Raw genomic sequence first — 55726 nt, forward strand, 5'->3', positions numbered from 1 at the left:
CGGGCGCGGCTGGGTCGCGCCCTTCAAAGGTTTTTGTGAATCCGCTTTCACAAAGTCGCCAGACGTCCTAAGCATCACAATCTTCTCTATGTCAGGACAGGCCATGGCGCAAAAATCCACTATTTATAAAGTCGAACTTTCCGTATCGGATATGAATCGTCACTATTATGAGACCCATAAGTTGACGATCGCCAAACATCCCTCTGAGACGGATGAACGGTTGATGGTGCGCCTTTTGGCCTTTGCGTTGAATGCGCATGAAAACTTGGAAATGACCAAGGGACTGTCAACGGATGACGAGCCTGATATTTGGCAAAAAAGCCTGAGCAACGAGCTTGAGTTGTGGGTGGCCTTGGGTCTGCCGAGTGAAAAAATCGTGCGGCAATCCTGCGGCAAATCCGACAATGTGGTGATCTATTGTTATGGTGGTCGGACGGCTGAGGTGTGGTGGGATAAAATCAAAAACGGCACCACGCGTTTTGATAACCTTCAGGTGTTCAACCTGACGGAACAAAACACAAATGAGCTGGCTGCACTGGCAAGTCGGTCGATGAAGTTGCAAGTGAACATTCAAGATGGCGATGTGATGGTCAGTGTTGATGACAGTATTGTTTATGTCACGCCGGTTAAATGGAAAGACAGCAATCAATAGGCCAACATGCAGGGGAGGTGCTGTTGGTTTTGGCGCATGTGATCGTCCTGTTTGCCCATCGTCTGGTTTGTGTGGACGGGCTTGAGGATGGTCTGTGCAATGATCGCTCTATGACATTAAGGCCATGCACGCGCGATGGAATGCATGGCCTTGGACATTTGAGCGCCTTGTCATCGATTGCGCGATGGAAAGATGGATTTCGCTTTAGGTGTCAATCTGTTCGAGTTTAGCCATAGGGCTGAGAGCATTGGGATCTATGCGCATGTCAATGATCGCGGGTTTACCTGATGCGCGGGCTGCGGCCAAAGCTGCCTCGAATTCTGCATCCGTTTCAACCACAGCGCCAAAGGCGTCATAGCACTCTGCAAACGCTGCGAAGTACGGGTTTTGAAGGTTCGTGCCACTGGGACGTTTGGGGAATTTCTTTTGCTGGTGCAATCGAATGGTTCCGTACATGCCATTGTTCGAAATCAACACGATAATGTTGGCATTGTTCTCACAAGCGACACCAAATTCCTGCATGCTCATTTGAAAACAGCCATCCCCAGCCAAGCATATGACTTCTTGATCGGGGCGTTCAATTTTGGCTGCGACTGCGGCGGGCAATCCGTATCCCATTGATCCGCTGGTCGGGGCCAGTTGTGTGCCGTGATCGCGGTAGCGGTAATAGCGGTGCAGCCAAGCCGAATAATTGCCTGCGCCATTGGTGATGATGGCATTATCAGGCAGCACGTTATTAAGGTGTGCGATAACGTTTTCCATTTTCAACGCGCCAGGTGTTTCCACGGGCTGTTGCCATGTTTCAAAGTTGCTGCGCGCTGTGTCAGTCCAATCGCGTCGAGGGGCAGGCTTAGACGCCTTTAACTGTGCTGAGACCTGTTGGATAAGCGCGCCCGCATCCGCAGTGACGGCAAGTGTCGGGTGATACACGCGGCCAAATTCGTTGGGGTCAAGATGCACATGCACCAGTTTTTGTTTGGAAACAGGGCTTTCCAACAAAGTATAGCCACTGGTTGTCATCTCACCAAGGCGCGCGCCTAGACTGAAAATCACATCTGCATCGCGCACGCATTGCGCCAGTTTTGGATTGATGCCGATACCAACATCGCCAATATAATTGGCGTGACGATTGTCTAGATAGTCTTGGCAGCGAAACGAGGCCGCGACGGGCAGGTCGAGCGTTTCCGCGACATGTGCCATAGCTTTTGCTGCCGCAGGGGACCAATTGCGCCCGCCAAGCAACACCAAAGGGCGCTCCGCTTTTCGCATAGCAGAAACAATAGCTTCAACATCGGCTTGATTGGCTTGTGCGGACGGCAATGTCGCGCGTGGCGTCGCAACGGCGTCGCAGGCGGATGACAGCATGTCTTCGGGCAGGGCCAAAACCACAGGGCCAGGGCGGCCTGATTGGGCGGTTTGGAATGCACGGTTCACATACTCAGGAATACGGTCAACGCGATCAATTTCTGCAACCCATTTTGCCAAAGGGCCGAACATGGCGCGGTAATCAACTTCTTGAAAGGCTTCGCGGTCGCGTTGGTCACTGGCGACTTGGCCGACGAACAAGATCATCGGCGTCGAATCTTGGAACGCAATGTGCACGCCCGCCGAAGCATTCGTCGCACCAGGGCCACGGGTCACAAAAGCGACTCCGGGTGTGCCGTTCAACTTGCCGCAAGCCTCGGCCATCATTGCAGCGCCACCTTCATGGCGAGTCACGATATTGGAGATACCTGCATCATACAGACCGTCCAGCGCGGCAAGAAAGCTTTCTCCCGGAACACTATAGACTCGCTTTACGCCTTGTTGTTCCAGCGCTTCGACAAGCACTTTCCCACCATGTTTGAATTGTCCCATGAGACCCTCTCCTTGAATTGATATACGCAGTCGGGCTAGGCAAAATCTTTGCGCGCAGCCAAACTGTCAGAGGCGTTGGAGAACCGCTTGCGGGTCGCAACCCGTGCGGTTTCTGGCGCCTGATCTCTAATTGCGGCCACGACGGCCTTGTGTTCCAAAATAACGTTCGGTTCGAACTCGCAGGCTGCCGCATTTTTTAAAAACGCGGAGCGCAGATAATTCTGTATATTCATTTCGATCATGTTGACCACGTCACAAAAGTATTCGTTTTCAGAGGCTTCAGTGATCAGTTGGTACAGGCGCAACTCGGCCTCGACACGTTCTTCGAGTGCTGTTTCAGGCCCTTTATCGTTCGCATCCAGAAGTTCTTGCAACACGGCCTCGATCACTTCCATCTGCGCATCAGTGCGCAGTTCAGCAGCCAATGCGGCTGCACCTGATTGCACAGAGGTACGCAGTTGCAGCAGCTTGATGATTTCGCGGCGCTTCTCGAAACACGCTGGGCTGATGCGGAACGATGTGCGTTCTTCGCGGTTGGCCACAAAAGCGCCGACACCACGACGCGAATCAACGACGCCATCAAATTTCAACAGCGAAATCGCTTCACGTACGACCGTGCGCGCGACGTTGAAGTTCGCAGACATCTCGGCCTCGCTGGGCAATTTGTCCCCAGGCTTGAGCGCGCCACTTGTTATGGCTGACATAATAGATTGTGCCACTTCGTCGGGCAGACGGCGTGGGCGTGCGATGGCGTCGAATAAGGTCGATTTTTGCATAACTGTTCCTGATGGGCTTCAAGCTAACTTGATTATGTTTACGACTTGGAAGTGCCATATGCAAATCTGTAAATCATAAAACAGGTTGTCAGACAACTGCTAATCTGTATTCTGCAACTCAACGGAGGGATTCGCATGACTAAGAAAATTGCATTTGTCGGCTTGGGCGGAATGGGCGGCGGTGTCGTCAAGAATATCGCCCTTAAAGGGGGCGATGTAACTGCGCTCGATTTGGACGCTGAAAAGATCAAAGTGGCCGAAGGTTTCGGCGCTAAACGCGGCACAACGCCTGTAGAAATGGCAGCGGATTGCGACGTCTTCGCTGTCTGTATTTCCACGGCGGAAGCGGTGCAAAAAATGGCGCTCGGTACGGGCGGCGTTCTGGATCACATGAAAAAAGGTGCGATTTTTCTCGACCATACGACCGTTTCGGTGGCGCATGTCGATAAAATGCGTGCGGAATGTGATGCGCGGGGCCTGCGTTATTGCGAAGGTCCAATGACGCGCACACCGATTCACGCAGACTTAGGTCAGGTGAATATTTTGTTCGGTGGCGATGAAGATTTGCTGGAAGAACTGCGTCCAACCTTTGATTGCTACGCCGAGAATATATTCCATGTTGGCCCAGCGGGTCATGCGATCCGATTGAAATTGATCCACAACTTCATCGCCTTCGCCAATGTTGCAGCCTTCTGTGAAGGCTTCGCTTTGGCGGCGCGTGAAGGCTTGGATATGTCGAAAGTGATCAGCATCATTTCAGCTGCGGGAGGCAAGTCTGGGATGATGGATTTATATGGGGAAAAGACCCTACAACGGGACTTTACCCCCCATATGTCGCTCGCAAATGCCCAGAAGGACGTCCGGTATTACACCGAATGGCTTGGGGATGCGGGACTGCCCGGCTTTATGGCTGACTCTGTGCATCAAACCTACGCGCTGGCCTCGATTATGGGGCATGGCGAAGAGGGCTGCACGGCTGTCATCAAAGCCTATGAAGAACTGACGGGGGTCGTTGCTCGATTAGAGGACTGAGCCCCAAATAACAGCATCTATGGAGGATAACATGCTGACGAAAACAACATTTATGACAGGGTTGGCGCTTGCCGCTGGACTGAGTTCTGCGAGTGCACAAGATGTGACATTGCGCTTGGCGCATTTCGCGGCTGAGACGCATCCAGGCCACCTTGCGGCGGTCCAATTTGCTGAAAACGTCAGCGCGCGCACCGGAGGCGCGGTTGAGATTGAGCTGTTCCCAGCCAACCAACTGGGCTCACCGCCTGAGCAACTTGAACAAACCATTCTTGGCGCTGTTGATATGACGCTGCCAACGCATGGCGGGCTGGATAAATATGATCGCGCCTTCGGCACAGCGATGACGCCTTTTGCCTTTAGCAGCTACGAGCATGCGCATGAGGTTCTTGATGGTGATTTCACCGATTGGGTTGCGCCTAAGCTAGAAGCGCAGGGGCTCGTGATGTTGTCTCATTGGGAATACGGTTTCCGCAACATCACCAACTCGATCAAGCCGATCAATACGCCTGATGATGTTGTTGGCTTGAAATTGCGCACGCCGCCTGAGTTGCAGATCGTCGCCGCTATGGAAGGCCTTGGCGCGTCCACAACGCAGATCGCGTTTCCTGAGCTGCCTAATGCGCTGAACCAAGGTGTCGTTCAAGGCCAAGAAAACCCTGTCGGCGTGATTTACCATTACAACCTTAACGATTTCCAAGAACATATGGCCATGACGCGTCACGTTTACAACGCGATGGTCCATGTCGTGAACAAAGATAAATGGGATGCGCTGACACCAAACCAACAGCGCATTATCCGTGAAGAAAGTGCTGCTGCTGGGGCAATGATGCGCGAAGCTGTTCAAGCGCAAGAAGCCGAAGAAGTTGCAGGCCTGATTGAACGCGGCATGAAGGTGACGACCCCTGATCTTGCGCCTTTTGCGGCGAAGATGGGCGATGCACGGGCGCGTGTTGCTGAATACAGCGGTCAAGACAACATGGATACCTTCCTCGGCTTCCTTGAGTAAGTTCGACTTCTACCCATATCGAGACGTCCTTGCGCCACCAACATATAGCGTGAGGACGCATCTCGGGATCACGTACTCGGAACGCATCTGGGCGGATTTCGCCTCGTGCCTTCCAACTTTCACGGATAAAATATGACAACTTTTCTTATCCTAGGTGCTTTGATCGCGCTCATCATTTTTGGTGTTCCGATCGCACTTGCCCTCGGCATCACGGCCGTTGGTTTCTACGCCTTGCAGGGCGATTTCTTTATCCTGACGATGGTCCCGCAACGTATGTTTTCGGCCACGACAGGCTTCACCTTGCTGGCCATTCCGTTTTTCATTCTCGCAGGCAATTTGATGAACACTGGCGGTATCACCAAACGGATTTTCCGCTTTGCTGATGCCTGCGTCGGCCATATCCGTGGCGGTCTCGGGCAGGTCAATGTGCTGGCCTCTTTGTTCTTTTCGGGCATGTCCGGTGCTGCTGTGGCCGATGCCGCAGGACTTGGACAAGTCGAGCTGCAAGCCATGAATGATCGCGGTTATGACCGTGATTTTTCGGCTGCGATCACCGCAGCCTCATCAACCATCGGACCTGTGTTTCCGCCTTCAATTCCCTTTGTGTTGTATTCGTCCATCACGGGCGTTTCTGTCGCAAAGCTCTTTCTTGCAGGTGTCGTGCCTGGGGTGCTTATGGCTATCGCGTTGATGGTCGCCGTCTATATTGTTGCGCGCGTTCATAAAATGCCACGCCGCGATCATATTGATTGGAAAGAGATTCTCACCAGTGGTCTCGACAGCGCGCTGTCGTTGTTCACGCCTGTTATCATTATCGCGGGCATCTTCGGCGGTATTTTCACCCCGACCGAAGCGGGGGCGGTTGCTTCGGCCTATGCGCTGGTGTTGTCGATGCTTGTTTACCGCGAAGTCAAACCACGCGATCTGCCCAAGATCGTCTGGGAAAGTCTGATCCACACGATCCGTGTGATGTTTGTGATCGCGGCGGCTGGATTCTTTGGATGGTTGCTTATTCAACAGCGCATTCCGAACCAACTTGTTGAGGCAATGCTGGGGCTCTCTGACAGCCCTGCTGTGATCCTCGCGATCATCGTCTTCATCTTGCTGGTACTGGGGATGTTCCTTGAGGGCATCGCGGTCATCGTTCTGACTGTGCCGCTGTTTTTGCCCATCGTCACACAGATCGGTATTGATCCGGTACAGTTTGGCGTGATCATGATCATGTGCTCTATGGTCGGTCTTTTGACGCCCCCCGTAGGCATGGTCTTGTTCGCAGTCGGGTCTATCGCTGGCATTTCAGTGGGCCGATTGTCAAAGGCGTTGATGCCTTATCTCTTTGGTCTGTGCTTGGTTCTGCTGGGCGTTGTGACGATTCCTGCGCTATCTGTTTGGCTGCCCAATCTTGTTTTGGGAGGCAATTGATGAAACGTCTTGAAACACTCACCGAGGCCACGCTGCGTTTTATTGCATCGCTGTCTTTGGTCGTCTTGTTCGTGCTTATCTTAGCCAATGTTGTGGCACGCAGTTTCGATCTGGGTGGCTTTGCTTGGTTCGATGAAATTGTGCGCGGTAGCTTTGCCTATATGGTGTTCTTTGGCTCGGCTGCTTTGTGGATCAAGCGCGATCATTTTCAGGTTGATTGGCTGGAACTTATGCTGCCAGCCGGTAAAGCCCGCTGGGTTTTACGCAGTATCGTTGCGATTTTATGTGCTGGATTTCTGGCCGTAATGACGTGGTATGGCTGGGTTTTGTTCAACAAAGCCACGGCACTCACTCCGATCTTGCAAATCCCCGAACGGGGGTTTTACGCCGCCATCCCAATTTCGGGAGCAGTCATGTTGCTGCACACCATCGCCAGCTTGATTGGCGAAACAAAACACACATTCTTTTCAGGAGACCCATCGAAATGATTTACGATCACCGCACTTACACCTGTCGCCCCGGCACGATTAAAAAACATATGAAGCTGTACGAAGAGTTTGGCTGGGCCCCGCAAAGCAAGCATCTTGGGCAGCCGGTCGTTTACGGCGCGACTGAGACAGGCGATGTGAATTCATATGTTCATATCTGGATCTATAAAGATGCCGCTGACCGTGCCGCAAAGCGCGCTGCGATGGCTGCGGATCCTGATTGGCAAGTGTTTCTCAAAAAATCCGCTGAGGCCGGAAACCTTGTGTCTCAGGTGAACAAGATTTTGATTCCGGCCCCGTTCTTCGAGCCTCCAACGCAGCCGGAGTAAAAGACGATCAGTCGGCGAGTGCAATGTGTTCAACATTGGGGTTTTGCGTTAACGCAAATAGCGTTTTTGTCTCTTCCTCATTTTGGGCCCATTGTAGCGACGCCAGTGCGGAGTTCATCGCGTCTTCACGCGCCATTGCAGGGTATCTTGATGCTGATGTGTGCGCGGGCGAAGTCGAAGACTTAAGATTTCCGAACGCCGTTTGAAACTGCTTTAAATCCATTGGGTCGCCCGACCCGATGGATTTTTGCGTGGTTCTGAGGGGCATATGAATGGCATTTGGCGTGCCATAATCGTGACGCTTGAATCCAAAGAGCAAGGTGCTGCAGAACTGCAACGCCTTAAAGTGGTCAATACTTGTGACGTAATCGTGCCCAATTCTCGGCAATCTATAGGGACTGTTAACCAAACTGATCTAACTTCGATAAAGATAGCTGCCCCTCAAGGAAACCTCGTTATGCACAAAATTTTGCGCCATTTGGCTCTTATGCTTGCTATTATGGTCAGCCTAACCGTTGTGCAGCCTGGTATGTCCCAAGAGCGCCAGACGGTCGGGGCAGTGGTCGGGCATCTGATCGCCATTGATTTACATGGGGGCGGTCAAAGTCGCTGGCACTCAGCTTCATATGCTATTTCAGAGCTGCACCCATTTGCAAAACTACAAGCCGAGGTTGAAACGCCGCGTCTTGGCGCAGATGCACTTTTGGGCAGAGGAGGTACCGCTCTGTTGCCCTTGCGCGAGGTGACTAGAGAGCAGCTTTACAACTCAGTCGGCGCGCAGATAAATCCAAATGTTGAGTTCTTGCTTGGTACTGGTGTCGCCCCTGTTTTGTTGGCGCAATATATTTTAGTTTCCGATGAATATTTGACTGAGGCCGTTCGGGGTCACAGTGGGTCGGGTGTTCAGGTCTCGGCCTCGAAAGCCGATACGACTTATGGCGTGACGTGGCTTGGTTCAAACCTCAAAGACCAACCAAGCCGTCAAATGGGCGGGGCGTTGAACGTGAACCTGCGTTTCTAAGCTCCGCGCACGGAACCATCTGATGAAGATTCGCGCGATGCAAAAAAATGGTTAACAGACCGATTCGCTTGTGTTAGCCTAGTGTCAATAAAAAATATAAAACTAAAATTGGCAGGCATACAGGCTATGAGAACGGGCTTTTCCGGCACGTTTGTCATTGCGTGGACACAGGTAGAGGTCGAAGGCCTCACTCGTGCATCGCTCACCGCACTCACGACCGGCGCATTGTGGCGCTGGTCAGGAGAGGCTGTCTGCGTGGACGGGCCGCGTGATGTACTCGTGCTCGACGGTGCGATCGGCAAGGCAGAACTTCATCAACGTGCGGCGCAATCGGTGCGGCGGTTGATTGGTGCTGCCGTGGCGGGCGCTCCTATATATCATGACCCTGAGGCGCGGACGCGGCTTTTTGACGGTGGGTTTGATGTCACTGACGGGATCAAAAAATACGAGATCACTTTGATCGATACGCCTGATTTGGGCGCTCCTTTATTGATGTTCATCGGTGAAATGCCCCCCAAAGACACCGACCTTTGGGTCGTGTCGACCTATGTGGCAACCGCGCGTGATGCGCATGTTGATAATAAGGGGGCCGTGATTTGTTTTACACCGGGCACCCGAATTTTGACCCCGGGTGGGGCTCGTATGGTCGAGGACCTGCGCGAGGGCGATTGGGTGCAAACCAAAGACAATGGGCCGCAAGCTCTGCGTTGGATTGGTGGGCGACGTGTGTCTGGCGCACGGCTTTATGCGATGCCCGAATTGCGCCCCGTGCGGTTGCGTGCCGATGCGCTGGGCATGGGCAATCCGGATGAGGATTTGATCGTCTCGCCGCATCATAGAATGTTGGTGTCCGGTAAAGCGGCGCGTGAATTGTTCAATGCTGATGAAGTGTTGGTTGCCGCTAAGGACTTGGTCAATGACAGGTCCATCGTTATCGATCGTACTCACAAGCAAGTGCACTACATCCATCTTTTGTTCGACGCGCATCAAGTTATTGTGGCCAATGGGCTTGAAACCGAAAGCTTTCATCCCGAAATCGCGGATCTCGATGATGTGTCCGACGATCAAAAATGCCGTCTTTTGGAACGGTTTCCGCACATTGCAGCATTCGGTGATTCTTATGGCCCGTCGGCACGCCGCATGTTAACCGGTGCTGAAGCTGCGATTTTAATGCACGACGTCGCATAAACTTCATAAACACGCGTCTCAATCTGGGGCGCGTGGTTGACACCCCCTGTAAGCCCTATATAAGCCGCTCATCCCGTGTACAGAAATGTGTGCGGGTTAACTATTGGTGTTGGTGGCCCTCGCAAGGGGATGCCTGTCGGCCGAAAGCGATAACTGTGCTCAATGCACATAGTTCGTGGAAAGCAAAGGACAGCACCTTTCACACGCTGCCATGATTGGCGCTTGGCATTCGGCCTTGCTTTAATTGTGGCGCATCATACTGAAAGGATCCAGATCGTGACCAAACGCACATCTGCCAAGTACAAAATTGACCGCCGTATGGGCGAAAACATTTGGGGCCGCGCTAAATCCCCAGTGAACCGTCGTGAATACGGCCCCGGCCAGCACGGTCAGCGCCGCAAAGGCAAATTGTCTGACTTCGGTCTTCAGCTCCGTGCAAAGCAAAAACTGAAAGGTCACTACGGCGATCTGACAGAGAAACAGTTCCGTCGCATCTACGCTGACGCTGTGCGTATCAAAGGCGATACAGGTGAAAACCTCATCGGCTTGCTCGAATCCCGTCTGGACGCAGTTGTGTACCGTGCGAAATTCGTAGCGACAGTCTTTGCTGCTCGTCAGTTCGTAAACCACGGCCACGTCACAGTGAACGGCAAGCGCGTAAACATTCCTTCATACCGTGTTAAAGAAGGTGATGTTGTTGAGGTGCGTGATCGTTCCAAGCAAATCGCAGTTGTTCTTGAAGCAACTCAATTGGCTGAGCGTGATGTTCCTGATTACATCGATGCGGATCACTCCAAATTGAAAGCGACCTTTGTGCGCACGCCTGGTCTTTCAGACGTCCCATTCGCTGTTCAAATGGAACCAAACCTCGTGATCGAATTCTACGCTCAGAACTAATCTGAGCCATCACGACCAAGTTTTAAAAGGCCGCCCGCTTGGGTGGCCTTTTTGTTTGCAGTGTTGATGGCGCTTTCGGACTGTTTGTTCGTCAAAACAGACGCGCCTGCGCAACATATTTGCGCCCATGCTTGAAGCGACTTTCCTTGCGGTTCACACAAGGGTATGACGAGCACACCCTTATCGTGAGTTGAGCTATGACCCGTGTGATTGAACCCCAACCCAAAATTCTTGATATCACCTTGTATCAAGGTGGTCCTAGCAAGATTGCAGGACAGGATAATGCCGTTAAGCTGTCCTCGAACGAAAACCCGTTCGGGACACCTGATGGCGCGAAAGCGGCTTTTTCCAAAGCTGCGCATCAATTGCACAGATATCCTAACACGGACCACAGCGCGCTGCGTCAGGCAATCGGCGATGTGCACGGGCTTGATCCCCAGCAAATCATTGTGGGTGTTGGATCTGATGAAATCATCACTTTTTTATGCCAAGCCTATGCAGGTGTTGGCGACGAGGTGATCCACACCGAACACGGGTTTTCGATGTACCGCATCTCGACATTGGCCGCAGGGGCGACGCCCGTCTGCGTGCCTGAGCGCGAGCGCGTGGTTGATGTAGATGCCATTCTTGCGGCCTGCACCGAAAAAACCAAGATTGTCTTTATTGCCAATCCTGCCAACCCGACCGGAACTATGGTTGGCCAACGCGAGGTGTCACGTTTGGCAGATGGCTTGCCTCCCCAAACGATTTTGGTATTGGATGGGGCTTACGCTGAGTATGTCGAAGCCTTTGATGGCGGCGCGGCTTTGATTGAGACTCGTGACAACGTTGTGATGACACGAACGTTTTCCAAAATCTACGGATTGGGCGGCGCGCGGATTGGCTGGGGCTATGGCCCGCAAGAGATCATCGACACGCTTAATCGTGTACGCGGTCCGTTCAATATGTCCGAACCCCAATTGGCAGCAGCTGAGGCGGCAGTCAAAGATCGCGATTGGGTTGAAAAATGCCGCGAAGAAAACACCCGTTTGCGTGCTTGGCTGGCTGAGGCTTTGATGGAGCACGGCGTACCGTCTGACACATCCTGCGCGAATTTCGTTTTGGCGCGGTTTATTGATGCCGATGAAGCTGAAAACTGTGACGCTTTCCTCAAATCCAACGGATTGTTGGTACGCCGCGTGGCGGGCTACGGCCTGCCCAACTGCTTGCGTATCACCGTTGGCGATGAAGCGTCGTGCCGTCGTGTGGCTCATGCGATCGGACAGTTTTTGGAGCAAAGCAGATGAGCGTCATCTATGAGCGCGTGGCCCTGATCGGGCTGGGTCTCATTGCGGGGTCCATGTCTTTGGCGATGCGCCGTGCAGGTGTGGCTGGTGAAATCACAGGCTATGCGCGGTCCGCAGAGACCCGTGCAACAGCAGATGAGATGGGACTGGTCGATCGCGTGTGCGACACTGCGAGTGAGGCTGTGAAAAATGCGGATTTGGTTGTTCTCGCTGTGCCTGTTGGTGCGATGGGGACTGTCATGGCCGAGATCGCGCCAGCTTTGAAAGCGGGCGCTGTGGTGTCTGATGTAGGGTCGGTGAAAAAGGATATCTTTGCATCCGTATTGCCCCATTTGCCTGAAAATGTTGAATTTATCGGCACTCACCCAATGGCGGGGACCGAACATTCCGGTCCCAAATCCGGCTTTGCCGAATTGTTTGACAAACGCTGGTGTTTGATTGTGCCGACGGATGAGGCATCTGAGACTGAGATCCTGCGGATCGAAGAATTTTGGCGCGCTCTTGGGGCCAATACCAAGCGCATGGATGCGGAACATCATGATCTCGTTTGTGCTGTCGTGTCCCACACGCCGCATTTGATTGCCTACACTATGGTGGGCGTTGCCGACGATCTAAGCCGTGTCACTGATCAAGAAGTGATCGAATTTTCAGCCGCTGGGTTTCGTGATTTTACGCGTATCGCGGCTTCTGACCCCACCATGTGGCGCGACGTGTTCTTGTCGAACAAAGACGCCACACTTGAGATTCTAGGGCGATTCACCGAAGAGCTGTTCGCTTTGCAACGCGCCATTCGCATGGGGGATGGCGATCATTTGCACGACTATTTCACCCGTACCCGTGCCATTCGTCGTGGTATTATTGATGCAGGCCAAGATACAGATGCCCCCAATTTTGGTCGCAATACAGACCCATCATAATTTAGGCCCATCACCAAGCGGGCCTGTGGATTTTTTTAGGAGGACGAGCCTCGAAATCGCCGCTGCCTAAATGATGTGGGCAGTGTCTTGGGTCTGAATACGCATAAACATCACACAGATTGTCCCCGTTTCGCCTCGAAACGCTATCGATCAGACTTCCTAGTGTCGTTGATGTCTTAGCGGATTGTGATGCGCGGGGCAGGCCCCAGTGGCAAGAACCCGAGCGAAATTGAACCACGAGACAGGGTAAGCTCAGCATCAATCGTATTTGCGTTTCCTGTCATTCCAGCCAGCATTTCGCCGCCACGCAAGGCCATGCTTTCGAAATTTTTCGGAATGATGCCTGCGGCTGTCGCTAAGGCAATCATTTCGCGCCAATTGGTTGCCTTTAACGCAATTTTTCCGGTTGGAATCCCTTGGGCATCCACATCAAACTCACCCGCAACGCGCAGATCAAGCGCACCCCATGTCGCGGCTATATTGCGCAGCAGCACGTGGCTGGGCTGTGGACGCGGACCTTCCAGTGCTGTGATGTCCCAGTCTTTGTTAAAGGTCACACTGGCATCAACGTTGAGTGTGTCGAAGCGATCAGAGAGAATGCCGTTTGGGTTAAGCTGTTTCATCATCGCCGCAGATGGTGCGAGGTCCGTGAGTGTCACTTGGATATCATGCGTTAAGATGTCATCTTCTAGACGCTGAGCCTTTGCTGAGGCATTGCCGAGCGAAAAGCCCCACCCAAGCGTGGATTTGGCGATAAGGTCGTCGAAATCAAAGGTTGCGCGGTGCATCGTCAACGCAGGTCCAACCTCGACGAATAAGGTGCCATGCGCTGCCGCGTTGGATATGTCGATGTGCTGAAATGGCGTGGACAAGCGCAGATCTTGCGCAAGTTCCGCATGTAGGCGCGTGGGAGTAAAACTGCGACTTTTGATTGAAATGCTCGGTGTTCTATAGGCCAATCCCGTCGCAGGATCTGCCATTGCGACATCTGTGAGGGTGGTTTTGAACGTCAAAGGGTAGCCGCGCGTTTTAAGGCTCGTGTATTCTGATTGCCAGCCCTCGATGCTGCGAGCCTCTAACCATGTTTTAATCCCATGTTCACTGGCGCGCGCCGCGACAAACCAATAGCCAGAGTACAAGATCGCAACAGCCAAAAGCCCCCAAGTGATTTTGCGCATGACGATCCCTTTCAACAAGACTTCCAACAGCGGCCAAAGACGTGTTTAAACACAGCCAAGCAACTTGGCCAGTGGGCCTGTGAAACAAGGGCGCGGTCAGTCATGGATGAGTTTAAAGATGGGTTTTGGGTCTTTGGGTACGGATCTTTGCTCTGGAACCCAGAATTCGATTTTGTCGATCATGCACCCGCGACATTGATCGGCTATGCGCGGTCGTTTTGCATGTGGTCTATTCACCATCGTGGCAGTGTCGAGGTGCCCGGGCTGGTGTTGGCATTGGATGCGCAAACGGGCGCGACATGTCGCGGCGTGGCATTTCAAGTGGGGGCAGATACGGCTTTGCGCTGTCTTGCGGATTTGCGAGAACGTGAATTGGTGTCCTCTGCCTATTTCGAGCATCACGTGGATTTGCGGTTGGATGATGGGCGCGAGGTCACTGCCTTGGCCTATGTGATTGACCCTGAGCATGAACAGTACACCGGTCCGCTTACGTTAGATCGCCAAGCTGATATCATCGCATCAGCAACAGGAGGGCGGGGGCCAAACAGCGCCTATTTGTTCAACACAGCCGCCCATTTGACCGACATCGGCATGGAAGACGCCGAGCTTACGACGCTGGCAGACAAAGTTCGGATGCGTTTGCAGGCAAAGTCTTGAAATCGCGTGTTGGCAGAACGCCATTCGTCCCCTATCGTACATTCAACAGGAAACATTAGGTCAGGATAGGGTCAAATGGACCAACCCGATCAACAGGCGTTGCAGCATTTTTCACAACCCGTGAGACAGATCACCTTGATGGTGATTGTCCTTGGGATGGTTGGATTTGGGGGATACGTGGCTTTGCCGCGTGTTTTGCCTGTGTTTCTGGCCAATCCTTATCTCAATGGTTTCATCGGCTTTGTGTTTACCATCGGTGTTGTCGCCTGTTTTTGGCAGGTGGCGCAATTGGTGGGCTCCGTCAATTGGATCGAACGTTTTATTGGCATACGGCCCAAGCAAAAGGGTAAACGCGCGCCTCGGCTTTTGGCGCCGCTTGCGGGGTTGATGCGCGAACGCGGTGCGCAGTCGCAGATTTCCAGTTCGTCCTCTCGTTCGATTTTAGACTCCGTTGCTACGCGGATCGATGAAGCACGCGATATCACCAGATATATATCCAACCTACTGATTTTTTTAGGTCTTTTAGGAACGTTTTACGGTCTTGCGACGACCGTTCCTGCGCTGGTCGACACCATTCGGGCGCTGTCGCCACAAGAAGGCGAGGGCGCATCCGTTGTCTTTACGCGCCTGATGACGGGGCTAGAACAGCAACTCGGTGGCATGGGCACGGCCTTTGCCTCATCCCTTTTGGGGCTTGCGGGCTCGCTGGTTGTTGGTCTGCTTGAACTGTTTGCTTCCCACGGACAAAACCGATTTTTTCGCGAGCTTGAAGAGTGGATGTCCTCGATCACACGCATAGGGTTTTCCTCTGGTGATGGTGACGGCGAAATGTCTGGCGCTGCAGCCGTTCTTGATCATATGTCTCAGCAGATGGAGGGGTTACAAAACCTGTTCGTGCAGTCGGATGTCTCGCGTGCTTTGATTGATGAGCGTATCGATCAGCTGTCCAATTCGATTGACCGTATGGTTCGGCGCATGGAACATGATGGCGGCACGGGGGCTGCCTTGGATAAAATCGCCACCACGCAAGAGCGCCTTGTCACTGTGCTTGAAAAAAATGCTCTGTCTGAAGTCCATGGAAACTTGGGCGATGATGCTGAAAGCAGAATGAGATTGCGATCCATCGACGTCCAATTGTTGCGTATTCTCGAAGAACTCTCGGCAGGCCGCCAAGAAAGCACCACGGCATTGCGCGGTGAAATTTCTGCGCTGACGCGTGCTTTGCGCGATATCGCCGCGCAGGATCAATAGGTTATGGCCGTTTTGCGCCGGTCTTCGCAACGTATGTCTGGGTCGATTTGGCCCGGATTTGTCGATGCGATGACTGCGCTTTTGCTGGTTTTGATGTTTGTATTGACCATTTTCATGGTTGTGCAATCGATGCTGCGCGAAACGATTTCAGGACAAGAAACGGAACTCAACGCCCTGACATCTGAAGTCGAAGCCTTGGCGCGTGCTTTGGGCTTAGAGCAACAGCGTGCATTTGGATTGGAAGATCAACTTGGCACGATCCGCGCCACATTGAGTGAGGTGCGTGAGACGGCAACGGCTCAAACGGCATTGATAGCGGCGCTTCAGACGCAAAATGCCGAAAAAGAAGCACAAATTGCCTCGTTCGAGGCGCAAGTCGCCAGTTTGTTGTCCGAGCGTGATACGGCTTTGGCATTATCCGATGAACAATTCGCGACTATCGCAGAATTGGAAAGCGCAAATGCGCGCATTATTTCCGAGCAAGAAGCCTTGCAACTTGCTTTGGCTCGCGCTCGTGAGGAGATCGATGTTGCCACGGAAAATGCGCGTTTGGCAGCCGCCCGCCGTGAGGCTTTGGATGCTTTGGTGGCGCAGTTGCAAACGGATGCTGCGAATAAAGATGCTGCCTTGGCCGCCGCCTCTACACGCGCCGATGGGGCAGTCGAAGCCTTAAATGAGGCCGAGAAAAACCGCATTTTAGATCAAGCCGCTTTACATGCGTTACGTGATAAGCTGGCGACGTCGCAAGATGAGTTAACCGCATTGACCCTTGCGCTTGAAGAGGAGCGCAAGTCTGCAGAAGAAACGTTGACCTTACTCGCAGCAGCTGAAGCCGCCCGTCGTTCGCTTGATCTTGATGTACAGTCTCAAGTGTCTGAAGCAGAAAAGCAGGCGGCTTTGTTGGCAACGGCCAAAGCTGCGCTTGCGGATGAGAGTGAAAAATCGGCAGAAAGTGAACGCAAAGTGAGCTTGCTCAATCAACAGGTCTCGGCGTTGCGCAGTCAGTTGGCGTCTTTGCAAGCCATTTTGGATGATCGCACAGAGCGCGATGCCGAGGCCAATGTGCAAATTGATGCTCTGACATCGCGTCTTAATTCTGCTCTTGCTCAGGTCGCAGCCGAAGAGCGCCGCAGGGCGCAATTGGAAGAAGCCGAACGCAAGCGCTTGGAGGACGAAGCCAAGCAATTGCAAAATTATCGATCAGAATTCTTTGGCCGCTTGCGCGAAATTCTAGGGGATCGTGATGGCGTGCGCATCGTGGGCGATCGCTTTGTATTCTCTTCAGAAGTTCTGTTTGATCAGGGCTCAGCAACCTTGGCGACCAACGGCCAAACGCAAATCGCACGTGTCGCTCGTATTCTGTCCGAGGTGTCCCAAGACATTCCTGCGGAAATCGATTGGGTGATCCGCGTGGATGGCCATACCGATAAAGTGCCCCTGTCAGGGACAGGCGACTACAAAGATAACTGGGAATTAAGCCAAGCACGGGCCTTGTCCGTTGTGCGCTATATGACGGATGCGCTTGGGTTTCCGGGAAGTCGTTTGGCAGCGGCAGGCTTTGGCGAATTTCATCCGATTGCCTCAGGGGATAGTCCTGCTGATTTGGCTCAAAATCGTCGAATTGAGTTAAAACTCACAGAAAAATAGCTCTAGGGTACCACTGTAATTTGGTTCGTTTTGGCGTCGAACAGTTCTCCGTCACGTATGATCTGGACTGTGCCTACATAAGTACCAGCAGGCCACCCCGTTGATGATTTTCGCCCCGTTGCGTTGAAATATTGGGCTTGGGGCTTGTTCAAAGTAACATCGCGACTGGCAACCGTACCATTTGGACCGGTGAGTTCTAGACGCATGATATCGCTGTCTTGGCCCCCAAAAGCAAATCCAAATACGACCAAAGCAGAGCTGTCGGTGGGCAAGGTTTCAGCCTGTGCTGTGCCTGCTTTGACATCATTGTAATCTGGAATTTTGGACGTAATCCCGACAGATAATAGGCCTGATGACTGATAGGTGAGTGGGCTGTCCCACAGGGTGCGTGCATCGGTTTCACCGCATGTGGTTGTGGGGTCTGGCCGAAATGGGTCAACGACTTTGCCGTCTTTTCTGACTGCCAAATGAACGTGGGGAAACTCGGTCATGCCCGATAGACCAACATAGCCTAGGAGCGCGCCTTTGTCTAAGCGATCGCCTTTTTTGACGTGAATTGAGCCTTGCATCATATGGCAATATTGCGTGGTCCAGCCCGCGCCATGATCGATGACAAGCCCATTGCCACATTCAACGTCCGTCACGTCTGGTGCGCCCGCCGTGCGTTGGCGGTGGTCTTTCATGCCGTCGCGCGTTGCGGTCACTGTGCCTGCGGCAGAGGCAAGAACAGGCACATTGTCCTGTAAATCAAGGCCCGTCGGCAAAGCAAAGTCTGTGCCTTTATGGCCGTCATAGCTGAGATTGCCACAGGTGAAATCGGCCATAGCGTCACTAGGATCGGCATCGACGTAGTTTTGAATATAGCAGCTGTCGCCGATCACGCAGTCAATCGGGAGGCCCAAAGAGATATCCCCCGCCAGCACTGGGCTAGCGAGGGACATGGATATTGTCACAGACAATGTTCGAGCGCGCATCATCAATTTAATCAGCTGTCAGTAAAGGTGGCTTTTTGCGCGCGGCGATTTTGCGATCGCCTGGTTCTTCGATTCGTAGATCGATTTTCCCATCTTTGATGCCAACCTGAACAACACCGCCTTTGGCCAGTTTACCAAAGAGCAATTCTTCGGCGAGCGGTTTCTTGATGTACTCTTGGATCACACGGCCAAGAGGACGCGCCCCCATTTTGCTGTCATAGCCTTTGTCGCCAAGCCATTCGGCGGCAGCCTGTGTCAGTTCGATTTGTACATTACGGTCGATAAGTTGTGCTTCGAGTTGCAGTACAAATTTTTCGACCACTTGGAAGATCACGTCTTTTGGCAGTGGCGCGAAAGAGATCACAGCATCCAATCGGTTGCGGAACTCCGGCGTAAATGTGCGCTCAATAGCTGCGGTGTCTTCGCCCGTCCGACGATCACGACCAAAGCCGATGGCTTCTTTCGCTTGCTCTGCCGCGCCGGCGTTCGATGTCATGATCAAAATAACATTGCGGAAATCAACCGTGCGCCCGTTGTGATCGGTGAGCTTCCCGTTGTCCATCACTTGAAGCAGGATATTGTAGACATCAGGGTGGGCTTTTTCCATTTCGTCAAGCAACAGCACACAATGCGGATGTTGATCCACACCGTCAGTGAGCATGCCGCCTTGGTCAAAACCAACATAGCCAGGAGGAGCGCCAATCAAGCGTGAAACAGCGTGTTTTTCCATGTATTCGGACATGTCAAAGCGCAAAAGCTCAACCCCAAGCGTATCAGCAAGCTGTTTGGCCACTTCGGTTTTGCCCACACCCGTTGGTCCAGCGAACAAATAGTTGCCGATGGGTTTTTCAGGCTCACGCAGGCCCGCTCGCGCCAATTTGATGGCTGACGACAGGGCGACGATGGCGTCGTCTTGTCCAAAAACCACACGTTTGAGCGTGGCTTCGAGATCTTTAAGCACTTCCGCATCGCCCTTAGAGACGTTTTTAGCAGGAATGCGCGCGATTTTTGCCACCACTGCTTCGATATCTTTGGTGCCGATTGTCTTGCGACGACGGCTTTCCGCGACGAGATGTTGTGCCGCTCCAGCTTCGTCAATGACGTCGATGGCTTTGTCAGGCAGTTTGCGATCATGGATATAACGTGCAGCCAATTCGACAGCTGTTTTGATCGCATCATTGGTGTAGCGAATGTCGTGATGTTCCTCAAAATAGGGTTTGATCCCCATCAGAATCTTTACAGCATCATCGACAGAAGGCTCATTCACATCAATTTTTTGGAAACGACGGGCCAAAGCGCGATCTTTTTCAAAATGTTGACGGAACTCTTTGTAAGTTGTCGAGCCCATGCAACGCAGCTTACCACCCGCCAAAGCAGGTTTGAGCAAGTTAGATGCATCCATCGCACCGCCAGAAGTGGCACCCGCGCCAATGACTGTGTGAATTTCATCGATGAAGAGAACAGCATCGGGGTGATCTTCGAGTTCTTTCATCACGGCTTTGAGGCGTTCCTCAAAATCACCGCGGTATCGCGTGCCAGCCAGCAAAGCGCCAAGGTCAAGCGAATAGATTGTAGAGCCTGACAAAACGGCTGGAGTTTCCCCATCAACGATTTTGCGTGCGAGGCCTTCAGCGATGGCAGTTTTGCCAACACCAGGGTCACCGACCAAAAGCGGGTTGTTCTTACGGCGGCGACACAACACTTGGATGCAGCGTTCGACTTCATGCGAGCGCCCAATGAGGGGGTCCACATCCCCTTCAGCGGCCTTTTTGTTCAGATCGACGCAGTATTTTGCCAATGCGGATTCTTTTTCTTCGCCGCCAGATGTTGGTCCGCCCATAGCGGCCCCATCGCCGTCTTCGTCAGCGCCTGTGATCGGACGGGTTTCTTCAAAGTCAGGATCTTTGGCAACGCCATGCGCGATGAAGTTCACCGCATCGTAGCGTGTCATGTCTTGCTCTTGCAAGAAAAAGGCCGCGTTGGATTCGCGTTCGGCAAAAATTGCCACCAGCACATTGGCTCCGGTCACTTCAGTGCGACCTGATGATTGCACATGGATCGCCGCGCGCTGAATAACACGTTGAAACGAGGCTGTTGGGACAGCTTCAGAGCCTTCAACATCTGTGATCAACGTTGTCAGATCATCTTCGATATAGTCGACAAGCGTTTTGCGCAGGTCTTCCAATTCTACATTACAGGCCTGCATCACGCGGGCTGCGTCAGGTTCATCAATCAACGCGAGCAAAAGATGCTCAAGCGTTGCGAGCTCATGTTTGCGCGTATTCGCAAGCGCCAACGCTGCGTGAATAGCATGCTCTAGGGTGTTCGAAAATGATGGCACTGTGGGGGTGCTCCTTTCATTCGGGTCCAGACGGGACATATAGCGGCCCTATAGCCACCGTTGCCTCATACTCTTAAAGTTCGATTTATACTTGCGCACTTCAAGATATTTCTTGGTTAAGACACGTCATTTTGACCAGTCATTCCAATATTTGTTCGGCACAGCGTAGTTTTACCGCCCCTTTGTTATCATGATGTATGCTGTAGCCTTGTCTTTGCAAGGGCCAAATGCAAGATCAGAACCTGTCTTTTCGGGCGCGGATTTCAGTGAAAGCGTCTAAATCACTCGCATCGCTCATGCCGATGGCTGTTTTTAACGCTGAATCGTCAGCGCGCAAAAACGGGTTCGTGTCGATTTCTAGCTGCATTGTAGAGGGCACAGTGGGTAGGTTTTGTGCTCGTTTTGCAGTGATATCTGTGATCCGTGCTTTAAGGGCGGCGTTGTCAGGATCAACCGTGATGGCGAAGGCGGCGTTGCTTTGGGTGTATTCGTGGCCTGAGCAAACGGTGGTTTGAGGGGGCAAAGCGCGCAATTTTTGCAAGCTGTCCCACATTTGCGCAGGCGTGCCTTCAAACAAACGGCCACAGCCGAGCGCCATAAGACTGTCGGCGGTGAACAGGGTGGCGATGTCGGGCAGGTGGAACGCGATGTGGCCCACCGTATGGCCTGGTACATCAATGACGTGCACGGGGGTGCTTCCGAACATAAATGTATCACCGTCACAAGTTTGATAGGTGATCAGATCGGCGGGCAAACGGTGCATATCAGCGCGTGCAGCCACAACACGCGGGGACCATCCGCGAGAGGCACAGGCATCCAACAGGGGGGCCAGCCCGTCGATATGATCCCAATGGTGATGGGTGATCCATATATCCGTTAACGGCCAACCGCGTTTGTCCAACTCATCCAGAATAGGCGCGTGATCGGCAACATCGACAACAGCGGTCAATTCTGATGCCGCGTCATGCAGCAAAAATGCGTAGTTATCTTTGAGCACTGGCAATGTGACGAGTTCTGTCATGGTATTTGTCCGCTTTTTGAGTCATGGTCAATTTAACACTGTGTCATGGGCCTCGAATATTCAATGCATCTCGACGTTGTTGATCTTAGAAACTTTTACTACCGCACTGGTTTGGGGCGGGCGGCGCAGCGTGTGATCCGCAATCAAGTGGTGTCTTATTGGCCCGATGCGTCGCGCCAAACCGTAGCAGGTTTCGGCTTTGCCGTGCCGTTGTTGCGCCCTTATTTGGCCGATGCACGCCGTGTGGTGGCCTTAATGCCTGATCAACAGGGGGTCATGCATTGGCCTGCGGGTATGGAAAATACATCGACGCTGTGTCAAGAAATTCGCTGGCCGTTGCAAACGGGCGTTGTGGACCGACTTGTGGTGATGCACGGACTTGAGACTTCGGAAAACCAAACCGCACTGTTAGATGAATGTTGGCGCGTCCTAGGACCGGGGGGCAAGGCGTTGTTCATTGTCCCCAATCGTGGCGGGGTATGGTCGCGCTCTGACAGCACGCCGTTTGGATATGGGCGCCCTTATTCATTGGGGCAATTGGAAGCGCAGCTTAAGCTCGCAAATTTTGTGCCTGAACGCCACAAGGCCGTGTTGTTTCAACCGCCCTCGAATAAAAAATTCTGGCTGCGTTCTGGGCCAGTGTTGGAGAAAATTGGTCGCCAGGTGACGGATCACTTGGCAGGTGGGGTTTTGATGCTGGAAGTGTCGAAACAAGTTTACGCCCAAACAGGCACGGGGAGTCCCCAAGCCATCCGCCGTGCCAAAGGCGTATTGGGTGGGTTACGGCCTGTGCCAGAGGCGAAGCCGGCTTATACAGGAGCGGCGAAGCCGGCCTACACGGGCGCGACGAAGTCAGCGTAGTCGAGGGTGAAGAATCTGAGCGAGAGGTCACGTTGCTACTATGGCACTCATGCCAAGGCGCTGTGTCCTAAATGTTGGCAACCTGACGGGGGCCTTCACAGCCTCTAGCGTTATATCCATTGATGATGAAGCATGTTCTTAGTCTTGCCCTGTGAAGGAAACAGCGCGTTCATTTCTAAGATTCTGCTACAGATTCGTCCAATTCTGTGGAATTTTAGGCAGACCATTTAACTTTTTTTCATCCCTTTGGTAGCCCATTTCCCCTAAGTTACTGATTTTACGTAAATCACCCCGCGACATCTTGGCACGACTGGTCAGTAACAAGGTTGCGAGGTAGCAAATGCTCAGCTATACCCAGCGCGATTTTTGCTGCCTGTGCATCCGCACGGGCTTCTCAAGATGCCCGACCTTTGATGTACATAAATCCGTGTATTGAGGAGGGAAGGCCCAACGACATCGGAAGGGTGGACGTGTCCGAACCAGCTTCGATTTCCCGCGGTATTGCCGCACGCTATGCCACGGCCTTGTTTGATCTGGCCAAGGAAAGCAAAGAGCTAAAAGCGCTTGAGGGCGATGTTGCGTCTCTCGCATCGGCTTTGGCCGATAGTGCTGACTTGAATGCGGTTATCGCATCACCTGTTGTCTCGCGTGAGGAACATGGTGCTGTTGTTTCAGCAATCTCGAAAAAAGCGAAATTTTCGCCCATCATGGCCAATACTTTGGCCTTGTTGGCGCAAAACCGTCGTCTTTTTGTGCTTCCACAACTCGTGGAGACACTAAACGCCATGCTTGCAGAAGAGCGCGGCGAACTGACTGCGGACGTTACATCTGCTAAGGCTTTGACCAAAACGCAGAGTGACAAATTGGCCAAGACTTTGTCGGCTCAATTTGGCAAAGACGTCACCATCAATGCGACCGTGGATGATAGCATCATCGGCGGTCTTATCGTTAAAGTGGGCTCGAAGATGATTGATACGTCAATCGCCTCCAAACTCGCGTCCCTCCAGAATGTTATGAAAGAGGTCGGATAATGGGAATCCAAGCAGCTGAAATTTCTGCGATCCTCAAGGATCAGATCAAAGACTTTGGCAAAGATGCCGAAGTTGCTGAAGTTGGTCGTGTACTGAGCGTTGGTGATGGTATCGCCCGCGTTTACGGTCTCGACAATGTTCAGGCTGGTGAAATGGTTGAGTTCCCCGGCGGTATCCGCGGGATGGCACTTAACCTTGAAGCCGATAACGTCGGTATCGTTATCTTCGGGTCTGACAAAGACATTAAAGAAGGCGACACAGTTAAGCGTACGAACTCCATCGTGGACGTTCCTGCGGGTGACGAACTTCTAGGCCGCGTCGTAGACGGCCTTGGCAATCCGATCGATGGCAAGGGCGAAATTAAAACGTCCAAACGCCTCGTGGCTGACGTGAAAGCGCCGGGCATTATCCCACGCAAATCCGTTCACGAACCAATGGCGACAGGTCTTAAATCTGTTGACGCGATGATCCCAGTTGGCCGTGGCCAGCGCGAGCTCATCATTGGTGACCGTCAAACTGGTAAAACAGCTGTGGCGCTTGACACCATCCTCAACCAAAAATCCTACAACGATGCTGCAACGTCTGAAAACGACAAGTTGTACTGTATCTACGTGGCTATTGGTCAAAAACGTTCCACAGTGGCTCAGCTTGTTAAAAAGCTCGAAGAGTCCGGTGCGTCTGAGTACACAATCGTTGTGGCTGCGACTGCGTCCGATCCTGCACCTATGCAGTTCTTGGCGCCCTACGCTGCGACAGCTATGGCTGAGCACTTCCGCGACAACGGTCGCCACGCTTTGATCATCTATGATGACCTTTCAAAGCAAGCTGTGTCTTACCGTCAAATGTCCTTGCTTCTTCGCCGCCCACCAGGACGTGAAGCTTACCCAGGTGACGTTTTCTACCTTCACTCCAGACTTCTTGAGCGCTCTTCAAAATTGAACGAAGAGTATGGTTCAGGGTCTTTGACAGCTTTGCCTATCATTGAAACTCAAGGTGGCGACGTTTCTGCGTTTATTCCAACCAACGTGATTTCCATCACCGACGGTCAGATCTTCTTGGAAACTGAATTGTTCTACCAAGGTATCCGCCCTGCGGTGAACACTGGTTTGTCTGTGTCACGTGTTGGTTCATCTGCGCAAACAAAAGCGATGTCTTCCGTTGCTGGTCCAGTGAAATTGTCTCTCGCTCAATACCGCGAGATGGCTGCTTTTGCTCAGTTCGGTTCTGACCTTGATGCCTCCACTCAGCAATTGCTGGCCCGTGGTGCGCGTTTGACAGAATTGATGAAACAAGCTCAGTACTCTCCGCTGACCAACGCAGAAATCGTCTGCGTGATCTTCGCGGGTACAAACGGTTACCTCGACAAAATCGAAGTCTCTGATGTGGCGCGTTTCGAGAAAGGCCTTCTTGAGTTCTTGCGCGGCAAGCACAAAGATCTTTTGACTTGGATTTCTGATGAGGATCCAAAAATCAAAGGCGACGCCGCCGATAAGGTGAAGGCTGTTCTGGACGAATTCGCAGCAACCTTCGCTTAAGCCCGGGAAAAGGACAGTTAAATGCCTAATCTCAAGGACCTGAAAAATCGGATCGCGAGTGTGAAATCCACACGCAAGATCACGAAAGCCATGCAAATGGTCGCGGCCGCAAAATTGCGCCGCGCCCAAGATGCGGCTGAGGCGTCACGCCCCTACACAGAACGGTTTAACGCCGTTCTTGGGGCGCTGTCCGCATCAGTTGGTGGCTCTGATAGCGCGCCCCGGCTTCTTGCCGGGACGGGCAAAGACGATGTGCAATTGCTCGTCGTGATGACTGCAGAACGCGGCCTGTGTGGCGGCTTCAACTCTTCGATCGTGAAACTCGCAAAAACACGTGTCGCGGAATTGCAAGCGGCTGGCAAAACAGTGAAAGTTTTCACTGTTGGCAAAAAAGGTCGTGAACAGCTGAACCGTGAATTCGGTGACCTCTTGATCGGCCATGTCGATTTGAGTGGCGTGAAACGTTTGGGCTATGCCAACGCACAAGACATCGCCAAGGATATCCTTGGTCGTTTTGATGCGGAAGAGTTCGACGTTGCGACGATCTTTTATTCAAAGTTCGTCAACGTTGTGTCCCAAATTCCGACAGCTTTGCAGGTTATCCCAGCAGCATATGAAGCCAGTGAAGATGACGGTGGGGCGCTCTACGATTACGAGCCTTCCGAAGAAGCCATCCTCGCAGACCTTCTGCCGCGCGGCGTCGCCACGCAGATCTTTGCAGCTCTTTTGGAAAATGCTGCCTCCGAGCAGGGTGCGCGCATGTCCGCTATGGACAACGCCACACGCAACGCAGGCGACATGATCGACAAACTGACCATTCAATACAACCGTTCGCGTCAGGCTGTCATCACCAACGAGCTTATCGAAATCATCTCGGGCGCTGAAGCGCTCTAAGAACCGGAGTAACGAAACATGGCACAAGCAAAAGGCAAAATCACGCAGGTGATTGGCGCCGTTGTTGACGTTCAGTTCGTCGGCGACTTGCCGGCAATTTTGGACGCGCTCGAAACAGACAACAATGGCAACCGTTTGGTTCTCGAAGTTGCGCAACACCTTGGTGAAGGTACCGTTCGTACCATCGCTATGGATGCGACTGAAGGCCTCGTACGTGGCCAAGACGTGACAGCAACTGGCAACCAGATCTCTGTTCCAGTTGGTACAGCGACTTTGGGCCGCATCATGAACGTCACAGGCGATCCTGTTGACGAAAAAGGTCCAGTCAACACAACAGACCGCCGCGCCATTCACGGCGAAGCGCCTGCGTTTGAAGAACAGTCCACAGCAACTGAAATCCTCGTGACAGGCATCAAGGTTATCGACCTCCTCGCGCCTTACACGAAGGGTGGTAAAATTGGTCTCTTCGGTGGTGCGGGTGTTGGTAAAACAGTTCTCATCATGGAACTCATCAACAACATCGCGAAAGTGCACTCTGGTGTGTCTGTGTTCGCGGGTGTGGGTGAGCGTACGCGTGAAGGCAACGACCTTTACCACGAGATGATCGAATCCAACGTTATCGTTCCTGACAACCTTGAAGAGTCTAAAATTGCTCTTGTCTACGGTCAGATGAACGAGCCTCCCGGTGCGCGTATGCGTGTTGCTTTGACAGGTTTGACCCTCGCTGAGCAATTCCGCGACGAATCCGGTTCAGACGTTCTGTTCTTCGTCGACAACATCTTCCGCTTTACACAAGCCGGTTCCGAGGTGTCTGCGCTTTTGGGTCGTATCCCATCTGCGGTTGGCTACCAGCCAACACTGGCGACCGACATGGGCGCGATGCAAGAACGCATCTCATCCACAAAGAACGGTTCTATTACCTCCGTTCAAGCGGTTTACGTGCCTGCGGATGACCTTACTGACCCTGCGCCAGCGACATCTTTTGCTCACTTGGATGCGACGACCGTTCTCGATCGTTCCATCTCTGAGAAAGGTATCTACCCAGCGGTTGACCCACTCGGTTCCACATCTCGTTTGCTCGATCCTTTGATCATCGGCGACGAGCACTACAAAGTGGCGACTGACGTTCAGCAAATTTTGCAGCGTTACAAGTCTTTGCAAGACATCATCGCCATCCTTGGTATGGACGAGCTGTCAGAAGACGACAAAATGACTGTGACACGCGCCCGTAAAATCGAGCGTTTCTTGTCCCAGCCATTCGATGTTGCGAAAGTGTTCACCGGCGCTGACGGTAAACAGGTTCCTCTCGAAGACACTATCAAATCGTTTAAAGCTGTTGTGGCTGGTGAGTACGATCACCTTCCAGAGGGCGCTTTCTACATGGTTGGTGGCATCGACGAAGTGCTTGCTAAAGCTGAGAAAATGGCGGCTGACGCTGCTTAAGTCTGACACTCCAAACGGTTCGGGGTCTATGCCCATCAGGGCGTGATCTCGGATCGTTTGTCACCAATCATCGCGTAGATGCTTTCTACTGTGACGGATCGGTGGCAGGGGCAAAACGCTTTAAAGGAGGCCATTCATGGCTGATACTGTCCAATTCGACCTCGTCTCTCCTGAGCGCAAACTTGCGTCTATGGTTGCGACCGAGGTGCAGATCCCAGGCGCCGACGGTGACTTGACTGCGATGGCTGGCCACGAGCCAACCATCTTGTCATTGCGTCCCGGTTTCCTGACCGTAAAGGGTGCTGCAGGCGAAGAGCAGTTTGTTGTCACAGGCGGTTTTGCTGAACTGTCAGCAGACACCATTTCTGTTTTGGCTGAAATTGCTTTGCCACGTGCTGAAGTGACACCTGAGATTCTTGCTGATCTGGTGTCCACTGCAACTCAGGCGCATGAGGCGGCAGAGGTGGATGCGCACCACGAGACGCAAAAGCTTCTCGCGGATCTCGTCCACATTGCTGAACACTTGGGCTTCGACGCTCACCTGTAACGTCTGGCACTGTTTTGATTTTAAAAGCCCCTTGGTTCGCGCCAAGGGGCTTTTTGCATATAATATCCCGATTGTCGTCATTGTGGCTGCATCAAAATGCCGTAATGCGCACTTAGATCGTCTGAACGTGGACAAGACTAAAGGTGCAGCTTAGAGTGGCACAACTGACAATTGGCTGCTCCTTAGGCTTCGTCCGACCGATTGAGAACGCTAGAGATATACTGACTTATGCAAAGAATTGACACGCACCAACTGGGCATTGAGCAAGATTCCCTTTTGTTGTTTTCCGACTTCCAAGACGGTGGGGTGATGTGGACCGGCACTGGTCCGCGAGAATTGCGCCGCGTGATTGATTTCGATGAACCTTTTTCAACGCCGCCGATGATTACAGTTGGGCTGTCGATGCTTGATATTGATCAAGCCACCAACCACCGCGTTGATATCTGCGCTGAAATGGTAACGGAAGAAGGGTTTGTGATTGTGTTTCGGACCTGGGGGGACACCCGTGTGGCGCGTGTACGCGCCGACTGGATGGCCATTGGTCCAGTACGCCATGCCGATGACTGGGACGTTTAACACCCTGACAGACAGGCAATGGTCCAAAGCCTGAGCCTAAATTGAAAAGTGGCGCGCAAGGTTTCCCTTCCGCGCCACTTTTACATCGACTGTTCTGACCGTTTAGAAGTGGTAGTGGCCTTCGTACAAAGGCACCAAGGTCTCGTTGTCAAACAAAGACGACACCGATGTGCCGTTCCATGTGTTGATGATACCTTGGGCAAACAGCGGAGCAGTGGGCACGATGCGAATGTTAGGGCAATTTTTAACCGCATCGGAGGCTTGGATAGAATCCGTGATCACCAAGGATTTCATAACCGAATTGGTCACGCGTTCAACCGCAGGGCCTGACAGCACGCCGTGGGTGATATAGGCGTGGACCTCTGCTGCACCGTGGTCCATGAGGTTCTCTGCCGCCTTACACAGCGTACCAGCTGTGTCGCAAAGGTCATCGACGATGATACATTTTTTGCCTGCCACGTCGCCGATCACAGTCATTTCAGCAATTTCACCGGGCTTTTCGCGGCGTTTGTCGACGATAGACAAAGGCGCGTCGATGCGTTTGGCCAGTTCGCGGGCGCGGGCCACACCGCCAACGTCAGGGGACACCACCATGATGTCCTCCATGTTGTCCTTGAAGTGGTGTTTGATGTCCAAAGCAAACACAGGGGACGCATAGAGATTGTCCACTGGAATGTCGAAGAACCCTTGGATCTGTGTCGCGTGCAGATCCATGGTCAAAATGCGCTCGATCCCTGCTTCGACCATCAGATTGGCGACCAGCTTGGCCGAGATCGGCGTGCGGGCCTTGGTGCGACGATCTTGGCGTGCATAGCCAAAGTAGGGGATCACTGCCGTGATGCGCCCCGCACTTGAGCGGCGCAGGGTATCCGTGATGATCAGCAGCTCCATCAAGTTGTCATTGGCAGGGTTGGACGTCGGCTGGATGATGAACATGTCCTCGCCGCGCACGTTTTCGTACACCTCGACGAAAATTTCGCCATCATTAAAGCGTTCAACACGGGCGTCACACAGTTGCACATTCATCCCGCGGTGCATCGACAAGCGACGTGCGACAGACTGTGCGAGCGGTCTGTTCGCGTTACCAGAAATAAGTTTAGGTTCAGAAGCGTTTGCCATTGCAGCATTCCCGATGAGTTATTGAGCAAATGTCATGGAATCGTGATGTTGACACCGCTTACCATCCCTCTACGGTCTTGAAAACAGCGCTGATCAGGAGAGACGCATAATGAAACAAATTGACTACTATTTTTCACTGCTTTCGGGTTTTGCCTACATGGCGGGGGATCGTTTGGAAAAAATCGCGGCCAAGCATGACGTGGCGATCAACTATAAGCCTTATGACATCGTGACGATGTTTGATGCTTTGGGCGCGCAAAAGCCGGCCGATCGTCCTGAGGGGCGCAAAGTGTATCGCACTCAAGAACTCACGCGTTTGTCCAAGAAAACCGGCCTACCAATTAAACTGGATGCGCAGTTCTGGCCAACCAACGCAGCGCCTGCATCCTATGCAATCATTGCTGCGGTCAATGCGGGCGGCGGCGATGTCGCGGCTGTGATCGCGTCCTTGAACCATGCCATGTGGGCCGAAGATAAAGACATCGCCGATGACGCTGTGATCGCTGAGGCGCTCAAAGCAGGCGGGTTCGATCCGATGCTGTCGATGACAGGGATGCTGCAAGGGGCGGAAACCTATGTGCGCAACACGGAAGAGGGCTTGGCTGCGGGCGTCTTCGGGTCACCATTCTACATCGTCAAAGACTCAGACGAGCGGTTTTGGGGTCAAAACAGCCTTGAGGACCTAGAGCTTCACCTTGAGGGCAAAATCTAGGCGTTTCAGTCTAATCTGCGAAAGCGGCCAGCAAAGCGTCCACATGCGCAGGCGTCGTGGACCAGCTGGCCACAAAACGCGCCATCTGCGGCGTGTCTGGATCATCGGTCAGCGCGGTGTCCGCGCCCCAGATATGATAGACAGCACCTTTCGCCTTGGCCTGCGCATGTTTGGCGCGGGGCAGGGTGGCAAAGATCATATTGCCGTCGACGCTATAATTCAGATGTCCGCCCAGATCAGTGATCCCAGCAGACAAGCGCGCGGCCATAGCATTGGCATGGGCCGCCAATTCAAGCCACAGATCATTCTCAAGCCATGCCAAAATCTGCGCCGAGACAAAACGCGCTTTTGATATATTGTGCCCGCCACGCATCCGTTGGCTTTCAAAGGCTTGGGCCAGTTCTGGATCAAACACCACGGCGGCTTCTGCGGCCATTGCACCGGTTTTCGTGGCTCCCAGCGAGAGCGTGCTCAATTCGCGGGTCATTTCCCAAGGTGACGCGCCGCTTGTGGCCATCGCATTGGCAAAGCGCGCGCCGTCGAAATGGACGGGCAGGGCAGATGCCGTGGCGATCTCTGCGATTTGGGCTGGCGTATAAAGTTCGCCAAATTCGGTGAGGTTGGTCAAAGACACAGCGGCGGGCGGCATCCCGTGTACATCGGTGTTGCTGCGGTCCTCAGATACTTTTGCGCGCAACAGATCCGCGTCAATGCGGCTGTTTTGTGAAGGCAGCGCCTTGAGCTTTGCGCCCCCTGCATAAAACGTCGCAGCGCCGCGTTCATCGACTTCGATATGCGCGGTCTCGTGGCAATAGATCACACCCCAAGGCGGGGTCATTGCCGCCAAAAGTGCCGCATTGGCGCCCGTGCCAGAGGTCATCGGATAGACCCGCGCATCAGGGGCATCAAACATATCCCGTAAGCGTTCTTGCAGCGCGCCTGTGTAGTGATCATTGCCATAAGCAGGGGCAAAGCCACTATTGGCTTCGGCTAGGGCTTCCATGATTTTGGGGTGAACCCCAGAGGTATTGTCAGAGGCGAAAAACATCAGACTGGTTCCTCGATGATGTGGTGTTCCCAGTCATCATCTTCTACGTTCAATTCAGAGACTGTCATACCTTGCACCGAGACGCCCGCGTCATGGACGCTTTGCGGATCGCCGGTCAAAAGCGGGTGCCATTTGGGCAGGGCATGGCCTTTGTGCAGCAAACGGTAGGCGCAGGTCTCGGGCATCCAATAGATGTGTTTTTCCAAGGTGTTGGGGGTCAACATAATGCATTCTGGTACAATGCTTTTGCGCGTCTCATATTGGCCGCACTGACAGCTTTGATCATCAAGCAAACGACAGGCCACACGGGTCAAAAACACGTCGCCTGTGTCCTCGTCTTCGATCTTGTTCAGACAACATTTGCCACAGCCGTCACAGAGCGCTTCCCACTCGTCGCTGTTCATTTTGGTGAGAGGCACTTCCTCCCAAAAGCGGGGGCGCAGGGTCATGTGAGAGACGCCAAAATGCGCCGTGCTTTGTCGCAATCGGCGTGCATCTGGGTGATCAGATCATCCAAGTTGGAAAACTTTTCTTCGCCGCGCAGGAATTCGACAAACCCGATCGACAGATGTTCGCCATACAAGTCGCCATCAAAATCGAAAATGAAGCTTTCAAGGCAAGGCACATTCGCCCCAAAGGTCGGCTTGACGCCCAAGGACGCAGCGCCGTGATAGCTGCCTTGGTTTTTGCCTGTCAGCACATCGACCAGCACGGCATAGACGCCAAATTTAGGTGCGTGCAGCCCGTCGATGGACATATTCGCGGTGGGAAATCCTAGGTCGCGCCCACGCTTGTCGCCGTGGTTCACTGCGCCCTCGATACGGTGCCAATGGCCCAGCATATCTTTGGCGTGGGTCATGCGCCCGTCGGCCAAAGCTTCGCGAATGGCGGATGATGAGGAAATTCCACTTTCGGTTTTCAACAAAGGCGCGACGGTGACGCCAAAGCCCATCTCTTTGCCGTAGCGCACCAAATCGTCGGCTGTGCCTGCACGGCCTTGGCCAAAGCAAAAATCAGATCCGACCACAACATGACTGAGGCCAAGGCCGTCTTTGAGAACGTTTCGCGCAAAGTCTTCGGGAGGCATCGCCGCCAATTCAGCCCCAAAAGGCAACTGAAACAGATGTTCGACACCATTTTTTTCCAAGCGACTTTGTTTCGATTCCGCATTCATCAGGCGAAAGGATTTGCTGTGTGGGGCAAAATATTCGCGGGGATGGGGCTCGAACGTCAAAATGCCAAGCGGGCCATGCGCGCGCGCGATGTCAATCACCGCACAATGGCCAAGGTGAACGCCATCAAAGTTTCCGATAGCGGCACTGGCCCCACGGGCGGTGTCAGGGATGTTTGTCCAATGTGTGTGCGTCTTCATGGGGCTCCTCGCGGGGCAACCCCCGCGCGTCAATCAAATTTGCGGCTGGGCGCAAGCACCATGGCGTCGCCCTTTAGAACCACGGTATCGCCCACCGAGCACTTACATTCAAGGGCGACACGTCGTTTCGCATGGATGATATCGCTCACTATGACCTCTGCCAGCACCATATCACCGGGCCGCACAGGGGCGAGAAACTTAAGCGTTTGCCCTAAATAGACCGTCCCATGACCAGGCAACTGCTCGCCGATGACCGCAGAAATGAGACCTGCGGTCAGCATACCATGGGCGATACGGCCTTCAAAAATGGTGTCTTGAGCATAGTCGTCATCCAGATGAACGGGATTGCGGTCGGTCGAAACCTCGGCAAACAGTTCGATATCACGGTCTGTGACGATTTTGCGCAAGGATCTGGTCATACCGATTTCGATATCTTCAATACAGATCGTCCCGCGGGGAAAATTGTCGAGCATATAAGGCGAGTCCTTGGTCATGTTGCGTTGCAGCATAACACAAGGTAGATCATGGGTCAATTTAGCACGCAACTTAATTGCACAATCTTGCCAGATTAAATTATCAAATTGCGCGATGAATTTTTGGTCGAAATTAGCGTAAAAAGGAAATTGCTGCCGTTGGTGACAGATTTTGGTCCGCAAGCCACATTTTCAAACGCTCAGGCTCTGGATGTGCTGGATCCTCGCCAAACTCATGCGCAGCCAAGCCGCCAGTGATGAACAAAACGTCCAAGCCTTCGCCAATGCCCCCCATAACGTCTGTGCCAATGCCATCACCGATACACAAGATTTTCGCGTCATCCACCTGCGCGATTTTTGACAAGTGCCGACGCGCAAGATCATAAATAGGTGGATGAGGTTTGCCAAAATACAGGCTTTCGCCGCCCATTTCAGTGTAAAGAGCGGCCAGAGCCCCTGCGCACCATTCCCGTGTTTCGCCGCGATCCACAACGATATCAGGATTGGCGCAGAGCAATTTGAGCCCCTTTTGCTTGGCATATAAAAACTCAGGCCTATTTACATCGACATCAGCCATAGAATCACGCGGGCCAGTGCAAACGATGCCTTCGGCCTCTTCTAAAGGCACTGTTTCAATCTCAAGCGCGTCATCCAAAATATCGCTGGGGGCAAAGAACACCGCGATCTCGTCAGGCGTGCCGATGTGGTACACTTTTTGACCGACAGCGCCCATATGCATCGCCGTGCGTGCAGAATCGCCTGAGGTGGCGATGGCGTCATAGGCGTCTTCGGGCACGCCAAAGCTAAGCATCTGTGCTGCAACCGAGCGCCAAGGGCGTGGAGAGTTGGTCACCAAAATCACGATACCGCCACCCTTGCGGTAGTCTTGCAAGGCTTTCACAGCCTCTGGAAAGGCTTTAATCCCGTTGTGCACGCAGCCCCAAAGATCAACAAACAGTGCATCGTAATTGGTGGAAATCTCGGACAGGTTTTGGATCAAGCGGGTCATAGCGGCCTCATGCATTGCGGTTCATGGCTGTGGTATAGATTGGGCATGTAAAAGGAAAGAGACGGGCGCCGCACGCGCAGTCTTCAAAGGTATTTTACGAGAAACAGACGGTCTTGGCCGAAATGCGCCTTTGTCAGGCGCCCAAATTCTGTATAGCCGAGTGCTTTGTAAAATTCAGGTGCTTGGAACGCGAATGTGTCGAGCCAAATGCCGTGCTTGCCAGCTTTACGGGCACGATCTTCGACCGCTCTTAGCAACTGCTGTCCGATACCGCGCCCTTGGGCTGTGATATCGACAGCAAGAAATTGCACAAAAACCATGTCTTTGCTGGCCTTGGCTGTTAGTCCGCCAAGGAAAACATCATCTTCAGTTGCATCAATTTGCCAATGCTCTGTTTCAAAGGGGACACCTTTGTGCAGGGCATCGGCGATCAAAAGATCCAAAATGCGTGCTTCACCTTCGGGAGTTTTTTCGACGTGTGACAGCTCTATCATGTAAAACCTCATGCATAATAACGAAAAGGGCACCCCGATGGAGCGCCCTTTAGATCATTTAGATATTCCGTAACGCTTAGACTTTGAGGTTCGGAATGATTTGTTTCTTGCGAGACATGATACCAGGCAAAACAACTGCATCGCCGGTCACTGTCGCGCCGAATGATTTTTCTGCGACGGTTTTGACTGTGTCGTTTTGGATGAACAAAGTCGCTTCCTCGTTCAAGATGTCGACAACGAACAAGAGCACGTGATCCACGCCATCCTCGGCGGCGACATCAACCATGGAACCCAAAAGGCTAGCCTTGCGGTCGAGCACGATTTTCGGTGCCGTCGTTTCCAAAACAGAGACGCGGAACTTTGTGCTTTCAACAGTGAACTCTTTTGAATCCATGCGGATCAGATCAGCGTCAGAAAAGGCGGAGACGTCAGATTTGGCCTCGAACAATTCAGCCGCATAGGCCGCCATATCGATGTTCAATTCAGCCGCCAATTTCTGAGCCACAGCTTTGTCGTGGTCTGTTGTGGTCGGTGAACGGAACTCAAGCGTGTCAGACAAGATGCAAGACAGCATCAGGCCTTTGACCCAATCTGGCATTTTGGCCGCATCTTCGCCCATCAGGTCGAACATGATCGTCGCGGTACAGGCCAGAGGGCGGATTGTGATGTCAATCGGGCCTTTGGTTTCCAAGCCACCCACCAGTTTGTGGTGGTCGATGATCGCCGTGATATCAAGGTCGTTGATATTATCTGGCAATTCAGCTGGATTGTTGGTGTCAACGATGACAACTTTGGTGTCTGCGTCAAATGCGGTTTTGATTTGTGGTTTTGGGCAATCCCACTTTTTGATCACAAAAGCCGCTTCTGTATTTGGCTCGCCCAGCAAAACAGCTTCGGATGCCTCGCCTTTGATCTCATTTAGGTACCACGCCCAGATGATAGGGGAACCTGTGGAATCGGTGTCAGGGGATTTGTGGCCAAAAACGAAAGTTGTCATGTGATATATCCGTAAAAAGAGCGATTTCTCGTTCTTATAGGCAGTGCAGCATTGCTTGTCACCTGTTCAGATCAGGGCGCGGCGGTCAGCGTGTCGCGGGGCTTTCCCATCTTGATCTGTCTCGTTACAACACGGCATGAGCAAACTGCGCGAAACCGATCTGTATCTGCCTGTGAAAGCCCATTTCGAGGCGCTTGGCTATGAGGTAAAGGCCGAGGTCAAGGATGCGGATGTCATGGCCATACGTCTCGACGATCCAGAGGCGCCGCCTGTGATTGTCGAGTTGAAGACAGTTTTTTCACTCAAGCTTTTGCACCAAGCCATCGCGCGCCAAAGCATCACAGATCAAGTCTATGTTGCCGTGCCCCGATGGAAAGGCCGTGCCGCTTGGAAAGTGTTCAAGGGCAATATCTCTATCTGCAAACGCCTTGAGATGGGTATGATTTCGGTGAACGTGGCAGAGGGTACGATGCAAGTGCATAACGAGCCAAAGCCATTCAAGCCCCGCAAAAACCTAAAACGCAAAGAGACCACGCTGAAGGAATTCAAAGGCAGAACCGGCGACCGCAACATAGGCGGCACTCCCGGCGGTGCGCGCAACACAGCCTACCGACAAGACGCGGAAAAATGCCGTGACTACTTAGAAAAACACGGACCAACCAAAGGCGCAGTGGTCGCGAAAGAAACCGGCGTTGAACGCGCGACGGCTATTATGCGATCTAATCATTATGGATGGTTTGAGAAGGTTGAGACGGGCGTTTACAGCGCACGAGATTAACACGAGATTATTATGTCCCTCTTGGCGACCTTCACTACCAGAGGGGGCGCTCATATTTCTTTAGCCTGATTGTCAATAGGGCAGGGTCATGAGGAATGCTCTGTGCCCATAGATTACCCGCACAGGTCGACACGCGTATTTAAAGAATTCTTGACGTCGCGTGTTGACACATCTTCAATCCGTTCCTAACTATGCATCGTTATCACTCGGACACCTTGAGTGCTAACGATGAATTTACCTTTGCCGTTTAGGCGGGGATCACAGTTTGCTTACGGGCAAAATAGAATTGAAACTTTGTGCAAGGAGCCGTTCCACATGGCCTTTAAACCACTTCACGACCGCGTCGTTGTTCGCCGCGTTGAAAGCGACGAGAAAACAGCTGGCGGGTTGATCATCCCTGATTCCGCAAAAGAAAAACCAGCAGAAGCTATCGTTGTTTCCGTTGGTGAAGGTGCACGCAAAGACAACGGCGAATTGATCGCTATGTCTGTTGCCGCTGGCGATAAAGTTCTCTTCGGCAAATGGTCCGGTACAGAGATCACTGTTGACGGCGAAGAGCTGCTCATCATGAAAGAATCCGACATTTTGGGTATCATCGCTTAAGCGATTTCCCTTTGGCGCAGCCGCAAATACGCGTGCCGCGCTGATGTCTCTTCATTCAATTTAATCCGACTTAAGGAGAGAACTCATGGCTAAAGAAGTCAAGTTCGATACAGACGCCCGCAATGCAATGCTCCGCGGCGTGAACATCCTCGCAAACGCTGTTAAAGTGACACTCGGTCCTAAAGGCCGCAACGTTGTTCTGGACAAATCTTTCGGCGCACCACGCATCACCAAAGACGGTGTGTCTGTTGCCAAAGAAATCGATCTCGAAGACAAGTTCGAGAACATGGGCGCGCAAATGGTTAAGGAAGTTGCTTCCCGTACCAATGACGAAGCTGGCGACGGTACAACAACCGCGACTGTTTTGGCCCAAGCGATCATCAAAGAAGGTCTTAAGCAGGTTGCTGCTGGCCTCAACCCAATGGACTTGAAGCGCGGCATCGATCTTGCGACAACAAACGTTGTTGAAGCGATCAAAGCGGCGTCACGCCCTGTAAACGATTCCGCTGAAGTTGCGCAGGTTGGTACAATTTCTGCCAACGGCGAAGCTGAAATCGGTCGTCAAATCGCAGACGCTATGCAAAAAGTTGGCAACGACGGTGTGATCACTGTTGAAGAAAACAAAGGCATGGAAACTGAGACAACTGTTGTTGAAGGTATGCAGTTCGACCGTGGATTCTTGTCACCATACTTCGTGACAAACCCAGACAAAATGGTTGCCGAGATGGAAGACTGCGTCATCCTCTTGCACGAAAAGAAACTGTCTTCTTTGCAAGCCATGGTTCCACTCTTGGAAACTGTGATCCAATCACAAAAACCACTTTTGATCATTGCAGAAGATGTTGAAGGCGAAGCGCTTGCAACCTTGGTTGTGAACAAATTGCGCGGCGGCTTGAAAATCGCAGCTGTTAAAGCACCTGGTTTCGGCGATCGTCGCAAAGCCATGTTGCAAGACATCGCGATCTTGACTGGCGGCCAAGTGATTTCCGAGGATCTCGGCATGAAGCTTGAAAACGTCACTATGGACATGCTCGGCACTGCGAAAAAAGTATCCATCACCAAAGACGAAACAACTATCGTTGAAGGCAATGGCGCAAAAGCTGAAATCGAAGCACGTGTAAGCCAAATTCGCGCGCAAATCGAAGAAACAACATCTGACTACGATCGTGAAAAACTCCAAGAGCGCGTTGCTAAACTCGCAGGCGGCGTTGCAGTGATCCGCGTTGGCGGCATGACCGAAGTTGAAGTGAAAGAACGCAAAGACCGCGTTGACGATGCATTGAACGCGACACGCGCTGCGGTTCAAGAAGGTATCGTTGTGGGTGGCGGTGTCGCTCTGGTTCAAGCTGGTAAAGGTCTTATCGATCTTAAAGGCGAAAACGCTGACCAAGACGCTGGTATCGCAATCGTGCGTCGCGCGATTGAGGCACCTTTGCGTCAGATCGCTGAAAACGCTGGTGTTGACGGTGCTGTTGTGGCTGGCAAAGTTCGTGAATCTGATGACCTGTCATTCGGCTTCAACGCGCAAACAGAAGAATATGGCGACATGTTCTCCTTCGGCGTGATTGACCCAGCCAAAGTGACACGCACAGCATTGGAAGACGCGGCCTCTATCGCTGGCTTGCTCATCACAACCGAAGCTATGGTTGCTGAAAAACCATCCAAAGACGGCGGCGCTGCAGGTGGCGGTATGCCTGACATGGGCGGCATGGGCGGCATGGGCGGCATGATGTAATCAGCCGGTCATCTGACTGAAATAGAGACGGCGGGGGGTGTGTAAAGCGCCCCCCGTTTTCGCGTTTTGGGGCAAACCGCACAGGAATTCACCGAGTTCAAGCCGTGACTTATTTCTAATCGTCATTTAACACAAAATTTGACTTGTCATTTCTGGCCGAACGCGAGACCACTGGGGCAACCTAAGTTCGAAAGAATAAATCATGAAATTGCGCCCACTTACACAATCAGACGATCTTGCCCTTTCCATTTTTTTGGACAGTGAATTTGGCAAACCTGATACTTACCAAGCCATTCTAAAATTGCGTGAAACCAATATGGTTGCGATGGAGCGTTTGGCCATTGAGGGCACGAAAATCGTTGGGTATCTGTGCTGCGCAAAAATGGTTAGTCCTGCCGACTGGTGGGCTTTGACTGTTTTGGTGGTGTCGTCAAATCATCGCAAAAAAGGCGTTGGTCGCGAATTGGTATATCGTGGAATGAATCATGCGCGCCGCGAAAAAGCGCCAGCGGTCATTGTGGTCGGCGATCCTGCATATTTTGCCCAAGTCGGTTTTTCACAAGCGGCCGCACAAAACTTGCAACTTCCTTTTGCGCAAGAATTTACATCGCTTTACCCTATTGCTCCGGGTACAGGTTTGTCATCCCACGACGTGATCTACGCAGACGCCTTCACGACTGTTGGTGATACGCCACCCACCGCCTCAGCCTAAACGCGCCCTGTTTGAAAATGGCCTCTAGCGGATCGTAAATCGCGGGGCAGAATTCTGGTGCTACGTTCCTTCCTGCCGCTTGGGGCGCACCAGAAGCCCAGATGATGCTTTGGGTAAGTATTCACCAGCAACAAACGGCACTCTTGAATGATGAGAGCGCGCGGCTCAGGCCGTGGGGGAGGCAAGCCTATTGAACCCCCTATGATTGATCTCCATATTGAAATCATGAAAAAACCTATTGTTTTTGCTTTATTTTCAGCGTTGACCTTTGGTCTGTCGAAGGTCCCCGTTCAGGCCGAAGTCACACCAACTGCTGACGCGCGCGCTTGCGTGATTTTATTGCACGGGTTGGCACGTACCAAGACTTCTATGATGACACTTGAGCGCTCATTGATCCATGCGGGCTTTGACGTGGTGAACCAAGGCTATCCATCACGCTCGGCCACAATTGAAGCACTGGCCGAAACGGCTTTGACAACGGCACGCCAGACTTGCGCCGATGACACTGCCCCTGATGTGGTCACCCATTCGATGGGGGGCATTTTGTTGCGTTCCTATGCGCAAGCGCACCCTAAACTTGACTGGGGGCGCGTGGTGATGTTGGCTCCGCCCAATCATGGGTCTGGCATCATTGATGAGCATGGTGACCGCAAATGGTTTCAACTGCTCAACGGCCCTGCAGCAGAGCAGCTGAAAACTGGCGGACTGCCTGACCACTTGCCGCCCGTGCCATTTGAAGCGGGCATCATCGCGGGCAGTCAATCTTTGAACCCAGCGACTTCGGCTTTGGTTGAAGGGATCGACGATGGAAAAGTGTCTATCGAGTCCACCAAAGTCGCTGGGATGCGCGCCCATATCACCTTGCCTGTGACACATACTTTCATGATGCATAACCCAAAAGTGATGGCGCAAACCCTCATGTTTTTAAAGACAGGACGGTTCGAGGTCAGTATGACCACAGTTCAGGCCGTGAAATATCTCAAGGCTGGCAATTGATGATCTTCAGCAACAAGTGACGCTGAGGCCCCGATAAGGATCCGCGCGTATGAAACTTCTTTGGCTCACAATCGCTGCTTTGACGGCCTTTGCTGCGAACTCTGTTTTGACGCGCCTTGCCATCGTGGGGGGATCTGATCCGTTTGCCTTTACACTTGTGCGACTGGCGGCTGGTGCTGTCATGTTGCTGGTTTTAACGCGCATGCGTGGCGCTATGCCTGCTTTGCGTTTGAAAACGCGACTTATGCCCGCCACCATGCTCGCGCTTTATATGCTTGGGTTTTCCATCGCCTATCTCGCATTGCCCTCTGGCGCAGGGGCATTGGTGCTGTTTGGCACCGTTCAGATCACTATGTTTGGTGGCGCGTGCCTTGGCAAAGATGTGATCCCCCCTTTGCGCTGGCTCGGTGCGCTCGTGGCTCTTGGTGGTCTAAGCTACCTGCTTTGGCCGAGCCGTGATGTTGCTTTGCCCTTTGCGGCCTGTTTGGCGATGATGGCCGCTGGTTTTGGCTGGGGCGTCTATTCATTGCTGGGGCGTGGCGCGCAAAACCCGCTGGCAGATACGGCCTATAACTTTGCCTTGGCTCTTGTGCCTGCCGTGCTGGCTTGGCTTATCGTGCAAGATGATATCACGGCTGGCGGTGTGCTTTTGGGTATCGTTGCGGGGGCGATCACTTCAGGTGTTGGTTACGCGATCTGGTACGCGGTACTGCCCGGTTTGGGGGCCAGTCGTGCCAGTGTGGCGCAGCTGTCGGTGCCAATCTTGGCCACGGTGGGTGGGGTGATTTGGCTTGCCGAGCCTGTGACGCTGAAACTGATGATCTCCAGCACCTTGGTGTTGGGCGGTGTCGGAATTTCATTGGTGAAGCGCTAACATTTTTCGAAACACCGAAACGCAAAACGCCGCGCAAACTCTTGCACGGCGTTTTATTTATACTCGAGACGCGGATCACGCGGCGCCTGTCACCTTGTTCACATGGCCCATTTTACGACCTGCTTTGACTTCGGCCTTGCCGTAAAGATGCAAGGCTACGCTGCCATCTTTGGCGTAATCCGCCACGCGATCCATGTCATCGCCAATCAGATTCAGCATTTCCACGTTTGAATGGCGTTTGCCATCGCCCAAAGGCCAGCCGACCACAGCGCGAATGTGCTGCTCGAACTGATCGATCACACAGCCGTTTTGCGTCCAGTGGCCTGAGTTGTGTACGCGGGGGGCGATCTCGTTGACCACCAAACCCTCAGGCGTGACGAACAACTCGACTCCCATAATGCCAACATAATCGAGCGCATTGAGGATGTTCGCAGCCAAAAGCACGGCATCCATGCGCTGGTTGCTGGTCAGATTGGCGGGCACTGTGGTGGTATGCAAAATGCCGTTCACATGCACGTTCTCGCCAGGATCAAAGCAAGATACATCGCCGGCTTGGCCGCGTGCGGCGATCACTGATACCTCATGGGAAAAGTTCACGAAACCTTCCAAAATCGACGGCGCACCGGCCATATCAGCCAAAGCAGGCGCAGCATCAGCCACATCCATAATACGAGCTTGGCCTTTGCCGTCATAGCCAAAGCGGCGGGTTTTCAAAATCGCAGGGGCGCCAATCTCGGCCAGCGCTTTGTCCAAATCCTCGGCCGTATCCACAGCCGCATAGGGCGCAACCTTCAGGCCAAGACCTGATAGAAATTCCTTTTCCGTGATGCGATCTTGCGACACGGCCAAAGCACGGCGGTTTGGGCGAATAGGGCTGACAGATTCCAATAAATCTAGTGCAGATGTCGGCACGTTTTCAAATTCATAGGTGATAACATCGACAGAAGATGCGAAAGCTTGCAACGCGGCTTCATCCTCGTAAGACGCTGTTGTCACCATATCGGCCACATGGCCTGCGGGCGGGTTAGAGCCTGGTTCAAAGATGTGGGTTTTAAACCCCAAACGCGAGGCCGCAACAGACAGCATCCGCCCCAACTGTCCACCGCCCAAAATGCCAATGGTCGATCCGGTGTTCAAAACTTCAGTCATCGCTTGGCTCTTCTGGAATTGAGGCGGCAAGGGCGTCGCGCCATGCATCAAGGCGCGCGGCCAAGGCATCATCAGAGGTGGCCAAAATGCCAGCGGCCATTAGGCCGGCGTTGGCAGCCCCCGCTTCGCCGATGGCCATGGTGGCCACAGGGAAACCTTTGGGCATTTGCACGATAGAATACAGGCTATCCACGCCAGACAGGGCGCGGGTTTGCACCGGCACGCCCACAACAGGCACGCGGGTTTTTGAGGCCATCATTCCTGGCAAATGTGCAGCGCCGCCAGCGCCTGCTATGATCACTTTTAAACCACGCTCAGCAGCGGTTTTGCCATAAGCCCACAGGCGATCTGGTGTGCGGTGGGCAGAAACGATTTTGGTTTCATAGGCCACGCCCAATTCATCCAAAATATTCGCTGCAAGTTTCATAGTGGGCCAGTCCGATTGGCTGCCCATAATAATGCCGACTTTGACGCTCACGATGCTGTCCTCATTGGTGCCTTGAGAGAAGGGCGCACTATAGCGGGGATCGGACGGGGTGCAATAAAATGCGCGCTATTTCGCTGCCTAAGCGATGATGTCAGGGGTTATTAGGTCTTCGATCTGGGCGATACGGTCTTTGAGCGACAGTTTTTGCCGTTTCATTCGTTGCAGCCGCAATGCATCGGGCATCGGCTTGGCCTGAATCGCATCAATCGCCTCATCCAAATCGCCGTGTTCGCGTTTGAGCACTGACAGCTTTATGCGCAGTACTTCTTTATAGTCCATACGGGATGTGGTGTTCATTTTGGGTTCATTCGACTCATTTTAGGTGTTGAGGTTACTCTACGCGCAAACAAGCAAATCTCAAAGCGTAGTCGTCTAAACCTTGAAGCGGGCGCGGGCCTTCCCCATATTGTTAACAAGGGTCGCCAGATACGGGGCCGCAATTTACACTGTCGCTTGACTTGGAAGGGCATGTTGATGACGAAAATGACGTTTGGGTCTCATCCGTTTTTATTGGGGTTCGATCAATTGGAACGATTGGTGGAACGCACCGCTAAGGCGGATTCTGGTGGATATCCCCCATATAACATCGAACAAATTTCCGAAAATGCGTATAGGATCACTCTGGCCACGGCGGGATTTTCCGAAGAGGATTTGTCGATCACCTTGGAACATCGGCAATTGGTTATCCGTGGCAGACAAGAAGACGACTCAGAAGGCCGGATGTTCTTGCACCGCGGGATCGCAGCGCGCCAATTCCAACGTTCGTTTGTTTTGGCAGATGGTGTTGATGTGGCGGGGGCTACGATGGAAAATGGATTGCTGCACATAGATTTGTCACGCTCGACACCTGACTCTGTTGTCGAAGTGATTGAAATTAAAAAAGGATAAGATCATGAACGCGAATTTTGATAGTCTTCCAAATGTAGATGAAAAAATTGTTTACGTGCGTTCTGTTCTGGTGGCGGACCTGCCAGATGAGGTACGTGAAAAAGCTGGCGACATGGAGCGGATTTATTCAGTGCATAACTCGGACGGCGATCGGATGGCGCTTGTCGCCGATTTGAAGCTGGCCTTTGATTTAGCGCGCGAGCATGATTTTTCGCCAGTAAGTGTGCATTGAAAGCATGCTCCGTGCAGAGTACCTACTGCGCACGTGCCTCGTGACGGTTTCGAACTGACTGGACCAACAAAAGTGTGACGATGGCCATCAATCCACTACACAAATAGCCAATCGGTAAAAGACACATGAAAACAGTGGCATCGGCGGTTTTCAGGATGACGCTTGATCCTAATGCGAGGCCCAAAAGCCAGCTGGCTGTTGATACGCCTGCGACAAGGCTGAGGTGTATCAAGCTGTAAGAGGGCAGCGAGAGCGGGCTGTTGCCAACACTTTGGGCGAGCAAGGGCATAGCGTGAATGTTGATCATCCAAGCGTTTGCAGTGAGAATGGATACGACGATGATTTTCGCTATTAATTTGGGGCTGAAGTTTTCCAAATCAAAGCCCGTACGCAAATAAACAAGCGCAAGACCGGACATCCACATCACCAAAAGAGCGTAACTCACCAATTGATGATGCCAATGAAGCGCTGCGATGAAAGGTCTTGTGATCGGGGCCTTTAAGCGGCGCAAAAACGTAGCGTCGACCGCGAAAGCAGTGCCAAAGCCGATCACGACAGCCAAAAGGTGAATATAGCGAATAAGATCGTTGATGGCTGCGGTATGGAAATCTGTGAGTTGAATCGGATCGTCCCTTAACAGAGCAAATGGTTGCAAAATTTAAGCGTCGTTAAAGTGCTGTTGCCCAGAGGTCAATGGAATCGCTTTTGATCGATGAATATCACAATCGAAATAAATGGCGCGAGACATAAATCCCGCGCCTGTTGATGATAACTGGTGGCGCCGTTTGAGTGAGTTGCCTGTGATAGATGCTTCTCACTCAGGCGAGGGCGCTACGAGATTAATCGTCTTGTTCAGCCAAAAACCGTTCCGCATCCAAGGCTGCCATACATCCCATGCCCGCAGAGGTGACAGCTTGGCGGTATTTATGATCAGTCAGATCGCCTGCTGCAAAAATGCCGGGAATTGAGGTCTCTGTTGAGCCGGGCGTGACTTTGACGTAGCCGCCGTTGTGCGTTTCCAATACATCAGCCACCAATTCGCTGGCTGGCGCATGACCGATGGCAACGAAAACACCTTTGGCGGGGATTTCGGTGATCTCACCGGTTTTTACATGTTTCGCCCGCACGCCGTTGACGCCCTTCATCGGGGCCTCATCGCCGAAGACTTCTTCGAGTTGGTGATCCCAAAGAACTTCGATTTTTTCATTTTTGAACAAGCGGTGCTCAAGGATTTTCTCACACCGCAGGCTATCGCGGCGGTGGATCAATGTCACTTTGGAGGCAAAATTGGTCAAAAACAGCGCTTCTTCGACGGCCGTATTGCCGCCACCGATGACAACGATTTCCATGCCGCGGTAAAAGAATCCGTCACAGGTTGCACAGGCCGAAACACCGAAGCCTTTAAAAGCTTCTTCCGAGGGCAGGCCGAGCCATTTCGCCCGCGCGCCCGTCGCCAAAATCACCGCATCAGCCGTATAAGTCGTGCCACTGTCGCCCATGGCCACAAAAGGCCGCTGGCTGGTGTCTAGGCTGGTGATGATGTCTTGCTTGATCTCACAACCCATGGCTTCGGCATGAGCTTGCATATTGACCATCAGCTCAGGGCCTTGGATTTCTGTGTGACCAGGCCAGTTTTCAACTTCTGTGGTGGTGGTCAATTGACCGCCGGGTTCGATGCCTTGCACCAGCAAAGGGGCCAGCATGGCGCGTGAGGCATAGACGCCAGCAGTGTATCCCGCTGGGCCAGATCCAATGATCAGAACTTTGGTGTGTTTTGTCTCAGACATATCGGCCTCTTGTCATTGTCTTTGGGTTGCACCCGATATAGACACGCCATCCCGAGGACGCAAACCTAAGTCGCATATCAATACGTCACAGTTGCGTATTCGGGATGTTTTTATTGAGCAAGAGCGGAATCCTTTTGTGCAGAGAATGGAATCTTCTTGAATTTATATGCCCTAAATGAGACACATCATTGCGCCCGATAGGGTGTTTGCAGTTGTTTTGAAAATTGTTCCCCTTTCTGCCCAACCGTCGGAGACCCGAATGCCCGTCCATAAACTTGATGAAATCGACCGCAAAATTCTCGCGGAATTGCAGGCTGATGGGCGTATGACCAATGTTGAATTGGCCAAACGGGTCGGCATTTCTGCGCCGCCGTGCCTGCGCCGTGTGCGCACTCTGGAAGACGCTGGCTATATCACCGGCTATCACGCGGTTGTCGATGCGCGCGCTTTGCAGTTTGAAGTGCAGGTTTTTGCGATGGTCGGTTTGCAAAGCCAAGCCGAAGTGGACCTGTCAGCGTTTGAGGCAAAATGCTGTGAATGGCCGTTGGTGCGTGAATGTCATATGCTCAATGGCGAGGTGGACTTTATTTTGAAATGCGTCGCTCCTGACCTGTCGACTTTTCAGACGTTTTTAACATCTCAACTGCTGTCGACGCCCAATGTGGCCAGCGTGAAAACCTCTTTGGTGATCCGCGGTGCCAAAGATGAACCGGGTGTGCCATTCGACGTGCTAGAGGCGCGCTTGGCTCAAGACGCCTAAACCACCCGACGGTTTTATGTTCCTTCGGAAGATTTCAAGCGGCCCCAATTATTGGCGGCCGCTATGAACCTTACCTTAACAGCTTAAGCTGCATCCAAAGACAGTAAATCGCCTGCAGACAATCGTGGATGCACCATGGCACCAAAGTCACCCAGCTCGGTCAAATGTGGAAACAAGTCCATAAACCGTGCGCGCATTGACCCAATTAATTGTCCAGAGGCGGCTGTGCCGGGGTGATAGGTCTCTAAATCGACACCGTTGACGCGGATCAAACGGTGTTGCGGCAGACAGATATGATAAGTCTTCACCGACGACATCGGCGTCACTTCAATCACGGATTGGCCATCGACCAAGCTTGACACTGGGGCCAAGGCCGCGGATGTGCCTAAATAGGATTTCAGCGCATCGGAACGGTGCAAGTAACGTGCTCCACTGCCCAGAACTAAATCTGGGGCGGGGCGACCATAGCCAAAGCTATCGGCCATCAAGCGATACAGGCATTCAGGAGCAGCCCCTTGCTTGCGCGTGGCTTGGGTATCCAATTGCATCGAGCCGATCCATTGGATTGGCAGGAAATCTCCCCTGACGGTTTCCACAAGGTCACCGGGCAACAGGTCTTCTATGGCTACGGGTCCGTGGTTTGTCGGGATCAAAGCGCCACGGGCGAAGGCGCTAAAGGCGTGTTCAAACACAGGCAAAGCGGGGGCTGACACGCGACGATCCATGATGTCGCCATTGGGGGCCAACCACATCATCTCAAAGTTGCGGGTGGCAATTTCAGTGCGCGGCGCTGGCCGTGCACGGCGTACAGTCCAAGCAGCTTGCGCTTTGGGCGTGTGAGAGGTGCCAAGCGGCGTGGCAGCGCGCTGGGCGCTCGACGCAGAATTTGCGTCGAAATGAGGGTGCGACATTGAACACTCCTGTGGTCACTGTTCGGCCCCCACCGATCCAGTGGATCAACATTCACAGGTATTTAGGCTCATTGTCAAAAGCTTAATCGAATTAGTCTCGCGCGTGTCACCAGTGACAGGTCATGCCGCTTCTTTGTTTCCAAAACTGTAGGGAATGTGACACTGCTTTGCCAAAATTCGCGGTGGAAGCCGTCGTTGTGTTCACCACGATTGTTGCGAAGCACCCAAGTGATTCTGTGTTTGTTTGGGGGGGGGGTGGGCCACGAACCAAAGTCGGGAGGGTACTTTGGTTCGCGGCAGGGCGGCCTTACGCTGAGGCGGCCAATTTGGTCTCTGAAACGCGTGCAGCAACCTTGGCTTTCCACTCGGACCGGCGATTGCCGCGAGCCCAAGGCAGGTGTACGTCAGACGTCTTTGCCTGCTCGATTGCAGATGTTAGCCAGCGGCGGTTTTTGACTTTGATTTGCTGTGTCATGCTCTGTTCTCTCAAATGCCCCGTCTGGTGCGGGTGTGTGTTTGTTAGAGCTAATATGACGATGGGCTGCGGCGAATTTTGGGCGCTGACGCAGGTTTTCAGAAAAATGTAGAAAGAATATCATGTTCAATCGGCATTGTTACGCCTCAGATATTATCCAATTGAAAGTAAACAATTTTAACAAATGCGGAAACAGTCTTATTTAAAGCTATGTGATTGTTTCTGGCCAAAATAGGGCAGGCTTTGGTCGCTTTTCCGCCCCATTGTGCCATTTGTGGGCGAATGGCTACAGGCGAATGGTGGACAGCAACCTACCGTAGTCGGCTTCTTTTTTATGCACGGACCGGCGATAGGAATAGAACCGCGCTGGATCTGCATAGGTGCAATGGCGCGTCCATTCTGCGTGGCCAACACCAGCCTTGCGCAAACAATTCAGTCCAAAGGCAGGCAGGTTGAACATATAGCGGTCGCCCTGACCGCTGGCAAAAAACTGCACGTTATCGGGATCATGGGCAATGAAGTCGTCTAGGAACTCTGGCCCCACCTCGTAAGCCGCTTGCGAAATGCTTGGGCCAATGACGGCAGTGATGTTGTCGCGTGTCGCCCCCAAGGCGACCATTTCTTCAACCGTGCGTTCCAAAATACCGTCCATGGCGCCGCGCCAACCAGCATGAGCCGCGCCTATGATGCCCGCGTCTTTGTCGGCAAACAACACGGGCTGACAGTCGGCGGTGAGAATAACCAAAGCCAAATCCGGTTGATCCGTGACCAAAGCATCAGCGCGTGGCATATCACCTGAGGGTCTTTCCGTCACGCGCACGACCGCGTTGGAATGCACCTGATGCACTCCGCAAAGCTGGGTTTCTTCGACGTTCATGGCCTGCGCGACGCGACGGCGATTGATTGCGACGATGTCTGATTGATCGGTCGATCCCAAACCACAGTTGAGGCCCGCGTAGACCCCAGAAGAGGCGCCGCCTTTGCGGGTGAAAAAACCGTGATCTATTCCGTCCAAGGCCTCAGCGGTGATGACTTCAAGGTTCATATCAGCGACTCTTTCAAACAAATTGGGCGACCTGAGGCTTTAAGCGGACTTGGTAAATCCAGCCGGCAACATATCTGCCTTGGGCACTATGGCAATTGCTTTGAAAAGCAAGCCCATTTTATCGGCGTTGGTCAACCTGTCAAATGCGGCAATATGGTTTTCCAGCGCCTCACCATGCATATGAGTGCTTAGTTTTTCAGCACGTTCACGTATGCCAAGCTGTGCCAAAAGATGCCCTTGCGGTATCATCGCCGACACATAAGCCCCTGTGGTTTGCGCCTCAAGGCTGAGCGCTTCGAAATCCACATGGGCCGTCAGGTCTGCACATCCGGGGCGGGCCAGAGGATCGACCATCTTGTGGTTTTCCAGCGCTTGGAACGTATCGCCCCGCGCGTGCCAATCACCGTAGTCGATGATGATCGCAGCCCCTCCATGGCTTTTGATGCGCCGCGCAATTTCATCGATGATCGGGGCAGATGAGGGGCAGATCTCAACCACATCGCCGTCTTGCGTATCATCCAATCGATGATCTAGCAGCGCAATCGGCGCCGGCTGTGACAGGCCAAGCGTAAGTGAGCCGTCGATCAATCCCACTTGCGTCTCGCGCCATCCCTTTGGATCACGCACAAATTGGCGGATCGGCAGAGCGTCGAAAAACTCATTGGCGATCAAGAATAACGCCTGATCAGGCAGGTTGGCGGTGGTGTCTGCGTAAGTGATGTCAAACCCACTGAGCAGCTCTTGTTGTTTGGCGCGTAATGCGGGCGAGGCCTCAACCAGTGTCAGCTGCATTGAGGCGTGAAACTGTGGTACAGATTTGGTCGCGCGCAAAATATCCGCCATCAATGTGCCACGTCCGGGGCCAAGCTCAGCCAGTGTAAACGGGGCAGGGCGGCCTTGATCTATCCATGCTTGCGCCAGACACAGGCCTAACAATTCGCCAAACATTTGGCTGATCTCTGGCGCTGTGGTGAAATCGCCTGCGGCCCCCAAAGGATCGCGGGTGGTGTAATAGCCATGGGTCGGGTGCAGCAAGCATTCGGCCATGTATTCGGCCAGCGATATCGGGCCAGTGTTGGCAATGCGCCGCATCAACAGTTCTGCCATAGGGGTGAGTGTGGGATGAGGCGCACTCATGAGCGCGCTGCCCGCATGGCCAACGCTAATCCGATCAAGATCATCGGCACAGACAGAAGTTGCCCCATTGAAAGGCCGATAAAGACATGCCCCATAGGATTGTCAGGGGTGATGAATTGCGCGTCGGCTTGGCGGAAAAACTCGACGATAAAGCGCGAGATGCCGTAGCCTGCAAAGAAAAGCCCCGCGATCAGACCTGGTTTTTTCAACGCGTTAAAGCGCCAAACCAAGACCAACAACACTGTACCTAATAGCAGCCCTTCCAGCAGGCCTTCGTACAATTGCGACGGGTGGCGGGCACATAAGGAGGTTGCCGTGGCGCAGGCTTGCGCCGCATCGCCCGGAAAAACCACAGCCCAAGGCGCATCAGAGGGGCGCCCCCAAAGCTCTGCGTTGACGAAATTCGCCATCCGTCCCAGCAGCAGGCCTGCGGGCACTGCCATTGCCAACAGGTCCGCCAGTGACAACAAGCGCAGTTTATGGATGCGTCCGTATAGATAGGCTGCAACCACAACGCCCAAGAACCCACCATGAAAGGCCATGCCGCCTTGCCATATCATTGGAATCTCAACTGGGTGGGCCAGAAAATAGCTGGGTTTGTAAAACAATACATAGCCCAAGCGCCCGCCTGCGATCACGCCCAGAACCAGCCACGATAGCATGTCGTCCAATTGGTCGCGGGTCATAAGTGTGGTGTCATCAGGCCAAAGTCGCGCGGATTTCAACGCCGTTACCGCCAGTCCCCATGCGATCAGCACCCCAAATATATAGGCCAAGGCATACCAATGCAGAGCAAAGTTGATGGGCCCAAGCTCGATCGAGAAGAGCACAGGCGAGATGTCGGGGAATTGGATCACGGCAGGTAAATTAAACATGCGCGCATCTGTCTTGGGGAAAGGGCAAGAGTCAACCTTGCGATTTGCGCCACTTCCCCCCATATATCGTTCAAAGATGACACTTTCGCGTGACTTAGGCCTTGGGTGGCACGGCGCGCAGGCCCAGAACGCAAGCACGCAACGGAGAGCCCCATGCAAACGCGCAATAAAATTCTTGATGACTTTTCCCAGTTGATGACCAATGCGATGGGCGTGGCCCAAGGCGCAAAAGGCGAAGCGGATACCGCGCTTAAAGGCCTTATGGATCGCTGGCTTGCGGATCGTGATTTCGTTACCCGTGACGAATTTGAAGCGGTGCGTTTGATGGCGCAAAAAGCGCGCGAAGAAAACATCGCTTTGAGTGCCCGTTTGGAGGCTCTAGAAGCGGCTGCGAAACCTGCCAAAACATAAGCTAACCCTACGGGGAGGGTATGCAATTATCGGTATCGAGGGGGCGCAATGCGCCCCTTTTTGCGTTCTGTGATCGCGATTGTTTAAACTGCGCTTGCGTTTCGGTTGCTTTTGGGCGCGTTTGTGCAGATGAGAAAAGGTGATTTGAACGGCAAGACCGGCCTGACGCACTGTCATGTTTTTTCAATTCTCTCAATGTCTTGTGGATAAGTCACGCGGTATGCGCTTTGGGGCTGTTTTGCCCTGTGGGTAAGCACGATTGCTGGGGATAAGGGTAAAGTTTCTCTTTACAGTCGCATCCTTTCGTCACACCATATCTGGTATGGGGTGCGAGGTTTCCCGCCGCCCCTAGAGCGGGCACCAAGTCTTGGTGGCGGTGTTGGGGAACATCGCAAAGCCAAAGACGATAACAAAAGCGAGGCTGCACATGTCGCTGAACGAACAGTCCTTTACCGACGATCTTCATCCCATCGATCTTGTCGAAACTCTTGCGGTCACCCGCGATTGGGAATTTGACCGCGTGACTGACGACCAGATCGCTATGGCCGTCGTTGGCCAATGGCGGACGTATTCCATCACTTTGGCGTGGTCCGATTACGACGAGACCCTGCGTTTGATCTGTACGTTTGAGATGGAGCCCCCCGAAGCGCGCCTGCCGCAAATTTATGAGCTTTTGAACCATGCCAATGACGAATGCTGGGCGGGCAACTTTACATTCTGGCAGGATCAAAATTTGATGGCCTACCGCTATGGATTGCTGCTGGATGGTGGTCAGGTCGCGGGGCCAAAACAGGTTGACCGTATGATCAACGCCGCCGTTGCCGCCGCCGAGCGGTTCTATCCCGCCTTTCAGCTTGTTGCATGGGCTGAGCGCACACCTAAAAGTGCGATGGATGTGGCCATTCGCGAGGCCTACGGGCGCGCTTAAAACAATTTGACGGATGCTGGCGGCTTCGCTTGCACAGCCGCGTAGACAAGATAGACTGCCCCCTGATCCCCTTCAGGGGGCTTTTTATTGACTTGAATTGGAGTGCTTCATGGACGATCTGAAAACACGCGGCTTGGTTCTTTTGGGATGCGGCAAGATGGGGTCTGCGATGCTCAAGGGTTGGCTCAAAGGCGGTTTGCCTGCCACATCTGTGACCGTATTAGACCCGTATCCATCCGATTGGCTGAAAGAAACAGGCGTGCACTTGAATGTCGATCTTCCTGCAAACCCCGCTATCGTTTTGGTGGCTGTCAAACCGCAAATGATGGGGGACGCCTTGCCAAGCCTGCAAGCGCTGGGCAATAGCGATACAGTATTTTTGTCTGTCGCCGCAGGTATTACCATCAAAACATACGAAGACATGCTGGGGGCGAAAACGCCTGTTATTCGCGCCATGCCCAACACGCCTGCCGCCGTTGGTCGCGGGATTACGGGGATCGTTGGCAATGCTGTGACGACGCCTGCGCAAATCGATTTGGCCGATCAATTACTTCAAGCAGTGGGCCAAGTGGTGCGTTTGGACGACGAGACGCAAATCCGCGCTTTGACAGCTGTGTCCGGTTGCGGTCCTGCTTATGTTTTCCACTTGATCGAGGCCATGGCCGCTGCGGGCGAGGCGGCAGGTTTGCCGGCTGAAATGGCGTTGCAATTGGCGAAAGCCACCGTGGGCGGTGCCGGCGTCTTGGCTGAAGACGCAGACGAGAGTCCCACACAATTGCGCATCAACGTGACCTCGCCCAATGGCGTCACAGCAGAAGCTCTGCGCGTGTTGATGAACGAAGACGACGGTTTCCCGCCGCTATTGGATCGCGCGATCAAAGCAGCCGTCAAACGCGACGCGGAGTTGGCGGAATGAGCGATGAAATCACCTTTGATGATTTTATGAAAGTCGATGTGCGTGTGGGCGTGGTCATCCTTGCGGAACCCTATCCTGAGGCGCGCAAACCGGCGATCAAGCTGTGGATCGATTTCGGCGGTGACATTGGTGAAAAGAAAACTTCAGCGCAAATCACAGCGCATTATACGCCTGAGGCGCTGATCGGCACGCAAGTCATGGCCGTGGTCAATTTTCCGCCCCGCCAAATCGGTAAATTCATGTCCGAGGTGTTGGTTTTGGGCTTGCCCGATGCCGACGGCGAGATCGTGTTGGCGCGTCCCGAGTTTGATGTGCCAATCGGGGGGCGACTGCATTGAAACTGCTTGTCACACAAACTCTGCCCGAAGCTGTAGAAACTGCGCTTAAGGATGCCTTTGACACAACCTTTCGCGCGGGTCTGCCGATGACATCTGTTGAGGCGGCTAAGGCTTTGCAAAGCTATGACGCGATCCTGCCCGCCTTGGGCGATCAGTTCACGGCAGAGGCGTTCAAAGGCGATCTGCGCTGTAAGATGCTGGCCAATTTTGGCGTAGGCTACAATCATATAGATGTGGAGGCCGCAAAGGCCGCTGGCGTGGCGGTCAGTAATACTCCCGGTGCCGTGACAGATGCCACCGCCGATATCGCCATGACGTTGATGTTGATGACAGCGCGGCGGGCAAGCGAGGGCGAAGCCATGCTGCGCGCGGGCAAATGGACCGGATGGGCGCCGACGCAATTGTTGGGCATGCATATCACCGGCAAGACCTTGGGCGTGATCGGCATGGGGCGTATCGGCAAGGCCATCGCCAAACGTTGTCACTTTGGTTTTGACATGAATGTGGTCTGTTTTAACCGTTCAGAAGTGCAAAAGTTCGAAGTGCCCTGTCATCAGCTTGATAGCATCGAGGAGGTGATGGAAACTGCTGATGTGGTGATTTTGGCGCTGCCAGCCACGCCGCAAACGCGACATATCATCGGAGCAAAACAACTGGCGGGGATGCAATCCCATGCCATTCTCGTCAACATTGCGCGCGGTGATATCGTGGATGAGGCGGCTTTGATCGCGGTCTTGCAAAGGGGGCAAATTGCCGGTGCGGGTCTTGATGTTTACGAGCGCGAACCACAGGTGCCGCAGGCTTTGATGGATCTGCCCAATTGCAGCCTGTTGCCGCATTTGGGGACTGCGGCATTGGAAGTGCGCGCCTCGATGGGGTTTATGGCGTTTGAGAATCTATCCGCATTTGCGCAAGGCAAACCGCTGCCAAATGCGATTTAATCGAGCGATATAATCGATTATCGGCTATGACGTTCAAATTATAAGCATTTCTTTTGTCATCGCATAATTATGGCGGTCAGGCGCGTTAATCGGGCGTCTGGTCGCCCGTCTTTTCGCGCCAATGACGTCGACACAAAGACACGTAACGCTCATTGCCCCCAATCTCGACCTGCGCACCAGAGGTCAGCACTGTGCCATCGTCGGTGGTGCGGATAACCATGGTGGCTTTTTTGCCGCAATGGCAAATCGTACGCACTTCGCGCATCTCGTCCGCCAGCGCCAACAGTGCCGCAGATCCAGGAAATAAGTTGCCCTGAAAATCAACCCGCAACCCGTAAGCCATCACAGGCACGCCAAGATCATCAACGGCGCGAGCCAGTTGCCAAACTTGGTCTTTGGTTAAGAACTGCGCCTCGTCGATGAAAATGCATGAGACGGCTGATTTTTCCAAGCGGGCTTGGACTTTAGCGTAAAGGTCTTCGCCTGCCCCGAAGGTGTCCGCGTCTTCCCCGATGCCGATCCTTGAGGCGATACGCCCTTCGCCCGCGCGGTTGTCGAATTGCGCGGTGATCAAGTAGGTGTCCATACCGTGTTCGCGGTAATTGTGCGAGGCCTGCAACAGCAATGTGGATTTGCCTGCATTCATCGTCGAGTATTGAAAATAGAGTTTTGCCATAGGTCACCCTTTGCCGAATGG

61 protein-coding genes are annotated in these 55726 nt (G+C 53.1%); 36 read left to right on the top strand and 25 right to left on the bottom strand.

What is annotated here, in order from left to right:
• Positions 1-103 precede the first annotated feature (103 nt).
• Positions 104-652 carry a YaeQ family protein gene (locus tag KO503_RS01435; RefSeq protein ID WP_215989955.1) on the top strand — a complete coding sequence of 183 codons (549 nt, stop codon included), beginning with the start codon at positions 104-106 and terminating at the stop codon, positions 650-652.
• A 204-nt stretch (positions 653-856) separates the two neighbouring features.
• Here the strand turns inward: KO503_RS01435 and KO503_RS01440 are convergent, their stop codons facing one another.
• Together KO503_RS01440 and KO503_RS01445 are read right to left on the bottom strand one after the other, a co-directional pair.
• On the bottom strand, positions 857-2509 hold the full coding sequence (locus KO503_RS01440; RefSeq protein WP_215989820.1) for a thiamine pyrophosphate-binding protein: 1653 nt from the start codon (positions 2507-2509) through the stop codon (positions 857-859).
• A 35-nt stretch (positions 2510-2544) separates the two neighbouring features.
• Positions 2545-3285 (bottom strand): FadR/GntR family transcriptional regulator, encoded by a 741-nt coding sequence (locus KO503_RS01445; RefSeq protein WP_215989821.1) that lies wholly within the window; start codon positions 3283-3285, stop codon positions 2545-2547.
• Between the two features lie 135 nt (positions 3286-3420).
• Between KO503_RS01445 and KO503_RS01450 the strand changes: the two genes are divergently transcribed.
• The 10 genes from KO503_RS01450 (at position 3421) to KO503_RS01495 (ending at position 12871) form a co-directional block, all read left to right on the top strand.
• Positions 3421-4317 carry an NAD(P)-dependent oxidoreductase gene (locus tag KO503_RS01450; protein ID WP_215989822.1) on the top strand — a complete coding sequence of 299 codons (897 nt, stop codon included), beginning with the start codon at positions 3421-3423 and terminating at the stop codon, positions 4315-4317.
• A 31-nt stretch (positions 4318-4348) separates the two neighbouring features.
• Positions 4349-5323: a TRAP transporter substrate-binding protein gene (locus KO503_RS01455; RefSeq protein WP_215989823.1), complete on the top strand. Its 975-nt coding sequence runs from the start codon at positions 4349-4351 to the stop codon at positions 5321-5323.
• Positions 5324-5455: 132 nt separating this feature from the next.
• The gene (locus tag KO503_RS01460) at positions 5456-6745 is read left to right on the top strand and encodes a TRAP transporter large permease (protein ID WP_215989824.1); all 1290 of its coding nucleotides are present in this window, start codon (positions 5456-5458) and stop codon (positions 6743-6745) included.
• Positions 6745-7233: a TRAP transporter small permease gene (locus tag KO503_RS01465; protein ID WP_215989825.1), complete on the top strand. Its 489-nt coding sequence runs from the start codon at positions 6745-6747 to the stop codon at positions 7231-7233. Before KO503_RS01460 ends, KO503_RS01465 begins: the two co-directional genes overlap by 1 nt.
• Positions 7230-7562, top strand: a complete 333-nt coding sequence (locus KO503_RS01470; RefSeq protein ID WP_215989826.1) for an NIPSNAP family protein — start codon at positions 7230-7232, stop codon at positions 7560-7562. Before KO503_RS01465 ends, KO503_RS01470 begins: the two co-directional genes overlap by 4 nt.
• A 457-nt stretch (positions 7563-8019) precedes the next feature.
• A complete protein-coding gene (locus tag KO503_RS01475) occupies positions 8020-8583 on the top strand; it encodes a hypothetical protein (RefSeq protein WP_215989827.1) in 564 nt (187 codons plus the stop codon).
• A 126-nt stretch (positions 8584-8709) separates the two neighbouring features.
• Complete coding sequence (locus KO503_RS01480) at positions 8710-9771, top strand: Hint domain-containing protein (protein WP_215989828.1); 1062 nt, start codon at positions 8710-8712, stop codon at positions 9769-9771.
• A gap of 276 nt (positions 9772-10047) precedes the next feature.
• On the top strand, positions 10048-10668 hold the full coding sequence (gene rpsD, locus KO503_RS01485) for a 30S ribosomal protein S4 (protein ID WP_215989829.1): 621 nt from the start codon (positions 10048-10050) through the stop codon (positions 10666-10668).
• Between the two features lie 197 nt (positions 10669-10865).
• Positions 10866-11954: a histidinol-phosphate transaminase gene (hisC, locus tag KO503_RS01490; protein WP_215989830.1), complete on the top strand. Its 1089-nt coding sequence runs from the start codon at positions 10866-10868 to the stop codon at positions 11952-11954.
• Positions 11951-12871: a prephenate/arogenate dehydrogenase family protein gene (locus KO503_RS01495; RefSeq protein WP_215989831.1), complete on the top strand. Its 921-nt coding sequence runs from the start codon at positions 11951-11953 to the stop codon at positions 12869-12871. The genes hisC and KO503_RS01495 overlap by 4 nt, the downstream gene beginning before the upstream one ends.
• Positions 12872-13047: 176 nt before the next feature.
• On the opposite strand, the gene KO503_RS01500 is transcribed toward KO503_RS01495, so the two are convergent.
• On the bottom strand, positions 13048-14049 hold the full coding sequence (locus tag KO503_RS01500; RefSeq protein WP_215989832.1) for a DUF2125 domain-containing protein: 1002 nt from the start codon (positions 14047-14049) through the stop codon (positions 13048-13050).
• Between the two features lie 102 nt (positions 14050-14151).
• Between KO503_RS01500 and KO503_RS01505 the strand changes: the two genes are divergently transcribed.
• From KO503_RS01505 to KO503_RS01515, 3 genes are all read left to right on the top strand, one after another.
• Positions 14152-14706 carry a gamma-glutamylcyclotransferase gene (locus tag KO503_RS01505; protein ID WP_215989833.1) on the top strand — a complete coding sequence of 185 codons (555 nt, stop codon included), beginning with the start codon at positions 14152-14154 and terminating at the stop codon, positions 14704-14706.
• 75 nt (positions 14707-14781) lie between these two features.
• Positions 14782-15957 (top strand): biopolymer transporter ExbB, encoded by a 1176-nt coding sequence (locus KO503_RS01510; RefSeq protein ID WP_215989834.1) that lies wholly within the window; start codon positions 14782-14784, stop codon positions 15955-15957.
• A 3-nt stretch (positions 15958-15960) separates the two neighbouring features.
• Entirely contained in the window at positions 15961-17604 is a 1644-nt protein-coding gene (locus tag KO503_RS01515; protein WP_215989835.1) for a peptidoglycan -binding protein, read from the top strand.
• Between the two features lie 2 nt (positions 17605-17606).
• On the opposite strand, the gene KO503_RS01520 is transcribed toward KO503_RS01515, so the two are convergent.
• The 3 genes from KO503_RS01520 to gloB form a co-directional block, all read right to left on the bottom strand.
• On the bottom strand, positions 17607-18545 hold the full coding sequence (locus KO503_RS01520; protein ID WP_252730896.1) for a M23 family metallopeptidase: 939 nt from the start codon (positions 18543-18545) through the stop codon (positions 17607-17609).
• A 40-nt stretch (positions 18546-18585) separates the two neighbouring features.
• Positions 18586-20919: an ATP-dependent Clp protease ATP-binding subunit ClpA gene (gene clpA, locus KO503_RS01525; RefSeq protein WP_215989957.1), complete on the bottom strand. Its 2334-nt coding sequence runs from the start codon at positions 20917-20919 to the stop codon at positions 18586-18588.
• A gap of 235 nt (positions 20920-21154) precedes the next feature.
• Positions 21155-21940, bottom strand: coding sequence for a hydroxyacylglutathione hydrolase (gene gloB, locus KO503_RS01530; RefSeq protein WP_215989836.1), 786 nt, complete (start codon positions 21938-21940; stop codon positions 21155-21157).
• Between the two features lie 63 nt (positions 21941-22003).
• Here gloB and KO503_RS01535 point away from each other — a divergent pair, with 63 nt between their 5' ends.
• From KO503_RS01535 to KO503_RS01565, 7 genes are all read left to right on the top strand, one after another.
• Positions 22004-22801 carry a methyltransferase domain-containing protein gene (locus KO503_RS01535; protein ID WP_215989958.1) on the top strand — a complete coding sequence of 266 codons (798 nt, stop codon included), beginning with the start codon at positions 22004-22006 and terminating at the stop codon, positions 22799-22801.
• A gap of 470 nt (positions 22802-23271) precedes the next feature.
• Positions 23272-23832: a F0F1 ATP synthase subunit delta gene (locus tag KO503_RS01540; RefSeq protein WP_215989837.1), complete on the top strand. Its 561-nt coding sequence runs from the start codon at positions 23272-23274 to the stop codon at positions 23830-23832.
• Positions 23832-25367, top strand: a complete 1536-nt coding sequence (atpA, locus tag KO503_RS01545; RefSeq protein WP_215989838.1) for a F0F1 ATP synthase subunit alpha — start codon at positions 23832-23834, stop codon at positions 25365-25367. The genes KO503_RS01540 and atpA overlap by 1 nt, the downstream gene beginning before the upstream one ends.
• Before the next feature lie 21 nt (positions 25368-25388).
• Entirely contained in the window at positions 25389-26261 is an 873-nt protein-coding gene (locus KO503_RS01550; protein WP_215989839.1) for a F0F1 ATP synthase subunit gamma, read from the top strand.
• Positions 26262-26279: 18 nt separating this feature from the next.
• Positions 26280-27704, top strand: a complete 1425-nt coding sequence (gene atpD, locus KO503_RS01555) for a F0F1 ATP synthase subunit beta (RefSeq protein WP_215989840.1) — start codon at positions 26280-26282, stop codon at positions 27702-27704.
• 136 nt (positions 27705-27840) lie between these two features.
• Positions 27841-28251 carry a F0F1 ATP synthase subunit epsilon gene (locus KO503_RS01560; RefSeq protein WP_215989841.1) on the top strand — a complete coding sequence of 137 codons (411 nt, stop codon included), beginning with the start codon at positions 27841-27843 and terminating at the stop codon, positions 28249-28251.
• A 228-nt stretch (positions 28252-28479) separates the two neighbouring features.
• Entirely contained in the window at positions 28480-28827 is a 348-nt protein-coding gene (locus KO503_RS01565) for an H-type lectin domain-containing protein (protein ID WP_215989842.1), read from the top strand.
• 102 nt (positions 28828-28929) lie between these two features.
• On the opposite strand, the gene KO503_RS01570 is transcribed toward KO503_RS01565, so the two are convergent.
• Positions 28930-29946: a ribose-phosphate pyrophosphokinase gene (locus KO503_RS01570; RefSeq protein ID WP_215944703.1), complete on the bottom strand. Its 1017-nt coding sequence runs from the start codon at positions 29944-29946 to the stop codon at positions 28930-28932.
• Between the two features lie 109 nt (positions 29947-30055).
• On the opposite strand from KO503_RS01570, the gene KO503_RS01575 reads away from it, so the two are divergent.
• Positions 30056-30658 (top strand): 2-hydroxychromene-2-carboxylate isomerase, encoded by a 603-nt coding sequence (locus KO503_RS01575; protein ID WP_215989843.1) that lies wholly within the window; start codon positions 30056-30058, stop codon positions 30656-30658.
• Between the two features lie 10 nt (positions 30659-30668).
• Here the strand turns inward: KO503_RS01575 and KO503_RS01580 are convergent, their stop codons facing one another.
• The 7 genes from KO503_RS01580 to KO503_RS01610 all read right to left on the bottom strand — a co-directional run bounded on the left by KO503_RS01580 (position 30669) and on the right by KO503_RS01610 (position 36051).
• Positions 30669-31706 (bottom strand): threonine aldolase family protein, encoded by a 1038-nt coding sequence (locus KO503_RS01580; protein ID WP_215989844.1) that lies wholly within the window; start codon positions 31704-31706, stop codon positions 30669-30671.
• Positions 31706-32155: a YcgN family cysteine cluster protein gene (locus KO503_RS01585; RefSeq protein WP_215989845.1), complete on the bottom strand. Its 450-nt coding sequence runs from the start codon at positions 32153-32155 to the stop codon at positions 31706-31708. The genes KO503_RS01580 and KO503_RS01585 overlap by 1 nt, the downstream gene beginning before the upstream one ends.
• Positions 32152-33078 carry a bifunctional riboflavin kinase/FAD synthetase gene (locus KO503_RS01590; RefSeq protein ID WP_215989846.1) on the bottom strand — a complete coding sequence of 309 codons (927 nt, stop codon included), beginning with the start codon at positions 33076-33078 and terminating at the stop codon, positions 32152-32154. The genes KO503_RS01585 and KO503_RS01590 overlap by 4 nt, the downstream gene beginning before the upstream one ends.
• Before the next feature lie 29 nt (positions 33079-33107).
• Positions 33108-33551, bottom strand: a complete 444-nt coding sequence (locus KO503_RS01595; protein WP_215989847.1) for a MaoC family dehydratase — start codon at positions 33549-33551, stop codon at positions 33108-33110.
• Between the two features lie 133 nt (positions 33552-33684).
• A complete protein-coding gene (locus KO503_RS01600) occupies positions 33685-34560 on the bottom strand; it encodes a TIGR01459 family HAD-type hydrolase (RefSeq protein ID WP_215989848.1) in 876 nt (291 codons plus the stop codon).
• An 83-nt stretch (positions 34561-34643) separates the two neighbouring features.
• Positions 34644-35054 carry a GNAT family N-acetyltransferase gene (locus tag KO503_RS01605; protein ID WP_215989849.1) on the bottom strand — a complete coding sequence of 137 codons (411 nt, stop codon included), beginning with the start codon at positions 35052-35054 and terminating at the stop codon, positions 34644-34646.
• 76 nt (positions 35055-35130) lie between these two features.
• Positions 35131-36051, bottom strand: a complete 921-nt coding sequence (locus tag KO503_RS01610; protein WP_215989850.1) for a manganese-dependent inorganic pyrophosphatase — start codon at positions 36049-36051, stop codon at positions 35131-35133.
• 136 nt (positions 36052-36187) lie between these two features.
• On the opposite strand from KO503_RS01610, the gene KO503_RS01615 reads away from it, so the two are divergent.
• The 6 genes from KO503_RS01615 to KO503_RS01640 all read left to right on the top strand — a co-directional run bounded on the left by KO503_RS01615 (position 36188) and on the right by KO503_RS01640 (position 41749).
• Positions 36188-36829 (top strand): DUF2161 domain-containing phosphodiesterase, encoded by a 642-nt coding sequence (locus KO503_RS01615; RefSeq protein ID WP_215989851.1) that lies wholly within the window; start codon positions 36188-36190, stop codon positions 36827-36829.
• A gap of 315 nt (positions 36830-37144) precedes the next feature.
• A complete protein-coding gene (locus KO503_RS01620) occupies positions 37145-37432 on the top strand; it encodes a co-chaperone GroES (RefSeq protein WP_215989852.1) in 288 nt (95 codons plus the stop codon).
• An 85-nt stretch (positions 37433-37517) separates the two neighbouring features.
• Complete coding sequence (gene groL, locus KO503_RS01625) at positions 37518-39167, top strand: chaperonin GroEL (protein WP_215944714.1); 1650 nt, start codon at positions 37518-37520, stop codon at positions 39165-39167.
• Between the two features lie 202 nt (positions 39168-39369).
• Complete coding sequence (locus tag KO503_RS01630; protein WP_215989853.1) at positions 39370-39879, top strand: GNAT family N-acetyltransferase; 510 nt, start codon at positions 39370-39372, stop codon at positions 39877-39879.
• 201 nt (positions 39880-40080) lie between these two features.
• Positions 40081-40875, top strand: a complete 795-nt coding sequence (locus tag KO503_RS01635; protein ID WP_252730899.1) for an esterase/lipase family protein — start codon at positions 40081-40083, stop codon at positions 40873-40875.
• A gap of 49 nt (positions 40876-40924) precedes the next feature.
• Entirely contained in the window at positions 40925-41749 is an 825-nt protein-coding gene (locus KO503_RS01640; protein WP_215989854.1) for a DMT family transporter, read from the top strand.
• 75 nt (positions 41750-41824) lie between these two features.
• On the opposite strand, the gene KO503_RS01645 is transcribed toward KO503_RS01640, so the two are convergent.
• The 3 genes from KO503_RS01645 to KO503_RS01655 form a co-directional block, all read right to left on the bottom strand.
• Complete coding sequence (locus tag KO503_RS01645) at positions 41825-42898, bottom strand: 5-(carboxyamino)imidazole ribonucleotide synthase (protein WP_215989855.1); 1074 nt, start codon at positions 42896-42898, stop codon at positions 41825-41827.
• A complete protein-coding gene (gene purE, locus KO503_RS01650; RefSeq protein ID WP_215989960.1) occupies positions 42891-43379 on the bottom strand; it encodes a 5-(carboxyamino)imidazole ribonucleotide mutase in 489 nt (162 codons plus the stop codon). Before purE ends, KO503_RS01645 begins: the two co-directional genes overlap by 8 nt.
• Positions 43380-43463: 84 nt before the next feature.
• Positions 43464-43682, bottom strand: coding sequence for a YdcH family protein (locus tag KO503_RS01655; RefSeq protein ID WP_215944719.1), 219 nt, complete (start codon positions 43680-43682; stop codon positions 43464-43466).
• 177 nt (positions 43683-43859) lie between these two features.
• Here KO503_RS01655 and KO503_RS01660 point away from each other — a divergent pair, with 177 nt between their 5' ends.
• Together KO503_RS01660 and KO503_RS01665 are read left to right on the top strand one after the other, a co-directional pair.
• Positions 43860-44273 carry an Hsp20 family protein gene (locus KO503_RS01660; RefSeq protein WP_215989856.1) on the top strand — a complete coding sequence of 138 codons (414 nt, stop codon included), beginning with the start codon at positions 43860-43862 and terminating at the stop codon, positions 44271-44273.
• Positions 44274-44277: 4 nt separating this feature from the next.
• Positions 44278-44505: a DUF1150 family protein gene (locus tag KO503_RS01665; RefSeq protein WP_215989857.1), complete on the top strand. Its 228-nt coding sequence runs from the start codon at positions 44278-44280 to the stop codon at positions 44503-44505.
• Between the two features lie 22 nt (positions 44506-44527).
• On the opposite strand, the gene KO503_RS01670 is transcribed toward KO503_RS01665, so the two are convergent.
• Both KO503_RS01670 and trxB read right to left on the bottom strand, forming a co-directional pair.
• Positions 44528-45160, bottom strand: coding sequence for a hypothetical protein (locus KO503_RS01670; RefSeq protein WP_215989858.1), 633 nt, complete (start codon positions 45158-45160; stop codon positions 44528-44530).
• Between the two features lie 184 nt (positions 45161-45344).
• Positions 45345-46292 (bottom strand): thioredoxin-disulfide reductase, encoded by a 948-nt coding sequence (trxB, locus tag KO503_RS01675; RefSeq protein ID WP_215989859.1) that lies wholly within the window; start codon positions 46290-46292, stop codon positions 45345-45347.
• Positions 46293-46551: 259 nt separating this feature from the next.
• Here trxB and KO503_RS01680 point away from each other — a divergent pair, with 259 nt between their 5' ends.
• Positions 46552-47052, top strand: coding sequence for an Lrp/AsnC family transcriptional regulator (locus KO503_RS01680; protein WP_215989860.1), 501 nt, complete (start codon positions 46552-46554; stop codon positions 47050-47052).
• A gap of 83 nt (positions 47053-47135) precedes the next feature.
• Here KO503_RS01680 and KO503_RS01685 read toward each other — a convergent pair whose 3' ends face one another.
• The 5 genes from KO503_RS01685 to lgt all read right to left on the bottom strand — a co-directional run bounded on the left by KO503_RS01685 (position 47136) and on the right by lgt (position 51495).
• Positions 47136-47963 (bottom strand): Hint domain-containing protein, encoded by an 828-nt coding sequence (locus tag KO503_RS01685; RefSeq protein ID WP_215989861.1) that lies wholly within the window; start codon positions 47961-47963, stop codon positions 47136-47138.
• Between the two features lie 307 nt (positions 47964-48270).
• Positions 48271-48438, bottom strand: a complete 168-nt coding sequence (locus tag KO503_RS01690) for a hypothetical protein (protein WP_215989862.1) — start codon at positions 48436-48438, stop codon at positions 48271-48273.
• Positions 48439-48724: 286 nt separating this feature from the next.
• Positions 48725-49483, bottom strand: a complete 759-nt coding sequence (gene pgeF, locus KO503_RS01695; protein ID WP_215989863.1) for a peptidoglycan editing factor PgeF — start codon at positions 49481-49483, stop codon at positions 48725-48727.
• 39 nt (positions 49484-49522) lie between these two features.
• Complete coding sequence (locus KO503_RS01700; protein WP_215989864.1) at positions 49523-50620, bottom strand: class I SAM-dependent methyltransferase; 1098 nt, start codon at positions 50618-50620, stop codon at positions 49523-49525.
• On the bottom strand, positions 50617-51495 hold the full coding sequence (gene lgt, locus KO503_RS01705; protein ID WP_215989865.1) for a prolipoprotein diacylglyceryl transferase: 879 nt from the start codon (positions 51493-51495) through the stop codon (positions 50617-50619). The genes KO503_RS01700 and lgt overlap by 4 nt, the downstream gene beginning before the upstream one ends.
• A gap of 153 nt (positions 51496-51648) precedes the next feature.
• Here lgt and KO503_RS01710 point away from each other — a divergent pair, with 153 nt between their 5' ends.
• The 5 genes from KO503_RS01710 to KO503_RS01730 all read left to right on the top strand — a co-directional run bounded on the left by KO503_RS01710 (position 51649) and on the right by KO503_RS01730 (position 55029).
• Positions 51649-51906 carry an accessory factor UbiK family protein gene (locus KO503_RS01710; protein ID WP_215989866.1) on the top strand — a complete coding sequence of 86 codons (258 nt, stop codon included), beginning with the start codon at positions 51649-51651 and terminating at the stop codon, positions 51904-51906.
• Positions 51907-52333: 427 nt separating this feature from the next.
• Entirely contained in the window at positions 52334-52834 is a 501-nt protein-coding gene (locus KO503_RS01715; RefSeq protein WP_215989867.1) for a YbjN domain-containing protein, read from the top strand.
• A 109-nt stretch (positions 52835-52943) separates the two neighbouring features.
• The gene (gene proC / locus KO503_RS01720; RefSeq protein WP_215989868.1) at positions 52944-53750 is read left to right on the top strand and encodes a pyrroline-5-carboxylate reductase; all 807 of its coding nucleotides are present in this window, start codon (positions 52944-52946) and stop codon (positions 53748-53750) included.
• Positions 53747-54088, top strand: coding sequence for a tRNA-binding protein (locus tag KO503_RS01725; protein WP_215989869.1), 342 nt, complete (start codon positions 53747-53749; stop codon positions 54086-54088). The genes proC and KO503_RS01725 overlap by 4 nt, the downstream gene beginning before the upstream one ends.
• The gene (locus KO503_RS01730) at positions 54085-55029 is read left to right on the top strand and encodes a 2-hydroxyacid dehydrogenase (protein ID WP_215989870.1); all 945 of its coding nucleotides are present in this window, start codon (positions 54085-54087) and stop codon (positions 55027-55029) included. The genes KO503_RS01725 and KO503_RS01730 overlap by 4 nt, the downstream gene beginning before the upstream one ends.
• Before the next feature lie 85 nt (positions 55030-55114).
• On the opposite strand, the gene KO503_RS01735 is transcribed toward KO503_RS01730, so the two are convergent.
• On the bottom strand, positions 55115-55705 hold the full coding sequence (locus KO503_RS01735; protein ID WP_215989871.1) for a thymidine kinase: 591 nt from the start codon (positions 55703-55705) through the stop codon (positions 55115-55117).
• Positions 55706-55726: the final 21 nt, after the last annotated feature.

The sequence above is a fragment of the Pacificibacter marinus genome, assembly GCF_018860505.1.
Taxonomy (GTDB): Bacteria; Pseudomonadota; Alphaproteobacteria; order Rhodobacterales; family Rhodobacteraceae; genus Celeribacter; species Celeribacter marinus_B.

What these genes read in the sequence shown, in the direction of transcription:
- KO503_RS01615 (WP_215989851.1), top strand. Translation starts at nt 36,188, where the DNA reads ATGAGCAAACTGCGCGAAACCGATCTGTATCTGCCTGTGAAAGCCCAT.
- KO503_RS01610 (WP_215989850.1), bottom strand. Translation starts at nt 36,051, where the DNA reads ATGACAACTTTCGTTTTTGGCCACAAATCCCCTGACACCGATTCCACA.
- proC (WP_215989868.1), top strand. Translation starts at nt 52,944, where the DNA reads ATGGACGATCTGAAAACACGCGGCTTGGTTCTTTTGGGATGCGGCAAG.
- KO503_RS01585 (WP_215989845.1), bottom strand. Translation starts at nt 32,155, where the DNA reads ATGACCCTGCGCCCCCGCTTTTGGGAGGAAGTGCCTCTCACCAAAATG.
- KO503_RS01605 (WP_215989849.1), bottom strand. Translation starts at nt 35,054, where the DNA reads ATGATAGAGCTGTCACACGTCGAAAAAACTCCCGAAGGTGAAGCACGC.
- KO503_RS01640 (WP_215989854.1), top strand. Translation starts at nt 40,925, where the DNA reads ATGAAACTTCTTTGGCTCACAATCGCTGCTTTGACGGCCTTTGCTGCG.
- KO503_RS01450 (WP_215989822.1), top strand. Translation starts at nt 3,421, where the DNA reads ATGACTAAGAAAATTGCATTTGTCGGCTTGGGCGGAATGGGCGGCGGT.
- groL (WP_215944714.1), top strand. Translation starts at nt 37,518, where the DNA reads ATGGCTAAAGAAGTCAAGTTCGATACAGACGCCCGCAATGCAATGCTC.
- KO503_RS01470 (WP_215989826.1), top strand. Translation starts at nt 7,230, where the DNA reads ATGATTTACGATCACCGCACTTACACCTGTCGCCCCGGCACGATTAAA.
- KO503_RS01700 (WP_215989864.1), bottom strand. Translation starts at nt 50,620, where the DNA reads ATGAGTGCGCCTCATCCCACACTCACCCCTATGGCAGAACTGTTGATG.
- KO503_RS01710 (WP_215989866.1), top strand. Translation starts at nt 51,649, where the DNA reads ATGCAAACGCGCAATAAAATTCTTGATGACTTTTCCCAGTTGATGACC.
- KO503_RS01595 (WP_215989847.1), bottom strand. Translation starts at nt 33,551, where the DNA reads ATGCTCGACAATTTTCCCCGCGGGACGATCTGTATTGAAGATATCGAA.
- atpD (WP_215989840.1), top strand. Translation starts at nt 26,280, where the DNA reads ATGGCACAAGCAAAAGGCAAAATCACGCAGGTGATTGGCGCCGTTGTT.
- KO503_RS01660 (WP_215989856.1), top strand. Translation starts at nt 43,860, where the DNA reads ATGACGAAAATGACGTTTGGGTCTCATCCGTTTTTATTGGGGTTCGAT.
- KO503_RS01435 (WP_215989955.1), top strand. Translation starts at nt 104, where the DNA reads ATGGCGCAAAAATCCACTATTTATAAAGTCGAACTTTCCGTATCGGAT.
- KO503_RS01460 (WP_215989824.1), top strand. Translation starts at nt 5,456, where the DNA reads ATGACAACTTTTCTTATCCTAGGTGCTTTGATCGCGCTCATCATTTTT.
- KO503_RS01600 (WP_215989848.1), bottom strand. Translation starts at nt 34,560, where the DNA reads ATGACCCGCTTGATCCAAAACCTGTCCGAGATTTCCACCAATTACGAT.
- KO503_RS01645 (WP_215989855.1), bottom strand. Translation starts at nt 42,898, where the DNA reads ATGACTGAAGTTTTGAACACCGGATCGACCATTGGCATTTTGGGCGGT.
- hisC (WP_215989830.1), top strand. Translation starts at nt 10,866, where the DNA reads ATGACCCGTGTGATTGAACCCCAACCCAAAATTCTTGATATCACCTTG.
- KO503_RS01575 (WP_215989843.1), top strand. Translation starts at nt 30,056, where the DNA reads ATGAAACAAATTGACTACTATTTTTCACTGCTTTCGGGTTTTGCCTAC.
- KO503_RS01570 (WP_215944703.1), bottom strand. Translation starts at nt 29,946, where the DNA reads ATGGCAAACGCTTCTGAACCTAAACTTATTTCTGGTAACGCGAACAGA.
- KO503_RS01630 (WP_215989853.1), top strand. Translation starts at nt 39,370, where the DNA reads ATGAAATTGCGCCCACTTACACAATCAGACGATCTTGCCCTTTCCATT.
- KO503_RS01455 (WP_215989823.1), top strand. Translation starts at nt 4,349, where the DNA reads ATGCTGACGAAAACAACATTTATGACAGGGTTGGCGCTTGCCGCTGGA.
- KO503_RS01690 (WP_215989862.1), bottom strand. Translation starts at nt 48,438, where the DNA reads ATGACACAGCAAATCAAAGTCAAAAACCGCCGCTGGCTAACATCTGCA.
- pgeF (WP_215989863.1), bottom strand. Translation starts at nt 49,483, where the DNA reads ATGAACCTTGAAGTCATCACCGCTGAGGCCTTGGACGGAATAGATCAC.
- KO503_RS01480 (WP_215989828.1), top strand. Translation starts at nt 8,710, where the DNA reads ATGAGAACGGGCTTTTCCGGCACGTTTGTCATTGCGTGGACACAGGTA.
- trxB (WP_215989859.1), bottom strand. Translation starts at nt 46,292, where the DNA reads ATGTCTGAGACAAAACACACCAAAGTTCTGATCATTGGATCTGGCCCA.
- KO503_RS01620 (WP_215989852.1), top strand. Translation starts at nt 37,145, where the DNA reads ATGGCCTTTAAACCACTTCACGACCGCGTCGTTGTTCGCCGCGTTGAA.
- KO503_RS01440 (WP_215989820.1), bottom strand. Translation starts at nt 2,509, where the DNA reads ATGGGACAATTCAAACATGGTGGGAAAGTGCTTGTCGAAGCGCTGGAA.
- KO503_RS01735 (WP_215989871.1), bottom strand. Translation starts at nt 55,705, where the DNA reads ATGGCAAAACTCTATTTTCAATACTCGACGATGAATGCAGGCAAATCC.
- KO503_RS01655 (WP_215944719.1), bottom strand. Translation starts at nt 43,682, where the DNA reads ATGAACACCACATCCCGTATGGACTATAAAGAAGTACTGCGCATAAAG.
- KO503_RS01665 (WP_215989857.1), top strand. Translation starts at nt 44,278, where the DNA reads ATGAACGCGAATTTTGATAGTCTTCCAAATGTAGATGAAAAAATTGTT.
- KO503_RS01680 (WP_215989860.1), top strand. Translation starts at nt 46,552, where the DNA reads ATGCCCGTCCATAAACTTGATGAAATCGACCGCAAAATTCTCGCGGAA.
- KO503_RS01560 (WP_215989841.1), top strand. Translation starts at nt 27,841, where the DNA reads ATGGCTGATACTGTCCAATTCGACCTCGTCTCTCCTGAGCGCAAACTT.
- KO503_RS01635 (WP_252730899.1), top strand. Translation starts at nt 40,081, where the DNA reads ATGATTGATCTCCATATTGAAATCATGAAAAAACCTATTGTTTTTGCT.
- KO503_RS01590 (WP_215989846.1), bottom strand. Translation starts at nt 33,078, where the DNA reads ATGAAGACGCACACACATTGGACAAACATCCCTGACACCGCCCGTGGG.
- KO503_RS01500 (WP_215989832.1), bottom strand. Translation starts at nt 14,049, where the DNA reads ATGCGCAAAATCACTTGGGGGCTTTTGGCTGTTGCGATCTTGTACTCT.
- KO503_RS01565 (WP_215989842.1), top strand. Translation starts at nt 28,480, where the DNA reads ATGCAAAGAATTGACACGCACCAACTGGGCATTGAGCAAGATTCCCTT.
- KO503_RS01725 (WP_215989869.1), top strand. Translation starts at nt 53,747, where the DNA reads ATGAGCGATGAAATCACCTTTGATGATTTTATGAAAGTCGATGTGCGT.
- gloB (WP_215989836.1), bottom strand. Translation starts at nt 21,940, where the DNA reads ATGACAGAACTCGTCACATTGCCAGTGCTCAAAGATAACTACGCATTT.
- KO503_RS01495 (WP_215989831.1), top strand. Translation starts at nt 11,951, where the DNA reads ATGAGCGTCATCTATGAGCGCGTGGCCCTGATCGGGCTGGGTCTCATT.
- atpA (WP_215989838.1), top strand. Translation starts at nt 23,832, where the DNA reads ATGGGAATCCAAGCAGCTGAAATTTCTGCGATCCTCAAGGATCAGATC.
- KO503_RS01550 (WP_215989839.1), top strand. Translation starts at nt 25,389, where the DNA reads ATGCCTAATCTCAAGGACCTGAAAAATCGGATCGCGAGTGTGAAATCC.
- KO503_RS01515 (WP_215989835.1), top strand. Translation starts at nt 15,961, where the DNA reads ATGGCCGTTTTGCGCCGGTCTTCGCAACGTATGTCTGGGTCGATTTGG.
- KO503_RS01505 (WP_215989833.1), top strand. Translation starts at nt 14,152, where the DNA reads ATGGATGAGTTTAAAGATGGGTTTTGGGTCTTTGGGTACGGATCTTTG.
- KO503_RS01510 (WP_215989834.1), top strand. Translation starts at nt 14,782, where the DNA reads ATGGACCAACCCGATCAACAGGCGTTGCAGCATTTTTCACAACCCGTG.
- KO503_RS01715 (WP_215989867.1), top strand. Translation starts at nt 52,334, where the DNA reads ATGTCGCTGAACGAACAGTCCTTTACCGACGATCTTCATCCCATCGAT.
- KO503_RS01475 (WP_215989827.1), top strand. Translation starts at nt 8,020, where the DNA reads ATGCACAAAATTTTGCGCCATTTGGCTCTTATGCTTGCTATTATGGTC.
- KO503_RS01465 (WP_215989825.1), top strand. Translation starts at nt 6,745, where the DNA reads ATGAAACGTCTTGAAACACTCACCGAGGCCACGCTGCGTTTTATTGCA.
- KO503_RS01520 (WP_252730896.1), bottom strand. Translation starts at nt 18,545, where the DNA reads ATGTCCCTCGCTAGCCCAGTGCTGGCGGGGGATATCTCTTTGGGCCTC.
- KO503_RS01535 (WP_215989958.1), top strand. Translation starts at nt 22,004, where the DNA reads ATGCATCTCGACGTTGTTGATCTTAGAAACTTTTACTACCGCACTGGT.
- KO503_RS01685 (WP_215989861.1), bottom strand. Translation starts at nt 47,963, where the DNA reads ATGTCGCACCCTCATTTCGACGCAAATTCTGCGTCGAGCGCCCAGCGC.
- lgt (WP_215989865.1), bottom strand. Translation starts at nt 51,495, where the DNA reads ATGTTTAATTTACCTGCCGTGATCCAATTCCCCGACATCTCGCCTGTG.
- KO503_RS01445 (WP_215989821.1), bottom strand. Translation starts at nt 3,285, where the DNA reads ATGCAAAAATCGACCTTATTCGACGCCATCGCACGCCCACGCCGTCTG.
- KO503_RS01580 (WP_215989844.1), bottom strand. Translation starts at nt 31,706, where the DNA reads ATGTTTTTCGCCTCTGACAATACCTCTGGGGTTCACCCCAAAATCATG.